General features: G+C 41.9%; 52 protein-coding genes and 8 tRNA genes (2 of these 60 cut by a window edge). 25 read left to right on the top strand and 35 right to left on the bottom strand.

Annotation, left to right across the window (positions count from 1 at the left end):
• The 4 genes from fabB to HUS61_RS04035 all read left to right on the top strand — a co-directional run.
• Positions 1–496, top strand: partial view of a beta-ketoacyl-ACP synthase I gene (fabB, locus tag HUS61_RS04050; RefSeq protein ID WP_054561838.1) — the 3' portion only. It extends 719 nt beyond the left edge of the window; 496 of the gene's 1215 nt are visible here — the last part of the coding sequence; the start codon falls outside the window, past its left edge; it ends in the stop codon at positions 494–496.
• Positions 497–628: 132 nt separating this feature from the next.
• Entirely contained in the window at positions 629–1750 is a 1122-nt protein-coding gene (locus HUS61_RS04045; RefSeq protein WP_175082117.1) for a 4-phosphoerythronate dehydrogenase, read from the top strand.
• 32 nt (positions 1751–1782) lie between these two features.
• Entirely contained in the window at positions 1783–2799 is a 1017-nt protein-coding gene (locus tag HUS61_RS04040) for an aspartate-semialdehyde dehydrogenase (RefSeq protein ID WP_054551679.1), read from the top strand.
• Positions 2800–3119: 320 nt separating this feature from the next.
• Entirely contained in the window at positions 3120–7718 is a 4599-nt protein-coding gene (locus tag HUS61_RS04035; RefSeq protein WP_175082118.1) for a FimV/HubP family polar landmark protein, read from the top strand.
• A gap of 61 nt (positions 7719–7779) precedes the next feature.
• Here HUS61_RS04035 and HUS61_RS04030 read toward each other — a convergent pair whose 3' ends face one another.
• The gene (locus tag HUS61_RS04030) at positions 7780–9405 is read right to left on the bottom strand and encodes a M28 family metallopeptidase (protein ID WP_175082119.1); all 1626 of its coding nucleotides are present in this window, start codon (positions 9403–9405) and stop codon (positions 7780–7782) included.
• A gap of 125 nt (positions 9406–9530) precedes the next feature.
• A complete protein-coding gene (locus HUS61_RS04025) occupies positions 9531–10550 on the bottom strand; it encodes an MBL fold metallo-hydrolase (protein WP_258535971.1) in 1020 nt (339 codons plus the stop codon).
• Positions 10551–10725: 175 nt separating this feature from the next.
• Here HUS61_RS04025 and HUS61_RS04020 point away from each other — a divergent pair, with 175 nt between their 5' ends.
• The gene (locus tag HUS61_RS04020; RefSeq protein WP_175082121.1) at positions 10726–11319 is read left to right on the top strand and encodes a TetR/AcrR family transcriptional regulator; all 594 of its coding nucleotides are present in this window, start codon (positions 10726–10728) and stop codon (positions 11317–11319) included.
• 57 nt (positions 11320–11376) lie between these two features.
• On the opposite strand, the gene lipA is transcribed toward HUS61_RS04020, so the two are convergent.
• The 13 genes from lipA to leuS all read right to left on the bottom strand — a co-directional run bounded on the left by lipA (position 11377) and on the right by leuS (position 24086).
• On the bottom strand, positions 11377–12342 hold the full coding sequence (gene lipA, locus HUS61_RS04015; RefSeq protein WP_054551675.1) for a lipoyl synthase: 966 nt from the start codon (positions 12340–12342) through the stop codon (positions 11377–11379).
• Positions 12339–12992: a lipoyl(octanoyl) transferase LipB gene (gene lipB / locus HUS61_RS04010; protein WP_082389180.1), complete on the bottom strand. Its 654-nt coding sequence runs from the start codon at positions 12990–12992 to the stop codon at positions 12339–12341. The genes lipA and lipB overlap by 4 nt, the downstream gene beginning before the upstream one ends.
• Before the next feature lie 19 nt (positions 12993–13011).
• On the bottom strand, positions 13012–13290 hold the full coding sequence (gene ybeD, locus HUS61_RS04005; RefSeq protein ID WP_175082122.1) for a DUF493 family protein YbeD: 279 nt from the start codon (positions 13288–13290) through the stop codon (positions 13012–13014).
• A gap of 183 nt (positions 13291–13473) precedes the next feature.
• Complete coding sequence (locus HUS61_RS04000) at positions 13474–14634, bottom strand: serine hydrolase (RefSeq protein ID WP_054551673.1); 1161 nt, start codon at positions 14632–14634, stop codon at positions 13474–13476.
• 54 nt (positions 14635–14688) lie between these two features.
• On the bottom strand, positions 14689–15456 hold the full coding sequence (locus HUS61_RS03995) for a septal ring lytic transglycosylase RlpA family protein (RefSeq protein WP_063527804.1): 768 nt from the start codon (positions 15454–15456) through the stop codon (positions 14689–14691).
• On the bottom strand, positions 15456–16562 hold the full coding sequence (gene rodA / locus HUS61_RS03990) for a rod shape-determining protein RodA (protein ID WP_054551671.1): 1107 nt from the start codon (positions 16560–16562) through the stop codon (positions 15456–15458). The genes HUS61_RS03995 and rodA overlap by 1 nt, the downstream gene beginning before the upstream one ends.
• On the bottom strand, positions 16559–18439 hold the full coding sequence (gene mrdA, locus HUS61_RS03985; protein WP_054561830.1) for a penicillin-binding protein 2: 1881 nt from the start codon (positions 18437–18439) through the stop codon (positions 16559–16561). Before mrdA ends, rodA begins: the two co-directional genes overlap by 4 nt.
• A gap of 8 nt (positions 18440–18447) precedes the next feature.
• Positions 18448–18918: a 23S rRNA (pseudouridine(1915)-N(3))-methyltransferase RlmH gene (gene rlmH / locus HUS61_RS03980; protein ID WP_036967350.1), complete on the bottom strand. Its 471-nt coding sequence runs from the start codon at positions 18916–18918 to the stop codon at positions 18448–18450.
• Between the two features lie 27 nt (positions 18919–18945).
• Complete coding sequence (rsfS, locus tag HUS61_RS03975; protein WP_054551669.1) at positions 18946–19263, bottom strand: ribosome silencing factor; 318 nt, start codon at positions 19261–19263, stop codon at positions 18946–18948.
• 56 nt (positions 19264–19319) lie between these two features.
• Positions 19320–19955 (bottom strand): nicotinate-nucleotide adenylyltransferase, encoded by a 636-nt coding sequence (nadD, locus tag HUS61_RS03970; RefSeq protein ID WP_175082123.1) that lies wholly within the window; start codon positions 19953–19955, stop codon positions 19320–19322.
• 12 nt (positions 19956–19967) lie between these two features.
• Positions 19968–21008: a DNA polymerase III subunit delta gene (gene holA, locus HUS61_RS03965; RefSeq protein WP_175082124.1), complete on the bottom strand. Its 1041-nt coding sequence runs from the start codon at positions 21006–21008 to the stop codon at positions 19968–19970.
• A complete protein-coding gene (lptE, locus tag HUS61_RS03960) occupies positions 21008–21496 on the bottom strand; it encodes an LPS assembly lipoprotein LptE (RefSeq protein ID WP_054561826.1) in 489 nt (162 codons plus the stop codon). The genes holA and lptE overlap by 1 nt, the downstream gene beginning before the upstream one ends.
• Before the next feature lies 1 nt (position 21497).
• The gene (gene leuS / locus HUS61_RS03955; RefSeq protein WP_175079005.1) at positions 21498–24086 is read right to left on the bottom strand and encodes a leucine--tRNA ligase; all 2589 of its coding nucleotides are present in this window, start codon (positions 24084–24086) and stop codon (positions 21498–21500) included.
• Between the two features lie 186 nt (positions 24087–24272).
• Here leuS and HUS61_RS03950 point away from each other — a divergent pair, with 186 nt between their 5' ends.
• The 3 genes from HUS61_RS03950 to HUS61_RS03940 all read left to right on the top strand — a co-directional run bounded on the left by HUS61_RS03950 (position 24273) and on the right by HUS61_RS03940 (position 27676).
• Entirely contained in the window at positions 24273–24731 is a 459-nt protein-coding gene (locus HUS61_RS03950; protein ID WP_054551664.1) for a zinc ribbon-containing protein, read from the top strand.
• 69 nt (positions 24732–24800) lie between these two features.
• The gene (locus tag HUS61_RS03945; protein ID WP_062564353.1) at positions 24801–27203 is read left to right on the top strand and encodes a Lon protease family protein; all 2403 of its coding nucleotides are present in this window, start codon (positions 24801–24803) and stop codon (positions 27201–27203) included.
• The gene (locus HUS61_RS03940; RefSeq protein ID WP_175079007.1) at positions 27200–27676 is read left to right on the top strand and encodes an FKBP-type peptidyl-prolyl cis-trans isomerase; all 477 of its coding nucleotides are present in this window, start codon (positions 27200–27202) and stop codon (positions 27674–27676) included. The genes HUS61_RS03945 and HUS61_RS03940 overlap by 4 nt, the downstream gene beginning before the upstream one ends.
• Before the next feature lie 39 nt (positions 27677–27715).
• Here HUS61_RS03940 and lnt read toward each other — a convergent pair whose 3' ends face one another.
• The 5 genes from lnt to miaB are packed head-to-tail and all read right to left on the bottom strand — an operon-like array spanning position 27716 to position 33150.
• Complete coding sequence (lnt, locus tag HUS61_RS03935) at positions 27716–29263, bottom strand: apolipoprotein N-acyltransferase (RefSeq protein ID WP_175082125.1); 1548 nt, start codon at positions 29261–29263, stop codon at positions 27716–27718.
• Positions 29244–30128, bottom strand: coding sequence for a CNNM family magnesium/cobalt transport protein CorC (corC, locus tag HUS61_RS03930; protein ID WP_054551660.1), 885 nt, complete (start codon positions 30126–30128; stop codon positions 29244–29246). Before corC ends, lnt begins: the two co-directional genes overlap by 20 nt.
• A gap of 22 nt (positions 30129–30150) precedes the next feature.
• A complete protein-coding gene (gene ybeY / locus HUS61_RS03925) occupies positions 30151–30606 on the bottom strand; it encodes an rRNA maturation RNase YbeY (RefSeq protein ID WP_175082126.1) in 456 nt (151 codons plus the stop codon).
• Positions 30603–31655 (bottom strand): PhoH family protein, encoded by a 1053-nt coding sequence (locus tag HUS61_RS03920; protein WP_054551658.1) that lies wholly within the window; start codon positions 31653–31655, stop codon positions 30603–30605. The genes ybeY and HUS61_RS03920 overlap by 4 nt, the downstream gene beginning before the upstream one ends.
• 49 nt (positions 31656–31704) lie before the next feature.
• Complete coding sequence (gene miaB / locus HUS61_RS03915) at positions 31705–33150, bottom strand: tRNA (N6-isopentenyl adenosine(37)-C2)-methylthiotransferase MiaB (RefSeq protein WP_175082127.1); 1446 nt, start codon at positions 33148–33150, stop codon at positions 31705–31707.
• Between the two features lie 258 nt (positions 33151–33408).
• On the opposite strand from miaB, the gene HUS61_RS03910 reads away from it, so the two are divergent.
• Positions 33409–34578 (top strand): FAD-dependent oxidoreductase, encoded by a 1170-nt coding sequence (locus tag HUS61_RS03910; protein ID WP_175082128.1) that lies wholly within the window; start codon positions 33409–33411, stop codon positions 34576–34578.
• Positions 34579–34711: 133 nt separating this feature from the next.
• Here the strand turns inward: HUS61_RS03910 and HUS61_RS03905 are convergent.
• From HUS61_RS03905 to lolB, 14 genes are all read right to left on the bottom strand, one after another.
• Positions 34712–34786, bottom strand: a tRNA-Gln gene (locus HUS61_RS03905).
• A gap of 38 nt (positions 34787–34824) precedes the next feature.
• A tRNA-Leu gene (locus tag HUS61_RS03900) sits at positions 34825–34909 on the bottom strand.
• 71 nt (positions 34910–34980) lie between these two features.
• A tRNA-Gln gene (locus HUS61_RS03895) sits at positions 34981–35055 on the bottom strand.
• A gap of 40 nt (positions 35056–35095) precedes the next feature.
• A tRNA-Leu gene (locus HUS61_RS03890) sits at positions 35096–35180 on the bottom strand.
• 86 nt (positions 35181–35266) lie between these two features.
• Positions 35267–35343, bottom strand: a tRNA-Met gene (locus HUS61_RS03885).
• A 4-nt stretch (positions 35344–35347) separates the two neighbouring features.
• Positions 35348–35422 (bottom strand) — tRNA-Gln (locus tag HUS61_RS03880).
• A 36-nt stretch (positions 35423–35458) separates the two neighbouring features.
• Positions 35459–35543: transfer RNA gene (locus HUS61_RS03875), tRNA-Leu, on the bottom strand.
• A 60-nt stretch (positions 35544–35603) separates the two neighbouring features.
• Positions 35604–35680: transfer RNA gene (locus HUS61_RS03870), tRNA-Met, on the bottom strand.
• Positions 35681–36317: 637 nt separating this feature from the next.
• Positions 36318–37409, bottom strand: a complete 1092-nt coding sequence (ychF, locus tag HUS61_RS03865; protein WP_055022130.1) for a redox-regulated ATPase YchF — start codon at positions 37407–37409, stop codon at positions 36318–36320.
• 34 nt (positions 37410–37443) lie between these two features.
• Complete coding sequence (gene pth, locus HUS61_RS03860) at positions 37444–38028, bottom strand: aminoacyl-tRNA hydrolase (RefSeq protein ID WP_082389177.1); 585 nt, start codon at positions 38026–38028, stop codon at positions 37444–37446.
• A 19-nt stretch (positions 38029–38047) separates the two neighbouring features.
• On the bottom strand, positions 38048–38659 hold the full coding sequence (locus HUS61_RS03855) for a 50S ribosomal protein L25/general stress protein Ctc (protein WP_130167046.1): 612 nt from the start codon (positions 38657–38659) through the stop codon (positions 38048–38050).
• A 152-nt stretch (positions 38660–38811) separates the two neighbouring features.
• The gene (locus HUS61_RS03850) at positions 38812–39759 is read right to left on the bottom strand and encodes a ribose-phosphate pyrophosphokinase (RefSeq protein WP_054551652.1); all 948 of its coding nucleotides are present in this window, start codon (positions 39757–39759) and stop codon (positions 38812–38814) included.
• A gap of 79 nt (positions 39760–39838) precedes the next feature.
• On the bottom strand, positions 39839–40705 hold the full coding sequence (gene ispE, locus HUS61_RS03845; RefSeq protein ID WP_175082129.1) for a 4-(cytidine 5'-diphospho)-2-C-methyl-D-erythritol kinase: 867 nt from the start codon (positions 40703–40705) through the stop codon (positions 39839–39841).
• 2 nt (positions 40706–40707) lie between these two features.
• Positions 40708–41295, bottom strand: a complete 588-nt coding sequence (lolB, locus tag HUS61_RS03840) for a lipoprotein insertase outer membrane protein LolB (RefSeq protein WP_175082130.1) — start codon at positions 41293–41295, stop codon at positions 40708–40710.
• Positions 41296–41378: 83 nt separating this feature from the next.
• On the opposite strand from lolB, the gene hemA reads away from it, so the two are divergent.
• From hemA to rlmM, 12 genes are all read left to right on the top strand, one after another.
• Entirely contained in the window at positions 41379–42635 is a 1257-nt protein-coding gene (gene hemA / locus HUS61_RS03835) for a glutamyl-tRNA reductase (protein ID WP_063528692.1), read from the top strand.
• 7 nt (positions 42636–42642) lie between these two features.
• The gene (prfA, locus tag HUS61_RS03830; protein ID WP_054551648.1) at positions 42643–43728 is read left to right on the top strand and encodes a peptide chain release factor 1; all 1086 of its coding nucleotides are present in this window, start codon (positions 42643–42645) and stop codon (positions 43726–43728) included.
• A 2-nt stretch (positions 43729–43730) separates the two neighbouring features.
• Positions 43731–44573, top strand: a complete 843-nt coding sequence (gene prmC / locus HUS61_RS03825) for a peptide chain release factor N(5)-glutamine methyltransferase (RefSeq protein WP_175082131.1) — start codon at positions 43731–43733, stop codon at positions 44571–44573.
• A 45-nt stretch (positions 44574–44618) separates the two neighbouring features.
• On the top strand, positions 44619–46157 hold the full coding sequence (locus HUS61_RS03820) for a response regulator (RefSeq protein ID WP_175082132.1): 1539 nt from the start codon (positions 44619–44621) through the stop codon (positions 46155–46157).
• A 21-nt stretch (positions 46158–46178) separates the two neighbouring features.
• On the top strand, positions 46179–46553 hold the full coding sequence (locus HUS61_RS03815) for a SirB2 family protein (RefSeq protein WP_175082133.1): 375 nt from the start codon (positions 46179–46181) through the stop codon (positions 46551–46553).
• Positions 46554–46685: 132 nt separating this feature from the next.
• The gene (locus tag HUS61_RS03810; protein ID WP_054561811.1) at positions 46686–47513 is read left to right on the top strand and encodes a tetratricopeptide repeat protein; all 828 of its coding nucleotides are present in this window, start codon (positions 46686–46688) and stop codon (positions 47511–47513) included.
• A gap of 15 nt (positions 47514–47528) precedes the next feature.
• Positions 47529–48782 (top strand): DUF819 domain-containing protein, encoded by a 1254-nt coding sequence (locus tag HUS61_RS03805; RefSeq protein WP_054561810.1) that lies wholly within the window; start codon positions 47529–47531, stop codon positions 48780–48782.
• Positions 48783–48791: 9 nt separating this feature from the next.
• Positions 48792–49646 (top strand): 3-deoxy-8-phosphooctulonate synthase, encoded by an 855-nt coding sequence (gene kdsA / locus HUS61_RS03800; RefSeq protein WP_054561809.1) that lies wholly within the window; start codon positions 48792–48794, stop codon positions 49644–49646.
• A 100-nt stretch (positions 49647–49746) separates the two neighbouring features.
• Positions 49747–50643, top strand: coding sequence for a transcriptional regulator GcvA (locus tag HUS61_RS03795; protein WP_054561808.1), 897 nt, complete (start codon positions 49747–49749; stop codon positions 50641–50643).
• A gap of 1 nt (position 50644) precedes the next feature.
• Positions 50645–51289, top strand: a complete 645-nt coding sequence (locus HUS61_RS03790) for an alpha/beta family hydrolase (RefSeq protein WP_175082134.1) — start codon at positions 50645–50647, stop codon at positions 51287–51289.
• Positions 51286–51654, top strand: coding sequence for a DUF423 domain-containing protein (locus tag HUS61_RS03785; RefSeq protein WP_175082135.1), 369 nt, complete (start codon positions 51286–51288; stop codon positions 51652–51654). The genes HUS61_RS03790 and HUS61_RS03785 overlap by 4 nt, the downstream gene beginning before the upstream one ends.
• A 9-nt stretch (positions 51655–51663) precedes the next feature.
• The gene (rlmM, locus tag HUS61_RS03780; protein ID WP_175082136.1) at positions 51664–52749 is read left to right on the top strand and encodes a 23S rRNA (cytidine(2498)-2'-O)-methyltransferase RlmM; all 1086 of its coding nucleotides are present in this window, start codon (positions 51664–51666) and stop codon (positions 52747–52749) included.
• Between the two features lie 73 nt (positions 52750–52822).
• On the opposite strand, the gene cysZ is transcribed toward rlmM, so the two are convergent.
• A complete protein-coding gene (gene cysZ / locus HUS61_RS03775) occupies positions 52823–53530 on the bottom strand; it encodes a sulfate transporter CysZ (RefSeq protein ID WP_181447721.1) in 708 nt (235 codons plus the stop codon).
• Positions 53531–53799: 269 nt separating this feature from the next.
• On the opposite strand from cysZ, the gene HUS61_RS03770 reads away from it, so the two are divergent.
• The 4 genes from HUS61_RS03770 to speA all read left to right on the top strand — a co-directional run.
• On the top strand, positions 53800–54777 hold the full coding sequence (locus HUS61_RS03770) for a transposase (RefSeq protein ID WP_175082137.1): 978 nt from the start codon (positions 53800–53802) through the stop codon (positions 54775–54777).
• Positions 54778–55250: 473 nt separating this feature from the next.
• The gene (locus tag HUS61_RS03765) at positions 55251–55712 is read left to right on the top strand and encodes a GNAT family N-acetyltransferase (protein WP_175082138.1); all 462 of its coding nucleotides are present in this window, start codon (positions 55251–55253) and stop codon (positions 55710–55712) included.
• 72 nt (positions 55713–55784) lie between these two features.
• Positions 55785–56219 carry a hypothetical protein gene (locus HUS61_RS03760; RefSeq protein ID WP_175082139.1) on the top strand — a complete coding sequence of 145 codons (435 nt, stop codon included), beginning with the start codon at positions 55785–55787 and terminating at the stop codon, positions 56217–56219.
• A 290-nt stretch (positions 56220–56509) separates the two neighbouring features.
• Positions 56510–57671, top strand: the 5' portion of a protein-coding gene (speA, locus tag HUS61_RS03755; protein WP_175082140.1) for a biosynthetic arginine decarboxylase. It continues 752 nt past the right edge of the window; 1162 of the gene's 1914 nt are visible here — the first part of the coding sequence; its start codon is at positions 56510–56512; the stop codon falls past the right edge of the window.

Genomic DNA, 57671 nt, shown 5'->3' with positions numbered 1-57671 from the left:
ACTTGAGCATGCACTTGCTCGTGGCGCGCACATTTATGCAGAAATCACTGGTTACGGTGCAACGTCTGACGGCTACGACATGGTAGCTCCATCAGGTGAAGGCGCTGTACGTTGTATGAAGCAAGCAATGCAAGATCTTGAAGGCGGTATTGATTATTTAAATACTCACGGTACTTCAACACCTGTTGGTGATGTGAAAGAGCTTGGCGCTATTCAAGAAGTATTTGGTGGTAACTCGCCAATGATCAGTGCAACCAAAGCGATGACAGGTCACGCTCTAGGTGCGGCAGGCGTTCATGAAGCAATTTTCTCGCTATTAATGCTTGAGCATAACTTTGTTGCTCCATCTATCAACATTGATGAACTAGATGAGCAAGCTGAAGGTCTAAATATTGTAACTGAGCGTAAAGACGTTGAACTAAATACAGTTATGTCTAACAGCTTCGGTTTCGGTGGCACTAACGCCACATTAGTAATGAGCAAATATAAAGGTTAAACCTCTCCAGTATTTGCTTAAAGCCGAGCAATAGCTCGGCTTTTTCATTTGTTATAAAGTCTTAGTTGTTACCTATCCGAATACTGATAAATTCGCTACAATAGCGCCACTTTCTGCCTCTCGGACACACAAATGAAAATTCTTGCAGATCAAAATATGCCATTGGTTGAGCAGTACTTTGCCGATTTTGGTGATGTTGAGCGATTTGATGGCCGTAATCTCCAACCCGAGCAGCTAGTCGGGGTCGATATTTTGTTAACCCGCTCTGTTACCAATGTAGATAAAACCTTACTCACTCAAGCAGATAAATTAAAATTTGTGGGCACAGCAACCATAGGTGTTGATCACATTGATACCGAGTTACTTGCTGAGCGAAATATCGCATTTAGCAGCGCACCAGGTTGTAATGCCGTGGCGGTTGCTGAATATGTTATTAGCTGTTTGTATGCCTTGAGCCAAGAAAATGCTAGTTCATTACAAGGTAAAACCATCGGCATAGTGGGTGTTGGCAGTATAGGTAGCTGTTTACGTGATAAGCTTAGCCTGCTTGGTATGAATGTATTGTTATGTGATCCACCAAAACATGAAGCCGGTGAGCTTGCAGAGCATATTGAATTAGACACATTACTAGCCCAAGCCGATATTGTGACTTTTCACGTGCCATTAGTTAAGCAAGGTCCGCATAAAACCCTGCACATGCTCGATGACAAACGCTTAAAAGCGCTTAAGCCGGGTATGACGATTATCAATGCAAGCCGTGGTGATGTGATTGATAACCAAGCATTGCTAGCATTGTTTGAGCAAGGCGCAAAATTAGATTGTGTGCTTGATGTTTGGGAAAACGAACCCAATATACTGACACCTCTGCTTGATTATGTACGTTATGCCAGTGTGCATATTGCAGGGCATACACTTGAAGGCAAAGCCCGCGGTACACAAATGCTGTATCAGCAAGTATGTGAGCTTGAAGGCATCGCAGCGCTTAAGTCTCTGGACGATTTTTTGCCAGAACCAATTAGCCACTCTGTCACGCTAGGTGAAACCTTTAACCTAGATGATATAGGTCGCTTAGTGCACTTAATTTATGATGTGCGTCGCGACGATGGCATTTTACGAAGTAAATTAGCAAGCGAAGGCTTTGATAGTTTACGCAAGAATTACCCGCCACGACGCGAGTTTAGTACTTTGTCGGTGGCTGCCAACAGTGCATGTGAAGGCGCATTAGCTGCACTGGGATTTAGAATTAACGAATAAAGCCATTGGCTTTATTCAAAAGAGGAAAACACATGTCGCAAAAATTTAATGTAGCCGTATTAGGTGCCACAGGTTTAGTGGGTCGTCAGATTATCGAAACTTTAGAAGATCGTAAGTTTCCGGTAGACCAATTATTTTTACTCGCAAGCAGCCGTAGTGCTGGTGAAGAAATTCAATTTCGCGGTGAGAGCATTGAAGTAATCGATGTTGAAGAGTTTGATTTTAGCCAAGCTCACATTGGTTTATTTTCAGCAGGCGGCAGTGTCTCTGAAAAATACGCACCGATTGCGGCGGACGCAGGCTGTGTGGTAATTGATAATACCTCACACTTTCGTAATGACTACGATGTGCCACTAATTATTCCTGAAGTGAATGCATCAAGCTTAGCGGATTTCAGAAACCGCAACATCATTGCAAACCCTAACTGCTCAACGATTCAAATGCTGGTGGCACTAAAGCCAATTTATGATGCTTATGGTATTGACCGCATTAACGTATCAACTTATCAAGCTGTATCGGGTGCGGGTAAAGAAGCCGTTGATGAACTAGCTAAGCAAACAGCAAACTTAATGAATGCGCGTCCGATGGATAATGCCGTTTTCCCTAAACAAATTGCTTTTAATGTGATCCCACAAATCGACAGCTTTGAAGATAACGGTTATACCCGCGAAGAAATGAAAATGGTCAACGAAACACAAAAAATCTTAGGTGATAACAGTGTTGTGGTTAACCCTACTTGTGTTCGTGTTCCCGTGTTCTTTGGTCACAGTGAAGCGATTAATATTGAAACGCGTATGCCAGTAGATATCGAACATGTGAAGCAGCTATTAAACGATGCACCTGGTGTAGAGTTTATCGAAGACTTAGCCGATTATCCAACTGCAGTATCAGACGCAAGTGGTAACGATACTGTATACGTGGGTCGTTTACGTGCTGATATTTCGCACCCACATGGCTTAAACATGTGGGTTGTTAGCGATAATACGCGCAAAGGTGCGGCAACAAATAGTGTGCAGATTGCTGAAGAGCTTATCGCAAATTATTTATAAATCTGATGATTTAGGCTGAGCTAAATTTAAGAAAAGCGGCAATTTGCCGCTTTTTTTGTGAATTCACTGCCAAATTATTGCCGCATACGCTGTAAAAGCGTATAAACTTAACGATAACAATAAAAAAGCCTCTCAGCCGCTATTATTTAAGCTATTTACTATCAAGGTGTTGCAATAGATATTGCAAGGCAACTAAGTTATAGTTTGCAGCTGGAATAGAGCTTGCAAGAAAACATAATTAAGAATCAATTCTGCAAGAATTACTTGATGTTTAAGCAACCAAGGTTGCTGCGTTAACATTTAAAACATAAAGGATCAGCATGCGCGGTTTAGCAACACTCTTCATATTAGCGTCTGCATTGGTGGTAACACCGACATACTCTGATGAAGGCACCACACTTAAAGGCCCTAAAGGTGTCGATTACGGTGCGCAGGGGCGCTCTATTGGTCCAATTAAACCGACCGATACATTATGGCGTATTGCCGCTAAAATTCGCCCTGACAACTCTGTAAGTATTTATCAGGTCATGCAAGCTCTGTATGACAAAAACCCATCGTCATTTTTAGATCAAAACCTAAATCATATGCGTGATGGCGCATACCTAAAAATTCCAACCATTGCAGAAATGCGTGCGGTCAACCCGACACTAGCAAAAGCGCGTTCTGAACAAGATGATGAGCTGTGGGAAAAAAAGAAAAATGGTACGCTGACTACAGCTGAAATTAATGAATCGCAAAAGAAAGTAACTCAAGCCCGTAAAGTTGATGTAGACGAAGCAAAACAAGAACTTAAGCAAGAAATCAACACTATTAAAACAGAGCAGGGCACGCAGCTAGTAGAGTTACAAAAGCAGTTTAAATCGTCGGTTGAAAATGTTGAAGAAATCTTAGCTGAGAACAACAAGCTCAAAAAGCAACTGAGCGGTATTTCTAAAGAGCTTGAAACCGTTCGTGATCAACTTGGCCAAGACAGTGAAATTCAAAAGCAGCTGAAAGAGTTGATCACTAAACAAAATGAAATCATAGAGCAGCAAAAAGCAAAAAAGATTGAAGAGGACAGTGGGTTTAGTTTTTCGAGTTTACTGAGCAACCCATTTGTTCTCGGTGCATTAATGTTTATTCCTGCATTACTTATCATTGCAGCCGTTGTGATGTTTTTGAAAAAACGCAACAGCACCAATGATGATACAGATGCAAGCGATGACGATGAATTTTTACCTCAAAGCCCAAGTTATAATGCTGATGATGATTTAGAACCAATTATAGAAACTGATCCGCTAGTTCCTGATCCGGTCGAAGACAATGATGACTTGAGTGTGCGTTTAGATGACGACTTAGACCAAGACATGCTACCAGATGATGACATCATTTTTGACGACAGCATTGATGATAGTTTTGATGAAGATGACAGTGTTTTAAATCAAGATGAACTAGAAGGTTTATTAAGTGATGACATCGAGTTTAATGATGAGTCTTCAAGTAGTACTGACGATGATGATTTAGATGCATTTTTACAGCAAGATTTCGATCAAACCGATGACGACAGTTTAGGTGATGAAATTGACCTAGATAGCGAACAGTCTCCAGCAGATTCATCGGGTGATATTTTAAGTGCTGATGACATTGATGACCTATTTGATACTGATGAAGATGACTCGTTAGATAACGCCAATGATGAAATGGCAGCGCTTAGTGAAGAGCTTGCAGAAGATGACGCTGAAGATGATTTTGACATTGATAGCTTAATTGATGAGCAAAACAACACGGATTCTAATCAAGATGTAAACCTAGACGATATTGATGACTTACTCGATGAAAATAATGATGCCTCAACAACTAACGTTGAAGCTGAACTCATCGATGAAGATGATTTCGATATCGACAGCTTAATTGATGAAGCCCAAACAGACGAGCCAGCAGCCGAAGCTAACGATGCATTAGAAAACGACGATCTTGATGATGCGCTGGATGTTGATGACATTGACTCGCTATTAGATGAAGCTCAAGAAGAAGCGCCAGCCGAAGAACCAAGCGCGGATGAGCTCATCGATGAAGATGATTTCGATATTGACAGCTTAATTGATGATGCACAAACAGAAGAGCCAGCCGCTGAAGCTAACGATGCATTAGAAAACGATGATCTTGATGATGCGCTGGATGTTGATGACATTGACTCACTATTAGACGAAGTTCAAGAAGAACCTGCAGAAGAACCTAGCGCAGACGATTTAATCGACGAAGACGAGCTTGATGATGCCCTCGATGTTGATGACATTGATTCATTGCTAGATGAGGCACAAGCAGAGCCTGAAGCGGAACTTGTTGAAGAGCAGGCTGAAGAGCTTGCAGAAGAACCTAGCGCAGACGATTTAATCGACGAAGACGAGCTTGATGATGAACTAGATGTTGATGACATTGATTCATTGCTAGATGAGACACAAGCAGAGCCAGAAGCGGAACTTGTTGAAGAGCAGCCAGAAGAGCTTGCAGAAGAACCAAGCGCAGATGACTTAATCGACGAAGACGAGCTCGGTGATGAACTAGATGTCGATGACATTGATTCATTATTGGATGAAGCTCAAACAGAGTCAGAGCCTGAAGTGGAGCTTGTTGAGGAGCAGCCTGAAGAGCTTGTAGAAGAACCTAGCGCAGATGACTTAATCGACGAAGACGAACTTGATGATGCCCTAGATGTCGATGACATTGATTCATTATTGGATGAAGCTCAAACAGAGCAAGAGCCTGAAGCGGAGCTTGTTGAAGAGCAGCTTGAAGAGCTTGCAGAAGAACCAAGCGCAGATGACTTAATCGACGAAGACGAGCTTGATGATGATTTAGATGTCGATGACATTGATTCATTATTGGATGAAGCTCAAACAGAGCAAGAGCCTGAAGCGGAACTTGTTGATGAGCAGCCTGAAGAGCTTGTAGAAGAACCAAGCACAGACGATTTAATTGATGAAGATGAACTTGATGATGCTCTAGATGTTGATGACATTGATTCACTATTAGATGAAGCTCAAGAACAGCCTGAATCTGAAAAGCTGGTTGAAGAATCAATTGAAGAACCTAGTGCAGACGACTTAATTGACGAAGATGAGCTTGATGATGATTTAGATGTCGATGACATCGACTCATTATTGGATGAAGCGCAGGAAGAGCCAGAACAAGAACCAGTTGAAGAGCTTACCGAAGAGCCTATTACGGATGATTTAAGCGATGAGTTTGATACTGATGAAATAGACTCACTACTTAATGAGGTTGATGCAGAGTCAGAAGAACCAGAGTTAACAAATGAAAGTAGCTCAGATATTGATGACAATGCTGAGCAAGACGATGAACTCGATGTAGCAGATATTGACTCATTACTTGATGAAGACGCTAGTGATGAGCAGGACTCTGACGTTGATGATGAGCTTGAAGAGCTTATTCAGCAAACAAATGAGCTGAAGCAAGACACTGAAGCGCAGATATCAGATTTAAGTCATGAACAGAGTGACAGTGCAGAGCATGATGAGAATCTACAAGAGTCGCTAGAAGATTTAGCCGATGCTGATCAAGCGGTTGATGACATGAATGTTGAATCGATTGCATCAGAGTTGGTTGATGATACGGATGATAGTGACGAAGTTGATATCGATGAAGCGCTTAATCAAGAGTTTAATGAAGATAGCGATGAGCTATTAGATGAAGATGATAGCCTTGACGAGTTTGATGATCCATCACTGAAAAGTGTCGATGAGTTATTAAATGAAATTGGTGAAGAAGATGACTATGTCGAAGCACCAGACTGGTCAATAGATGAACCAGAGCAAGACATAGAAGAAGTTGAAATTGATTTAGGCGATGATCCGCTAGCAGATGAAGACCTAACTGATGAATTTGATTTAACCGCCGACGAAGAGCCATTACAGCAAGATACAGTGACGCCTAGCCAAGAGTTGGAAGAGTATCCAGAGCTTGAGCTAGATGAAGCCGGTTTTGAATTGGATGAATCTGATGAAGACACTTCTAGTGAGTTAGATGAAGATGCACCATTACAGTTAAGTCAGGCAGAGCAAGACCTTGCTAATTCATTAGCAACGGGTAATGAGCTTGATCAGCTAGACGATGATTTTGATGATGAGATCTTGCTTGATAATGAATTTACAGAAGATGATGTTCTTGATCCTGAGGACGACTTATCGGATCAATCACAGACTGAAGGCACAACAGAGTTAACGAGCGAAGCGCCAATTGACGATGAGGTGGCTGATAGCCAAGACGAATTAGAGGAGTTCCCTGAATTCGAATTGGATGATATTGAACTTGATGATGCCGTAGAAGCTGAACAAACATTAGCTGATATCGAGTCTAATTTAGCTGACGAGGCTGATTTAAGTGAGCTGTCAGACGATGAAATCGATGATGATTTTATGGCTGACCTTACTCAAACAGACTTTGATGCACTGTTAAATGAACTAGCAGAGCCAGATGACGCTGATATTGCTGATGCAAGTGAATTCGATGTTGATTTTAATGCACTATTAAATGAAGACTTACAGGGTGAAAGCGAACAGCCAGTTGAACCAGAAGTACAGGCATTAGATTCCGAGGAGCAAACTACTTCAACGGATGAGTTTGTAGATATCGATTCATTACTTGAACAAAGTGACGATGAAGCACTCGACCACGAACCTTATGATGAGGTTGATATGGATGTAGGACTGAGTGATTTTAATGACTTACTAGCGGGTGATAACCCAACTGATGTTGATGCCGAAAGTGGTGGTTACTCAGCAAAACTGGACTTAGCGCGGGCATATATCGAAATAGACGACTTTGACTCAGCGCTGCAAGCCGTTGAAGATGTTATTGCCAATGGCCCAGACGAAGTGCAAGAAGAAGCACAATCACTTAAAGCTAAAATTAACGAGTAATAAGTAAAACTGACAATAAAAAACCGAGCAACTAGCTCGGTTTTTTGTATCTAAGCGAAGGTTATTGCTTGTCTTGTAAGCGACGAGCTTTGAAATCAGACTCGGCTTTCCACTTAGGCCAATCGCCGTTATCAGCAAGTTTGGCGGCAATATCAACAATCAGTTCAATATCTTGCTTAACACCGCCCATAGACCAATCTGCTGAATAGTCGTCAGCTTCTTTATGATATTTGTGAGCGATGTAATCAGGATCTGTATCACCTAAACTCATAAATAATAAGCTAGGCACGCCTTGTTTAGCTAGAGAGAAGTGATCAGAGCGGAAGAACAAACCATTTTGAGGACGCGGGTCCATTTTTACATGACGACCTTGTGCTTTCGCTGCATCTGCAAGGTAGTCTTCCATTTCAGACATGCCTTTACCGTATTGTAAAATGTAGTCAACGCCGTCTAGCACGTTCATACCATCAATATTAAGCAGTGCGACCATTTGTTTAGTTGGTACAATTTCGCCAGTAGCGAATTGCTCAGAACCAATAAGCCCTGTTTCTTCAGCCGTAAAGTTGGCAAAGATAATCGAGCGTTTAAATGGTTTTTTCTTATGCATTTCAGTAAGAATACGGGCTATTTCAACCGTTGCTGCGCTACCTGAAGCATTATCGACAGCACCATTGTAGATTTTCACACCGTCATCAGTTTGCTTGGTGCCAAAGTGGTCCCAGTGCGCACCAATTACAATGTACTCATCAGGAGTTTCGCTACCTTTAAGCGTTGCAACAACATTATGCGATTGCGCTTGAGAGATATCACTTTTCAGTGTCAGCGCTGCTTTCGCTTTTAAGTCGACAGGTTTAAAGTCAGCTTTTAGTGCGTTGGCTTTTTCAGTTTGATAATCAAGGCCTGCTTGAGCAAAAATTTCATTTGCCGCTTGCTCATCAATCCAACCCATTACAGGGATGTCAGAAGCATTCTTATCTTGGTCGATTAAGGTATATTTGCTACCCGTGTTCGAGCTTTCTACAACGCCCCAAGGGTATGCGGCAGGAGCAGTTTCGTGAACGATAAATACTGCTTTTGCACCTTGGCGAGCACCTTCTTCATATTTGTAAGTCCAACGACCGTAGTAGGTCATAGCATTACCGGTGAAAAGCGTGTCGTCTTGCGTGGCAAAACCAGGGTCATTAACAAGCACGATAATTGTTTTGTCTTTTACATCAATATCTGCAAAGTCATCCCAATTATATTCAGGTGCATTAATACCATAGCCAACAAACACAACATCAGAGCCATCAATGTTGATTTCAGGGTTAATTTGTTGGGTACGGGCGGTAAAATCACTGCCAGCATTAAAGCTTAAATCACCCACTTGTAAGGTCATGTTTTGATCTGGAGTGAGTTTTGCCATGGTAACTGGCTGTAAAAACTCGCCATTAAAACTACCGCTTAAGCCGAGTTTTTTATACTCGTCGGCTAAATAATTAATGGTTAGTGTTTCGCCTTCAGTTAAAGGGCCACGGCCTAAGAATTCATCAGAGGCGAGGGTTTTAATATGTGAGCGTACATTGGCAATGTTTACGGCTTCATTGCTTTCAGCACTTGGTTCATCAGTGCTTGTTGTTGGTTGCTCAGAGCAGCCGAATAAACCAATTGCAAGTGCCAAGCTTGCATACTTAAGGTGAGTTGTCATAGTTTTTCTGGTTGATTGCACAGGGTTTCACTATATGGGACGCGAAGGGGCTGTCCAGAAAGAGTCTACAAATAACTAATTATTCAGGATGAAAGGATAATAATGCACCTTTCATCCTGTCAATTTTACCACCACGCTTTATCAATGGCGGTATCTTGAATTTTAAATACCTCACCAACTAACGGAGTACTCAGTGATACTTGCTCTTGTCCTGCTTTTTTAGCAACACGTTTAAGTGGGTCATACCAAGCATGAAAGGCCAGATCGAATGTTCCATTATGCACTGGCACCATCACATCACCTTGTAAATCGAGGTGAGCTTGTACTGATTGTTCTGGTGTCATGTGAATGTCAGCCCAATCTTTGTCGTAAGCACCGGTTTCAATAAAAGTGATATCAAACGGCCCATAACGATTACCAATCTCTTTAAAGCCAGAAAAATAGCCAGAGTCACCGCTAAAATAAAAGCGCTTGTCATTTACTTTAATAGCCCAAGAGCCCCAAAGGGTTTTATTGCCATCTGTTAAACCTCGGCCAGAGAAGTGCTGAGTTGGGGTAAATACAATTTGGCTATTTGCCATATTTTTCTCTTGCCACCAATCAAAACTATGGACTTTTTGTTCATCAACGCCCCATTTTTTCAGGTCGTTTTCGACTCCTAATGGCACATAAAAAGAATCTGTTTTATCAACAAGCTGTTTAATTGCCGCTTTATCTAAGTGGTCATAATGGTTGTGTGAAATAAACACTTTAGCAATGTTTGATAGCTCTGCAATGCTGATAGGTGTTGGCTGAAAGCGCTTTGGCCCCATGAATGAAAAAGGCGAAGCGCGTTCTGAAAATACCGGATCAAATAGCCAGTATTCGCCATACACTTTCGCTAAAATAGAGGAGTGACCTAATTTCACAAAATGCACTGTGTCATTAGATAAACGCTCAAGCTGTGCATGAGAAACAGAATGCATAGGCAGTTCACCTTTTGGCTCTGCATCAATTTTCTTTTCTGTAATAAAGCGTTTGAAGATACCTAGCGTTTTCTTAAAGCTGGGTCTTTCTACCTCAGCAGTATTGTGGAACTTGCCATCAGATAATTGCGCAGAGTGGCTGTTATCACTCACGCCTTCAGCGGCTAATTGATTATTCATAATAAACACTCCTATCACGATGCATAGAGTGGCGATTGCGAGCCATTTTAGAAATTTCATATCGTCACCATAAGTAAACTACACGGTGTAGTTTTTCATGGTTTGCTATAAAAGTAAACTATCTAGTGCATTTTTTATTTTTGCGTTACACTAGTAACCCTTATCGGAGGGGTCCATGAAATTATCACAGAGAAAACGATTAGATATTTTGAATGCAGCTGAGACATTGTTTTTTCAGCAAGGTGTTGAGCATACCAGTATGGATCAGGTTGCAAGCTTAGCGGGTGCCTCAAAGCGTACCGTATATAATCACTTTGAAAATAAAGATGTGTTGTTTCAAGCCATTCTAGTGTTTATGTTTGAAAAAGTCCGCCAAGAGCAAGCGGTTGTATTTGATGCCGCTGTGCCAATTGCACAGCAGTTAACACGCATTGCTGAACAAGAAGTGGCGCTTTTGACCTCTGAAGAGTTTTTAAAAGTAGCGAAAGTCGCTTTTATGCAGATGTTACAGCAGCCTGATTTAGCAAAATCATTAGCCAGTAATAACATGGGCTGTATGCAAGATCTTGTGGCGTTTTTAGAAGCGGGTGTGCAAGCACAGGTTTTAACGATTGATGATGTTGAGTTTGCAGCAAAACAGTTTGTGTATCAGTTAAAGTCGCTGATCTTTTATCCGTTGCTGTATGGCTTTGAGCGCCAAGAAAGCGACTCCGATAACAAAGTAATAAGCGAAACCGTAAAAATGTTCTTAGCGCGTTATGGGCGCTGATATTTTGGCACATAAAAAAGCCCGCTTAATGCGGGCTTTTAAATAATTGTAAAAGTATTACTTCACTTCTTTACCAGCTGCTTGTTGGTCAGCATGGTAGCTTGAGCGAACAAATGGACCACAGGCCGCATGTGTAAAGCCAATTTCGTCTGCATAATCTTTTAAAGCATCAAACTCTGCTGGCGGCACATAGCGTTTAACCGGTAAGTGGTGCTTAGAAGGTTGTAGGTATTGACCTACTGTTAGCATATCAACGTTATGTTCGCGTAAGTCACGTAACACTTCTTCGATTTCGCTAATTTCTTCACCTAAACCTACCATCAAACCAGACTTAGTTTTCACATCTGGATGTGCTTCTTTAAAGCGACGTAATAGCTCAAGTGACCACTTATAGTCAGCACCTGGACGCGCTAATTTGTATAAACGCGGTGCAGTTTCTAGGTTGTGGTTAAATACATCTGGCGGCGTCTCGATTAAGATATCAAGGGCTCTGTCCATACGACCACGGAAATCAGGTACTAGAATTTCAATCGTGATTTCTGGGTTGTGCTTGCGAATTTCACGAATACAGTCAGCAAAGTGCTGTGCACCACCATCACGTAAATCATCACGGTCTACTGACGTGATTACAACATAGCTTAGCTTCATGTCTTTAATAGTCAGCGCTAGCTTTTCTGGCTCAGCTGCGTCTGGCTTTAATGGACGGCCATGGGCAACATCACAGAACGGACAACGACGAGTACAAATAGCACCTAAGATCATGAAAGTCGCAGTACCATGGTTGAAACATTCAGATAGGTTAGGGCACGAAGCCTCTTCACACACTGAGTGTAAACCATGTTTACGCATCGCTTGTTTAATACCATCAATACGTTCAGTTGATTTTGGTAAGCGAATTTTTAGCCACTCTGGCTTACGCAACATTTCGTTTTTTTCAGTCGGTAAAACTTTAACTGGGATCAGTGCCATTTTTTCTGCATCACGCAGTTTTACGCCTGGTTCCATTTTGACTGGTTTATTCATTCGTTTTCAAACCCTTCAGTGTGCTTAACCACAGTAGCATTAAGCTTTTTAATCATGTGTTTTACAAGCCCTGCACCTGCTTGCTCGAGGTTTTGCGGACCGTTTAGATCGGTTGTTTGCACCATGTTCATGCCAGCATAGCCGCATGGATTAATACGTAAGAATGGACTTAGATCCATACTTACATTTAGTGCTAAACCGTGGAAAGAGCAACCGCGGCGAACGCGAAGACCTAATGAGGCAACTTTGCTGTCGTTAACGTAAACACCGGGTGCATCCGCTTTCGCGTAGGCATCAATGTCGTAGTCTTTTAACGTATCAATAATGCACTCTTCAAGCCAGGTTACTAGCTCCCTTACACCAATGTTTAAACGACGTAAGTTGAATAGCACATACATCATTTGTTGGCCTGGTCCGTGATAGGTAACTTGACCACCACGATCCACTTGGATCACTTCGATATCACCGGTATTTAATAAGTGCTCAGCTTTGCCTGCTTGGCCTTGCGTAAATACTGGCTCGTGCTCTACAAGCCAAATTTCATCTGCTGTGTGCTCATCACGGGTGTCGGTAAAAGATTGCATTTTTTGCCAAATTGGCATGTAACGCTGACGACCTAATTGACGAACGATTAATTCTCTTTCGCTCACGACTTACTCCGTAATCGGCCTATAGCATGTGACGTACGTCATCGATGTTGCTGATCACGTTATAAATTTCTTCGATGTGCTCTTTACTTGTAACCGTTGCTACAAGCGTTACAGATTCGTAATTACCTTTGCTGCTTGGTTTTACCTTTGGCGCATAATCGCCAGGTGCAATTGGTTGCAGCTTTTCTAGGATCTGATCTGTTAGATTTACGTTAGCTAAGCCCATGACTTTAAATGTGAATGGGCATGGGAAATCTAAATACTCGTCAAACTTAGTATTTTTTACAGGTTGAACCACGACGGTGACTCCTCAAACAGTGAGTGTGCTTAATAGAGGTGTTCTCTGCCATTTCCTGGCGTTAAGCAAACTTAGATTACGACGCACTCGACCCAGCGCGACTGATATGGGGCGCATTCTATCATTTTTCAGACAAAAAAAAACGCCTTGCGGTGCAAGGCGTTTATAAACTTTATGACCAGATTACTGAATTTGTAAACGTAGGTAATCGTAGATCTTGCTAAAGAAGCTGCCTTCTTCCACTTCTTCTAGTGTAACTAGTGGATATTGTGCAATTTCTTCACCTTCAAGCTGTAAGAATAGCGTGCCTACTTTAGTACCTTTAGCAAGCGGCGCTTCTAATGTTTTATCAAGCTCGAAGTTCGCTTTTAAGTTTTTACGCTGACCACGTGGAATAGTAATAGGTGTATCTTCTAAGATACCTAACGATACGTTTTCTTTGTTACCCATCCAAATACGTTGCTCAGCAAAGCTGTCGCCTGCTTTATATGGCGTGATTGTTTCGAAAAAGCGGAAACCGTAGTTTAATAGTTTTTTGCTTTCAACTTTACGAGCACGTTCGCTTTCTGTGCCCATTACTACCGCGATTAAACGCATGTCATCTTTAGTTGCAGAAGTTACTAAGCTATAACCCGCTTCTGATGTATGGCCAGTTTTAATACCGTCAACGTTCATGCTTTCATCCCATAACAATGAGTTACGGTTGTATTGCTTGATGCCGTTAAAAGTGAATGATTTTTTCGCGTATACTTCGTACTCATCAGGTACATCGCGAATAAGTGCAGCACCTAAGGTTGCCATATCACGTGGTGTCGTGAAGTGTTCGTTAGTATCTAAACCATGGCTATTTACGAAGTGGCTGTTAGTCATGCCAAGCTTTTCAGCGTGGGCATTCATTAAATCAGCAAATGCGCTTTCACTACCGGCAATGTGTTCAGCCATTGCTACACAGGCATCGTTACCTGATTGAATAATGATACCGTGGTTTAAGTCATCAACACTGATCTGCTTACCGACTTCGATAAACATTTTTGATGATTCAGGAAAATTCTTTGCCCAGGCTTTTTCACTGACTGTAACCATATCAGTTGGTGCAATATTACCTGCTTTGATTTCAGTACCAATTACATAACTGGTCATCATTTTGGTTAAACTAGCCGGTGCTAATTTTGTATCAGCTTCGCCTTCGGCAATTACTTTACCTGTGGTGAAATCAACCAAGAAATAACCTTTCGCATTAACTTGAGGTGGGGCAGGGATAATTTGGGCTGTTGCAGAAAATACGCTAGCAGTGCAAACAAGGCCACAAACGCCACTTAAGATTTTATATTTTATAGATTTCATCGTACTCATTAATGGTTAAAGTTAAACATGTTGCGTTGACCTATTCTAAAGGTCTTACTCACTGTAAAGCAAGAACGCGTTCTGAAATTGGTTTTGTTTTAGCTTTTCTAAAACTGCTTGTGCTTCTGCGGCATCTTTTATTGGACCAAGACGTAATCGATAGATTCCATCTTTCTCAACAATGTTTGTTGGCACATGATATTGCTGACGAAGTTGAAACGCGAGCGCTTCAACATTAGCAAGAGTACTTCCCGCTGCAACCTGAATGTAGCTTAAACGAGGGGCAGAATTGGCAAGGGTAACAGCCTCAACCTTAACACGGGCTGTACCTTGTCGGTAATAACCTAATTTATAGGCCGCAGAATAAGATAAATCGATAATCCGGTCATCATGAAACGGGCCTCGGTCGTTTACGCGAACAATTACTGATTTTCCGTTGTCTAAATTTGTTACTCTGGCAAAGCTCGGTAGCGGCAGTGTTTTATGAGCTGCTGTCATCGCAAACATATCGTACACCTCGCCGTTTGAGGTGTGATAATTGTGAAACTTTCGACCATACCACGAAGCAATGCCTTCTTCAGAGTAGCCAGTTTCATCTAACATCGGCGTGTAGCGTTTACCACGGACTTCGTAAGGGCGACTAGCGCTTGCACTTTTAACAACCGGGGTGACTATAGCATCTTGCATTTCAAGTTCGGTTGGTTTTCGAAGCGGGGCTGCATCATGCTCCATAGCATAACGGCCTTGCTGAGATGAAGAGCTACACGCCGCAAGCAGCACAGAAAATAACGCTATAAGTAAGTAATTGACTCGCTGTGTCATTATTTTAAAAGCATCCTTTTATCGGTGGCGATAGACATTATAATGCCAAATCCGGCCATCAAGGTCACCATTGAGGTTCCACCATAGCTTATTAGAGGTAACGGAACACCTACTACAGGCAGTAAGCCCGAAACCATGCCAATATTTACAAATACATAAACAAAGAAGGTCAGTGTTAATGCGCCGGCAAGCAGTTTACCAAACGCATCTTGCGCATTAACCGCAATATATAAGCCACGGCCAATAATAAACAAGTACATACAAAGTAATAAACAAACCCCGAACAGGCCAAACTCTTCGCTCAGTACAGAAAAGATAAAATCGGTATGACGCTCAGGTAAAAACTCCAATTGTGATTGGGTGCCTTGTAGCCAGCCTTTACCCTCAATGCCACCAGAACCTATCGCAATTTTCGATTGAATAATGTGGTAACCCGAGCCAAGCGGATCGCTTTCAGGATCTAAAAAGGTCAATACCCGTTGTTTTTGATAATCAAGCATCACGTAATGCCAAAAAGGCCATGCTGCCAAACCAACAGTAGCAGATAAAAAGCCAATAAGGCGCCAACTTAGTCCAGATAAAAACAATACAAATATCCCTGAACTGGCAATCAGAATAGAGGTACCTAAGTCGGGTTGCTCTTTAATTAAAATGGTTGGCACCATTACAATCGCAAAGCCAATAATTAAATGGATGATTCTTGGCGGTAAATGGTTACGCCCGATATACCATGCAACCATCATTGGCACAGCAATTTTCATTAGCTCTGACGGCTGGAAACGGGTCACACCTAAGTCAAGCCAGCGCTGTGCACCCTTTGAACTTACCCCAAATAACAACACCCCAACCAGCATTAAAAGCCCCACGCAGTAGAGCGGAATAACCATACTCTTTAATGTGTTAGGCGAAAACTGCGCGAGTATAAACATACCTAAGATAGCGCCAAACATACGTGTTGCGTGGCGTATCATCATGGCAGAGTCTTGGCCGCTAGCGCTGTAAACAATAGCAAGGCTGGCTACCATCATCGTCATAAGGGCGATAAGTAGTGGTAAATCGAGGTGTAGGCGCTGCCAAATTGAGCGTTTTTTATTTAATGGGATCATGGCGCGTCACTTTGGGCTATTTGAATCGGGTTCGCTGAGAAGTAGTAATCCATTAATTGACGCGCAATAGGCGCACCAACTGTACTACCACCACCGGTGTTTTCAACCACCACAGAGACCACAATTTGTGGGTCGTTATAGGGTGCAAAACCAACATAGATAGCGTTATCACGTTGGCGCTCTTTAAGTGATTTTGCGTCGTAACGCTCACCTTGAGCAATACTCACAACCTGAGCAGTACCGGTTTTACCAGCTGGGTCGTAATTCGCCCCTTTAAATGCTTTATGCGCCGTACCTGTGACTTTATGTACGGTGTTGTGCATCGCATCTAGCGCAATTTGCCAATGATGTGGGTTTTTTAATACTACAGGTGGCTTTTCATCATTATTAATTTGCGTTACTTCGTTTTCTTTTTTAGCGACTTGTACAAGGTGCGGAGGATGATCGAGCCCGCGGTTCACTAAGATGTTGGTTGCATTAGCTATTTGCATCGGTGTTGCGGTCCAATAACCTTGGCCGATACCCACTGAAATGGTGTCGCCGCGCCACCATGATTCTCTAAAGCGGGCTTCTTTCCATTCTCGCGATGGCATAATGGCGGATGTTTCTTCGTGAATATCGATTCCAGAGAGTTCGCCAAAGCCAAACTGCGTCATAAAGTCACTGATTTTGGTGATCCCTAAACGGTAAGCAACATCGTAAAAATAGGTATCACATGACTCTTCAATAGCACGATAAACATCAACATGACCATGGCCCCAACGTTTCCAGTCACGCCATTTGTGCTCCACATTAGGAATTTGGAAAAAACCCGGGTCCCAAATTTGTGTTTGCTCGGTTACCAGTCCTTCTTCAAGGGCAAGGATCGACATATGAGGTTTTACTGTGGATGCAGGTGCGTAACGGCCTTGCGTGGTTCGGTTAATAAGTGGTCGGTCTGGGTTTAACAACTTTTTGTAATCTGTGCTGCTGATACCATGAACAAATAAATTCGGGTCATAACTTGGGTTAGAGTAGAGCGCTAAAACGCCGCCATCTTTAGCATCAAGCACCACAATGGCACCACGCATATCTTTTAAGGCATGTTGAGCAATTTGTTGCAGGCCAATATCTAAAGTCAGTACTAAGTCGTGACCTGGTTCAGGTGGCGTGAGGCTTAAAGTACGGATCACTCGGCCACGGTTATTCACTTCAACGCGTTGTGAACCAACTACACCATGAAGGAGTTCTTCGTAATACTTTTCGATACCCAGCTTACCAATGTCGTGCGTTGCACGGTAGTTAGTAGCTTGGTCTTCAGCTTCAAGTTTGGTGAGTTCTTTTTTGTTGAGTTTGGCAACATAACCTAAGGCATGGGTAAGGGTATCGCCATAAGGGTAATAGCGAGCTAAACGCGCTTCGATACTAAAGCCAGGAAACTTATGCTGATTAACCGAGAACTTTGCAACTTCGGTTTCGTCTAAACGGGCTTTTAATACTTGGCTTTTAAAGCGGCGATTGTGTTTAATGTCATCTAGAAAGTCAGCTTTTTGTTGCTCAGTTATTTCGATAACTTTTTCAACTTCGCTCAGAGCCTCTTCAAGGTTGTCAACTTCCTCGGGTATTACTTCTAAATTATAAACTGGCTTGTTTTCAGCCAGTAATACGCCATTTCTGTCGTAAATAAGCCCACGGTTAGGGGCAATTGGAATAACTTTGATGCGGTTATCGTTCGAACGTGTTTGATAATCTTGATGTTCGATAACTTGGATGTTGTATAGGTTAGATAACAACACACCAATTAACAGTGTAACAAACACAAAACCCACAAATGCTCGGCGAGCAAACAAGTTTGCTTCAGCCGAGTGGTCTCGAATCGTGGGTCTGTGTTTTCGCATTGGCTTTACTACTCGCGATGATAAGGGTGGTTGTTATTCAAGCTCCAGCCTCGGTATAGGCTTTCTGCAACAATAATGCGCACTAGTGGGTGCGGTAGTGTCAGGTTTGATAATGACCACTTTTGCTCAGACGCTGCAATACACTCAGGTGCTAAACCTTCTGGTCCGCCGATCAATAAGCTAACATCGCGACCATCAAGCTGCCACTTTTCCATACTTTTTGCCAACTGATGGGTATCCATTGGCTTACCGGTCACCTCTAGCGTCACAATGCGGTTGCCTTTAGGAATAGCAGCAAGGGTCTTTTCGCCTTCAAGTTGTAAAATACGTTTGATATCCGCATTTTTACCACGTTTACCTGCGGGGATTTCAATTAGCTCAAGGGGCATATCACGTGGGAAGCGACGTTGATATTCTGTGAATCCGGTTTCAACCCATGCTGGCATTTTGGTGCCAACAGCAATCAATTGTATTTTCAAAATGGTTACCTATGTCCTTGCTAAGGGTTAGCCCCAAAGTTTCTCTAGATCATAGAAGTCGCGAGTTTGGTCTTGCATTACATGCACAACCACATCACCTAGGTCTACAAGCACCCACTCACCTTCGTTTTGGCCTTCGTAACCGAGAGGTTCTTCACCAGCATGGCGTGCTTCTTTAGCAACGTGGTCAGCAATCGATTGTACATGGCGTTTTGAGTTACCTGAGCACACTAACATGTAATCAGTAATGTCAGACTTACCACGAACATCAAGCTGTACCACATCACGGGCTTTCATATCATCGACTTTATCAAGGGCAAATGCGAGTAGTTGTTTAGAATCCAAAGTGTTTTCTCAAAAATAAATAATCTTAATTTGTTATTTTATCACGCAGGCAGTATTTATTCATCTGTTTGGTAAAGATGATGCTGCGCAATGTATTGACTTACATTGGTAGGTAAAAGTTCCGCTATATTATCATTTAAATGCAGCTTTTTTCTGATTTCGCTTGAGGCGGCATTAACTTGTAAGCCATTTAAAAAGAATAACTTACCTGCAGGGGCTTGTTGTAGCTGGCTAAGTTGCTCTGTTACGGCATTCTCTTTATAAGCTGCAAGTTCACCAGATACTTGGCAGTGCTGCCCCGGGCGCTGGTACACGACGATATGACAAAGTTTGACAATCTCTTGCCATTTAAACCATTTATCTAGGCTATTGAATGAGTCCATACCAATTAAAAACATAATCGGCGCTGATGGGGTTTCTGCACGAAGCTCTTCTAAACTCAGCAAAGAATAAGACGCACCTTCTCGGTTTAGTTCGCGGTAATCAATAGCAAAATGCGGATTGTCGGCAATCGCAAGTTTTAGCATGTTAATGCGATGCTTATCACTAATTCCTGGCTTGGCTTTATGAGCAGGAATAGCACAAGGCATGAAGTAAAGGGTATCGAGTTGGCACTGCTGAACACACTGCTGGGCCATATTAATATGACCTAAGTGAATTGGATCAAAAGTGCCACCAAAAATAGCAATCATCAATTGTTACTCTTAGTCAAAGACCGGGTGGCAAGGTAAAGGTATCGCCACAGGTTGGCAAAACACTAAGCATATTTGCATTAATGCTTGGTAGGGGGCTACAAGGTTGCCTTGTTTATATGCGGCATCAAACTGAGCTAATTGTTTGGTAATTTGTTCGAGTACTTGGATGTTCAAGCGGTTTAAGGCCTGTTGTACAACAGCTTGTTGGTTTTTCCAAATATTATACTTTTTGTATAAATCAGCCATATTGGCACCATTCAAGCGCCCGTGTTGCATTGCCAGTAAGTTAGCGGCTTCTTTATTGATGGCCCAAAAAATACTCATGGCTTCAGTGTTATCGGCAGCCAGCTTAGTCATTACTTTAACTGCTTGTTCGGCGTGGCCATTTAATAAAGCATCACTCAAATCAAAAATATCAAACCTTGACTGATTTAGTAGCCCTTGCATCACAGCTTGTTGGTCAATTAGCTCACTACCATAAAGCAAAGATAGCTTTTCTAACTCTTGATGACAGGCAAGTAAATTTCCTTCAGTGGCATCAATTAAGCTTTGTTTCGCGTTGTTATGAAGGTTTAAGTTCAAACGGTAGCATTGCTCATCTAACCAGCGGCTCAGGTGATTACCTGTTAATGGGTAACAAGGAACAAATAAGCCTTGCTTATCGAGGGCTTTAAACCAAGCACTGCGTTGAATATCTTGGCTGGCTTTGGCACCTTTTAAAACCAAAATAGTATCGGGATTAGCAAGCTCAACAAGCTGCTTAAAGATTTGACTGCCTTGCGTACCTGGTTTTTGCTCGTTTAAATCAAACTCAATTAAGGTACGAGCGCTGAACAGTGACATACTTTGGTATTGAGCAACAATTTCTTGCCAATCAAAACCCGGCATTAAAGTAAATTTGATTACCTCGTCAAAGCCTTGCTGTTTAGCTGCTTGACGAATTTGCATGATGCACTGAGCAATTTGATAAGGCTCTTCACCAAACACCATGTAAAAAGGCGCGAGGCCTTTTTTTAACTGGCTAGGAAGCTGGTTTGCATAACAACGCATTACAGTTGTGATAACTCACGAACAATACGACGACTCGCTTGCTTACGAATTTCGCCTAATAGCAAATCAAGCTCTTTTGCTTTTGCAAGGGCATTGTCTGGGTCGTCTTGGTAGTTACGATACAATTCAAAGCTTTGATTAATCGCTTTTTGCCCAGGGCGCTTGAGGGTATAGCTTACACTGTAGGCAAGTTCATACTCAGCAACCTGACCATTATCAAATAATGACAAGATTTGACGCTCTAAACGGTCTTTGTGGATCTTTAACTCAGGGTGTTTACCAACTTGGTTAAGCTCAACTTTACTCGCAATAAGCTCTTTTTCGACTAATTCGAATAAGGCTGACTTTTCATCATCGCCAACAAGGGTGAGTACTTTCAAGTCGTCAGGCAAGTTAGAGGCTTTCTTTAAGTGAAAGCCACAACTTGTCAGCAGTAAACAGACTAGCGCAAGGGCTAGTCCGTTTTTCAGTGCTTGAAGCGCTGCCATCTTAGTTAGCAACCACGTTAAGTAGTTTGCCAGGTACGTAAATTACTTTACGGATAGTCGCGCCTTCAGTGAACTTAGTCACGTTTTCTTCAGCAAATGCTAATGCTTCAACTTGCTCTTTGGTTGCATCAGCAGGCACTGTTAACTTAGCACGTAGCTTACCGTTAACTTGTACAATGATTAGCTTCTCATCTTCAACAAGTGCTGACTCATCAACTGTTGGCCATGCTGCATCTAAGATGTCGCCTTCTTTGCCAAGGTCTTGCCATAACTGGTGACACATGTGCGGTGTGATAGGCGCAAGCATGATAAGTAATGCTTCAAGTGCTTCGTTAGCAATTGCCACATCTTGTTTATCAGCAAGTGGTGCCTTAAGTAACTTGTTCGAGATTTCCATGATAGCAGCGATTGCAGTGTTGAATGTTTGACGACGTTCAACGTCATCAGTCACTTTTGCAATTGCTTTATGAAGTTCACGACGAAGAACTTTTTGGTCGTTGTTTAATGCTGATTTATCAAGCGCTTGGTAGCCTACTGTTTCTACATCAACAGCGTATTTCCAAATACGTTTTAAGAAACGCATTGCACCTTCAACACCTGAATCAGACCATTCAAGAGTTTGCTCTGGTGGTGCTGTAAACATCATGAATAAACGAACTGTATCTGCACCGTACTCGGCAATAACTTGTTGTGGGTCGATACCGTTGTTTTTCGATTTCGACATTTTGCTCATGCCCGCAGAGAACACCGGCTCGCCATCTTCTTTGTGCCATGCTTTAACAACACGACCTTTGTCGTCTGTTTCAGTTTGTACGTCTGTTGGTGAAATCCAGATATCACCGCCTTTCTCATCTTTACGATAGAAAGTATCAGCTAGTACCATGCCTTGACATAATAAGCGCTCAAATGGCTCATCTGAGTTTACTAAACCAAAGTCACGTAATAATTTGTGGAAGAAACGCGAGTAAAGTAAGTGCAAGATCGCATGCTCAATACCACCAATGTATTGGTTTACTGGTAACCAGTAATTTGCAGCACCTGGCTCGATCATGCCTTCGTCAAAACGTGGGCTACAGTAACGAGCGTAGTACCAAGACGATTCCATGAAGGTATCGAAGGTATCTGTTTCGTGGAATGCAGGCGCGCCATTTACTGTTGTTTTAGCCCACTCAGGATCAGCTTTGATTGGTGAAGTCACACCATTCATTACTACGTCTTCTGGTAAGCGAACCGGAAGCATGTCTTCTGTTGCTGCAAGCTCATCACCATTTTCGTCGCTAAGCATTGGAATTGGAGAACCCCAGTAACGCTGACGGCTAACACCCCAGTCACGTAGACGGAAATTAACTTTACGCTCACCTACACCAAGCGCTTCTAGTTTGTCTGCAACGGCATTAAACGCTGCTTCAAACTCAAGACCATCGAACTCACCCGAGTTAACTAACACACCTTTTTCTGTGTAAGCTTGGTTGTCTAAATCAACCGTTTCTTCAGAACCTGCAGCTGGTGCGATAACTTGAGCAATTTCAAGGCCATAAGCTGATGCGAACTCGTAGTCACGTTGGTCATGTGCAGGAACAGCCATAACTGCGCCTGAGCCGTAATCCATTAATACAAAGTTAGCAACCCAAATCGGTACTTGCTTACCTGTTAATGGGTGAATCGCATAAAAGCCAGTTGCAATGCCTTTTTTGTCCATGGTTGCCATGTCTGCTTCAGCGATTTTCGTGTTTTTACACTCATCAACAAACATAGCTACAGCGTCGCTGTTTTTAGCGGCTTCTTGTGCAATTGGGTGACCGGCAGCAACCGCTACATACGTCACACCCATGAAGGTATCTGGGCGCGTTGTGTAAACACTGAATGTATCTTCGTTATCTGCACGCTTAAATTCGATTTCTAAACCTTCAGAACGACCAATCCAGTTGCGCTGCATGGTTTTAACTTGCTCAGGCCAGTGATCAAGTTTATCTAAATCGTCTAGTAGCTCTTGTGCGTAATCAGTGATTTTGATGAACCATTGTGGAATTTCTTTTTGCTCAACAATGGCACCTGAACGCCAACCACGACCATCAATAACTTGTTCGTTAGCAAGTACAGTTTGGTCAACTGGATCCCAGTTTACTGTTGACATCTTTTTGTATACTAAGCCTTTTTCGTAAAGCTTAGTGAAGAACCACTGTTCCCATTTGTAGTATTCTGGGTGACATGTTGCGATTTCACGATCCCAATCATAACCAAAGCCTAATTGCTTTAACTGGTCGCGCATGTAATCGATGTTTTCGTAAGTCCACTTAGCAGGTGCTGTGTTGTTTTTGATTGCCGCATTTTCAGCAGGTAGACCAAACGCATCCCAACCCATAGGTTGCATTACGTTTTTGCCTTGCAAGCGTTGGAAGCGTGATACTACGTCACCAATGGTGTAGTTACGAACGTGACCCATGTGGAGTCGGCCGCTTGGGTATGGGAACATAGATAGGCAGTAATACTTTTCTTTGCTCTCATCTTCAGTGACTTTAAATACTTGGTTTTCTTCCCAGTAGGCTTGTACTTTTGACTCAATGTCTTGCGGGTTATATTGCTCTTGCATCTACGATTCCAGACTTCTTGCAAATTAATAAAAAATTGTCGATAAGGATAACCCAAAATACATGCTAATCACAGCGGCAAATAGGCGCTTTTGTTAATTTTCCAAGGAAATATATTTTCAGGGCAGGTTAACCTATACTCAACTAGAATAACGGTTGATTTTTCATCATTTTTGAAGGAGTAAACGATGGCAGATTATAAATCTTGGCTTAGTGATTTAAGTGCATGGCTTAAAGACGTAAAAGATCATGAGCTAAAAGATGCAATGGAAAAATTTGTTGAGTCAGAGCAAGCACTTAAAGACTTAGGGCAAGAAAAGCTCAATCAGTATCGTGACTATCTACAACGCGATATCGACCACATTAAAGAAAACGACAGTCACTATGATTCACTCGCATGGCTTGAGCTTAAAGAATCGCTTTGGTATGAGTTATCGCACATTGAAGATAAAACCCAACTCGAATGGCAAGCCTTAAACCAAGATTTTCAACATAATGGTGTTTATCAAGAGGGAGAATGGATAGCCATGGGCACATTAGTATGTAAAAATTGTCAGCATAGTTACGATGTTTACCATGCTACGCAAATTACTCCTTGTACTGAATGTGGCGGTATTTATTTTCGCCGTAAGGCATTACAACCTTAATCAGTGACGCAGGCTTGTGCTGGGCGTTACCTATAATGCCCAGTCAAGACTGGGAAATAAGAAGTTAGAATGACAAAAAAACTAATCCCTCTACCTATTTCTGCGTTAGCGCCTAAGATTGCCGCAAGTCATGTTGCGACTTGTATGCAAAACCCATATCCAGAAGCGTTGCCATTTATTGGTCAACAACGTGCACAAAGTGCCCTCGATTTTTCACTCGGAATGGAATTACCGGGTTACAATGTTTATGTGATGGGTGAAGCGGCTCATGGTCGTTACACCTTAGTAAAAGACAAACTCACAGCCCATTCTAAAGACCGCCCAACGCCTAATGAGTGGTTGTATGTTAACAACTATGATGACCACCGCGAGCCAATCGCGTTATTTATGCAAGCAGGTCAATCAAAGCAGTTAGCTGACGATATAGATTCATTTATCGACGAAGTACTCGATACATTCCCAGCGGCTTTTGATAACCCAGGTTATCAGCGCAAGAAAAAGTCAATCGACCGTGAGTTTACCGATACTTACGATGCGGCAATTACTGCTGTTGAAATTGCAGCTCTTGAACAAAGTGTGGCACTGATTGAAGAAAATGGCGTTGTTGGATTTGCGCCTTTAGTGAATGGTAAACAACTGAGCGACAGTGAATTTTCAGCCCTTGATGAGCCGCTGCGTATTGAATTTTATGAGGTTATCGAAAAGCTTGAAGACGCATTAATCGAAGCGCTGATTGAGCTTCCTCGCTGGAAACGAGAGTCATCCGAAAAACTACGTAACCTTAAAAAATCAACTGCTGAGCTTGCCACTAAGCCACTAATTAAAGCCCTTGAACATAAATACGCGACACACATCGGTGTATTACGTTATTTAAAAGACATTCGTGAAGAAATCATTGATGCGGTACTTGAATGGCTCGACGATGATGAAAACGACGAAAACAAAGAAGACTTTGACCGTAAAGGGATGCTCACAGACTTCTTTGCGCCAAATATTCTAGTCGAATACAAAGAGGGCGATGCAGCCCCTGTGGTGTATGAGCCAAACCCAACTTTTGGCAATATTTTCGGCAAAATTGAATATGCGACTTCGCAAGGCTCGCTTATCACCAGTTACCGCTCAATTCAGCCAGGTGCACTGCATCGTGCTAATGGTGGCTATTTGATTATGGATGCTGAAAAAGTCATGGCGAACCCACAAGTGTGGGATGGCCTTAAGCTTTCTTTAAAAACGCATCAAATTAAAAACGACTTACCCTATCAAGACAGCTCTGTGGGAAGCAGCTTCACGTTACGTCCGCAGCTTATTCCTCTTGATGTAAAAATAGTGCTGCTAGGCTCTCGGGACCTTTATTACACCATTGGTGAATATGACGAAGAGTTTGCAGAGTTATTCCGTGTACTTGCTGACTTTGATTATTACTTGCCAAGTAGCGATAAACTGCAATATCAGTTCATTACCAAGGTGACTGAGTATTGTCAGCAAACACTCAACTGCACGGTAAATGAAGCTGCAATGGCAAGATTATTAAAGTTTAGTTATCGCCAAGCTGAGCACCATAACAAGCTCTCAGCTCGCTTTGCAGATGTATTAGAGTTAGTGGCAGAAGCCAGTTTTTATGCCAAACAAGATGGCCAAACCGTGATTGATGCTCATCACATAGATGAAGCCATTGTTGGTAAGCAATACCGCACAGGGCAAATTTCTGAAACCATGCTGAGTGATATCAAAGAGGGGCAAATTTTAATTGCAACCGAAGGTCACGCAGTGGGCAAAGTAAATGGCTTAACTGTGCTACATATTGGCGATACCTCATTTGGTACACCTGCACGCATAACAGCCACTGTATACGCAGGTGCTGATGGCGTAATTGACGTTGAACGTGAAGCCGAGCTGGGTAAAGCCATTCACTCAAAAGGGGTGATGCTATTAACTGGTTACTTAGGTAATAAGTATGCTCAGCAATTTAGCCTAACGCTCAGTGCCAATATCGCAATAGAGCAAAGCTATGGCTACATCGACGGTGATAGCGCCTCATTAGCAGAGCTGTGCGCGCTTATATCAGCCATTACAAACTTACCTATTAGCCAATCTATTGCACTGACAGGTTCAATTAACCAGCATGGTGATGTGCAATCAATTGGTGGCGTAAACGAGAAAATAGAAGGCTTCTTCAAGCTTTGTAAAATGCGTGGCTTAACCGGCGAGCAAGGGGTGATTATTCCTAAATCAAACCAAGTTAATTTAGTGCTTGATGACGAAGTACTCGATGCCGTTGAAAAAGGGCGCTTTAATATTTATGCCGTTGAAACCGTTGATCAAGCACTGAGCTTATTAATGGATAAAGACGCAGGTGAAATGACCGCAGAAGGTTACCCTGAAGGCTCTATAAACGCGCTAGCCTTAGCAAGGCTTGCCAATATTGCAGATATCGTAAATGGCGACAATGATGATGAGAAGGACGCAGAATGATTAATTTAATACTTTTACTGATCATTGGTATTTTTTGTTTTTTAATTTTTAAAAATAGTAAAAAGGCGAAGCTACAAGCCCTTGAAAATGAAAAACTCGCCGCGGACTTTTTAGCGAATAACAGTAAAGCCGACGATGTTCATGAAACCACATCTGGGCTGCAATACAAAATTGAGCAAAGTTCAGGTAATGATACAAAGCCAAGTGCAACCAGTAAAGTAAAGGTTCACTATCATGGCACGCTTATGGATGGCAGTGTTTTTGACAGTTCAGTGGTAAGAAATTCGCCAATTAGCTTTGGTTTAAATCAAGTCATTGCAGGTTGGACCGAAGGCTTACAGCTAATGAACGAAGGGGATAAGTTTACCTTTTATATCCCGCCTCAGCTTGCTTACGGCCGTAAACGCGTCGGCAGCATTCCAGCAGGTTCGCTACTTATATTTGATGTAGAGTTGATTAAGATAGAATCTTAAAATGTTAAAAAGGCTTCATCATGAAGCCTTTTTTAATAGTTATTTCTTAACCCTTACAAATACACCCACGGCACTCAGTAATATCACTACTGCCCACACTGGCCAATTGCCGTATTGGCTATAAATACTATCGCCTTTAATCAAAGTGATATTGGCCTCAAGTACATCAGCTTTAAATTGTGGCATAGCTAATTGTGATTGAGCGATAGGGTCGTAAACGGCGCTAATACCATTATTCGTCACGCGAATTAGCGGGCGCTGTAACTCTAGGGCGCGCATACGCGCTATTTGCATGTGCTGATGCGGGCCATGTGAGTCACCGAACCACGCATCGTTACTCACCGTGAATAAAATGTCGGAGTCACTGCGATAATTACCACGAACCAACTCAGAAAAAGCAATTTCATAGCAAATAGCCGGTAAAATATTTAAGCCATTTGCGCGTAAATTGTTTTGCACTTCATCGCCACGAGTGAAAGATGACATAGGTAAATCAAACAGTGGCGCAATTGGACGTAAGAAGTCCTGAAACGGCACAAACTCACCAATAGGTAATAACTGATGCTTTTGATAGCGGTTTTTACCTAAATATTGATAGTGGCCTTCACTGTCATCATCTTCTTTTTTACCAAGCACTATTAAGGTATTAAAAATGTTACGCGTGTCGTATTGGTAATCAACGATACCGGTAATAAGTGCGGTGTCATTAAACGTTGCTGCACTATCAAGGCCTGTTAAATACTCGGTTGATAAAGCTTCAAGCTCCGGCACCGCAGCTTCTGGCCAGACAATCAAATCAGCATTCCAATGCAGGCGAGTCATATCCTGGTATTTGCTCATAGTCGTCCAAAACTCAGACGGTTCAAAGCGAAGATGCTGTTTAATATTACCCTGCACTAGTACAGTCTTAATGGTTTTGTCTTGGTAGTGTAGCTGGCTGCTGCTTGCAATCGTATATAAGCCAGCTAATAGGGCTACAGAGGCGATAAGAGGTTTGCCATCTTTGCTAGCTAGGCGATATAAAGCAAACGCAATTAACATACATACAAGCGTAATCCCAAACTCACCAATCACTGGGGCTAAAAAATTAAGTGGGCTGTCTGTTTGCGTGTAACCAAAACTCAGCCACGGAAAGCCTGTTAACAATGTGCCACGTAAGTATTCTGTGGTTGCGATAGCGGCGAGTAACCAACATATAAAGCTATATGGGCCTGTAGCAAGGCGTGTTGCCAGCCAAGTAGCTAATGCAGGATAAAGGGCTAAATAAGCACAAAGCAACACCATTAACGAAAGTGATGCGATTAATGGCATGCCACCAAAGGTCGCTATTGATACATGCACCCAGCTTATACCTGCACCAAACCAACCTAAACCAAATATAAAGCCATATTTAGCACTTTGTTTAGCGGCTAATTTACCGTTTGCGAGAGGGTTAATGCAGTAGAGTAGAGCACCAAGGGAAAGAAAAGTTATAAACCATAGGTTATAGGGTGCGTAACTTAAGGTTAAAAAGAGGCCCGCAATAAGTGCGAGCCAGGCTTTTTTATCTTTTGCAAGGTGACTTAGGTTAGTTAGCAGTTTCTTCACTGTCGTTATCATCAGCCTTTGGAATGGTGACTTGCAATTGTAAGATACGGCGGTTATCTGCGTTAGTGACTTTAAATTGTAAGCCTTCTACCTCGATTGTTTCACCACGGCTTGGCATATGGCCAAATGCATGTAAAACAATACCACCTATGGTGTCAGCATCTGAGGTGCTGTAACCAGTTTTAAAATACTCATTAAAGTCATCAACTTCAGTCAGCGCTTGCACAGCGTAAACGTGTTTTGCAACTTGGCGAATATCTTGTAGGTCTTCACTTTCATCGTGCTCATCTTCGATTTCACCAACGATGATTTCAAGGATATCTTCGATAGTGACAAGACCAGACACACCACCATACTCATCAATAACAATCGCCATGTGGTAACGTTGTTGACGGAACTCATTAAGCAGCGTGTCTACACGTTTACTTTCAGGCACTACAACTGCAGGACGCAAATATTCACGTAAAGAAGGCAGTTGCTCATCTTTATTGATGATCAGTGGTAATAAATCTTTTGCTAATAAAATACCCTCAACATGGTCTTTGTCTTCACATACCACAGGAAAACGTGAATGTGTTGAATCGACCATCATAGGTAATAGCTCTTCTAATGGTGTATCAACCTCTAAGGTTACCATTTGCGAGCGTGGGATCATGATGTCCCGCACTTTCAGCTCTGATACACCTAGCACACCTTCAATCATATCCTTGGTTTCAGGGTCGATAAGGTCGCGTTCTTGCGCATCGGCAATTACTTCTACCAGCTCTTCTCTATTCTGGGGTTCCCCTTGCAACATTTGGGCTATGCGGCCCAGCCACGTTTTGCCAGAAGAACCCTGGCTAGTTTGCGAGTTGTCGTCGCTCATTGCGTCTAATTGCTCCGTTAATTTAAATATCGTCTCGATATGGGTCAGCGATGTCCAGATCGGCAAGTAATTGCTTTTCTATGCTTTCCATTTCAAGTGCATCTTCGTCCTTTATATGGTCAAATCCAAGTAAATGCAAGCATCCATGGATAACCATATGGGCAAAATGGTCGTGAAAGGTTTTTTCTTGCTCAATTGATTCGGCTAAAACAATAGCCGGACAAATGATTAAATCACCTACTAAAGGTAACTCAATGCCCGGTGGTGCTTCAAACGGAAAAGATAAGACATTAGTCGGTTTATCTTTGCCGCGGTAATCATTGTTGAGCTGCTGGCTTTGTGCTTCATCACTGATCACTATAGTCAGCTCTGCATCTTCACGGTAGTTGCTAAGGGCTTTGTCAGCCCATAGCTGGAATTGTTCAAAGCTTGGTAAGTCGTCAAACTCACAGGCTATTTGTAAATCTAATTCGGTCACGAGTTTGCTTCTTGTTGGTTTGCTTGCGCTTCTTTCGCACGTTGCTTCTCTGCACGTTTTAAACGTTCTGCTTCATCGTTACGCTCATAAGCTTCAACGATACGAGCAACAACCGGGTGGCGAACCACATCGTGTGATTGGAAGAAGTTAAAGCTAATTTCATCGACACCGTTTAATACTTCGATGGCATGACGTAGGCCTGAGCGGGCACCACGCGGTAAATCGACTTGTGTGATATCACCCGTGATCACCGCTTTTGAATTAAAACCAATACGAGTTAAGAACATTTTCATTTGTTCTGCTGTGGTATTTTGGCTTTCATCGAGAATAATAAACGCGTCATTAAGCGTACGACCACGCATGTAGGCAAGGGGCGCGACTTCAATCACGTTTTTCTCTATTAACTTTTCTACACGCTCAAAACCCAGCATTTCAAATAATGCATCGTATAGAGGGCGTAAATACGGGTCGATTTTTTGGCTTAAGTCACCTGGTAAAAAGCCTAGTTTTTCACCAGCTTCAACCGCAGGACGAGTTAATAAAATACGGCGAATTTCTTGACGCTCTAAGGCATCAACAGCTGCAGCAACCGCTAAATAAGTTTTACCTGTACCGGCTGGGCCAATACCAAAGGTAATATCGTGGTGCAAAATATTTGCAACATACACGCCTTGATTATCATTGCGCGGTTTAATAACGCCACGGCGAGTTTTAATCACCATGTCTTTGCCATATACACCTGGGTTTTCATCTTGCTCTAGCGCATTTGATTCGCTAATTGCCAAGTGTACGGCTTCAGGTTCAATCTCGCCAATCAGGCCGCGAATAGGTTGAGTTTCAATATAGAGGTTTTTTAGTATCTCAACAGCCGCTGCTGCAAGGTGCAGTTTACCAGTTACTCTGAAGAAATTATCACGGTGTGCAATCTCAACACCAAGGCGGCGTTCAATTTGCTTAATGTTTTCGTCAAACGGACCACATAAAGATGAAAGGCGTTTGTTGTCGGCGGGTTCTAAATAAATCTCTAATGTTTTTAACTGATTACTCAAAATTGCTTCCTATTGATGGGTGCAGGCTGTGCCTGCACCAAGTGTCACCCTAAGGTACGAAAGTAGCAACGCCAATTTCGTTAGGGGCCGCAGCGGCCTCAGCTTCAGCAGCTTTACTTAAAATAGCTGAAGGTGCCACAACACGGCGTAAGTTCATTTCTGATTCTGTACGAATTAGTTCACCACGTAAAGAGTTTGGCAATGCTTCTGTAATACGTACATCAACGAATTGACCGATCACTGAGTGAGGGCCTTCAAAGTTAACCACTCGGTTGTTCTCAGTACGGCCACGTAATTCCATTGGGTTCTTCTTAGAAGGACCTTCAACTAGGATACGCTGTTCGGTATCAAACATTTGGCGGCTGATTTGCTGCGCCATTTGCGTGATACGGTTTTGCAGAATGTATAAACGTTCTTTTTTCTCTTGCTCTGTTACGTCATCTGGTAAATCAGCAGCAGGCGTACCAGGGCGCGCACTGTAGATGAAGCTAAAGCTCATATCAAAACCAATATCATTGATAAGGTTCATAGTTGCTTCAAAGTCCGCTTTACTTTCGCCAGGGAAACCAATGATGAAGTCTGAAGACATGCTTAGGTTAGGGCGAATTTTACGTAACTTACGAATCGTAGATTTGTACTCGAGTGCAGTATGACCACGTTTCATAAGGTTAAGAACACGGTCTGAACCACTTTGCACTGGTAAGTGTAGGTGGTCAACAAGCTCAGGTACGTCTGCGTACGCATCAATGATATCTGGCGTAAATTCTACAGGGTGCGATGTGGTATAACGAATGCGGTCAATACCGTCAATCGCAGCGACATAACGTAATAGATCAGAGAAGTAACAAATTTCACCGTCGTGAGTTTCACCACGATACGCATTTACGTTTTGACCAAGTAGGTTTACTTCGCGAACACCTTGCTCTGCAAGTTGGGCAACTTCAAGTAAGACGTCATCAAGTGGGCGGCTTACTTCTTCACCACGTGTATAAGGAACTACGCAGAATGTACAGTATTTAGAACAACCTTCCATAATTGATACAAACGCAGTAGGGCCTTCCGCTTTTGGCTCTGGTAAACGGTCGAACTTTTCAATCTCAGGGAATGAAACGTCAACTACCGAGCTGCTGTCGCCACTTTGCACTTGCTTAATCATTTCAGGTAAGCGGTGTAATGTTTGCGGGCCAAAGATTACATCAACAAACGGCGCACGTTGACGAATTGAGTCACCTTCTTGCGATGCAACACAGCCACCAACACCAATGATTAACTCTGGTTTGTCGTCTTTTAATAGTTTCCAACGGCCAAGCTGATGGAATACTTTCTCTTGTGCCTTTTCACGGATTGAACAGGTATTGAGTAAGATCACGTCAGCGTCTTCAGCTTCTTCAGTTAACTGATAGCCGTTAGTCGCATCTAGTAGATCAGCCATTTTCTGAGAGTCGTACTCGTTCATCTGACAACCCCAGGTTTTAATATGCAGCTTTTTACTCATTGAAATATAGCCTCGTTTTCAATTCGGTAGTGACACAAAAATGTGTTAGAAACAGGATTAAGTGGCAAGTATGCCGACTTAAAGGACGCGTATTTTAGCTGGATACCCGCACAGATCCAAGTATAGTTTTTATCTTTGTGGTGTGAAATCAAACAAGTCACTGTTTTGAAATTCATAAGCGGTAAATGCACTGACACGCAATATTGAATTACGTTACAATTTATCCCGTATTTAAATAGCCAAATGAGCGAATATTAAATGAATAAAAATAAGGTAATTGTTGTCGGTGGCGGCATGGTAGGTGCTGCTACTGCTGTAAAACTGGCCAAGCAGGGTAGGGATGTCACCGTTATCGAAAAGCACCTTATCGATGCTGATCACATTTTAAGCTCAGATAAGGTAGATATTCGCATTTCGGCTATTAATCGTTTTTCAGAGAATTTACTTGATGAGCTTGGTGCAATGCCGCTACTAAGACAAAATCGTATCGCACCTTATCAACAACTAGAGGCCTACCAGCAACAAGGCGAGAATTTATTGTTTGATTGCCATGAAATTGGCGAAACGCATTTAGGTCATTTAATCGAAAATAATTTAATTCAAGCAAGTCTTTGGCGGCAATTCGCCAAGTATGACATCGAAGTGATAGAGCAGTTATCTGCCATCACGGATATCACTCAAACGGTTGATTCAATCACCTTACATTATGGCGATACTCAATATACCGCAGATTTAGTTGTTGCTGCAGATGGTGGACAGTCACAATTGCGAACTAAAGCTGGTTTAGGTGTAACGGGTTGGCAATATGGCCAGCATTGCATGGGCGTGTTAATCAAATTAGATGCCTCACAGCAGGTAAAAACGTGGCAACAATTTACGCCAACCGGGCCTGTGGCGTTTCTACCGATGCAGGCGCCTTATGCTAATTTAATTTGTTATCACGATGCAGGGGTTTTAAAGCAGTGGCAAAAATTGTCGAATGAGCAACTTAAAGCAAAACTCATTGACCATTTTCCTGAACTACCGGGCGACTTTGAATTACTTGAGCATGCTGTTTTTCCACTTGCACGCCAACATGCCAATGATTACTCGCATAGACGTTTAGTTTTAGTGGGTGATTCGGCGCACACAATTAACCCGCTTGCTGGGCAAGGTGTGAACCTAGGGTTTCAAGATGTTGTAGCACTGGCAGATATTTTGGCAGATCAACCTGATGTTGGTCAGCAAGCGTTATTAAAACGCTACGAGAAAAAACGCCGCCACGCTAATTTACTGATGATGAGCATGATGGATGCATGTTACTTTGGTTTTTCAAACGAGATTAAACCATTGAGCTGGGTGCGCAGTAAGTTTTTAAAGCTTGCTAATAACACAGGCCCTGCAAAGAACTGGGTTTTAAAGTACGCGATCAGCGGGACATTAAGTTAATCGTAAAAAATTAATCTTCAAAAGACAAAGAAGCGGGGTAATGAAAATTAGCCCGTTTTTTTGTGCTAATACTGAATATACTTTGGAGAAACTTGAAACTTGAAACTTGAAACTTGAAAGGGAAGTAAGTAGTTGGCTGGGATACCAGGATTTGAACCTGGGAATGGCAGGATCAAAACCTGCTGCCTTACCGCTTGGCGATATCCCAACGCTAAACTTGAAGAGTTTTAGTTCTACTTAAGAACATGGTGCGGAAGGAGAGACTTGAACTCTCACAACCGAAGTTACTGGAACCTAAATCCAGCGCGTCTACCAATTCCGCCACTCCCGCATCATTTGTACTAAAAGTACTGGTATTTATTTTAGACTCTTCATTGAGTATTCTTTATCACTTTAAGAAAGTGGCTGGGATACCAGGATTTGAACCTGGGAATGGCAGGATCAAAACCTGCTGCCTTACCGCTTGGCGATATCCCAACAAAGAATAATTTGATAGTTTTGGTTCTTATCAAGAACATGGTGCGGAAGGAGAGACTTGAACTCTCACAACCGAAGTTACTGGAACCTAAATCCAGCGCGTCTACCAATTCCGCCACTCCCGCATCATTCGTACTAAAAGTACTGGTAGTTATTTAAACTCTTCATTGAGTGCAGCTTTAACTCCTGCAGAGCCATTCTGAAGAAAGAATGGTGGCTAAGACGGGATTTGAACCTGTGACCCCATCATTATGAGTGATGTGCTCTAACCAACTGAGCTACTTAGCCATCGTGGCTGGGATACCAGGATTTGAACCTGGGAATGGCAGGATCAAAACCTGCTGCCTTACCGCTTGGCGATATCCCAACAAAAGCTTGATAGTTTGAGTTCTTATCAAGAACATGGTGCGGAAGGAGAGACTTGAACTCTCACAACCGAAGTTACTGGAACCTAAATCCAGCGCGTCTACCAATTCCGCCACTCCCGCATCATTCGTACTTAAAGTACTGGTAGTTATTTTAAACTCTTCATTGAGCAACAAAAAGAATGGTGGCTAAGACGGGATTTGAACCTGTGACCCCATCATTATGAGTGATGTGCTCTAACCAACTGAGCTACTTAGCCATCTTTTTTGTTAGCACTTCATCGCTGAGTGCGGGGCGTATTATGCTGATATGACCTAAATCCGTCAACACCTTTTTTGCAAAAAAATGCTTATCAGTGTTTGTTTGCATTAAAATTAAGCTAAGTGGCGAAATTTCATTTAAATTGCTGTTTTTTTGACTGCAATTTATGGGTTTAATTCCCAAACGCATAGTAAGAGTTTTAAAACGTACATTTAAAGTTGCTTGATTTTCATACAAAAATCAAGTTTCAAAATTAGTTAGCGTGATCTTTTAGGTGATTTAAACATAAAAAAGTGAAAGCGAATGAATTTATATAGGCTATTTTGTCACTAAGGGGGCTTATTTTTACTTTTAAAATCCCCACAATTTGCTAATCGAGCAGTCAATAGGTCACAAAATTGCTAGCGAGCTTTGAAATCCCCTCTAATTAACTGTTGTTATCACTCATTTGCTTTCGACGACGATTCACTGTTAAGCATAAATAACACCGTACATAACTAAAAAGAACAAGCAGAGGTAAGGCTGCAGAAGTATTAACCACCATGCTTTGATGATTTAGGGAAGGGTTAGTAATATTTAGGCAATAAAAAAGGCTCGTAATAACGAGCCTTTAATAATCGAATGAGCAAATATGCTTATACGTTAAATAAGAAGTTCATCACATCGCCGTCTTTAACGATGTATTCTTTACCTTCTTGACGCATCTTACCAGCTTCTTTAGCACCGCTTTCGCCTTTAAACTCAATGTAGTCGTCAAATGCGATAGTTTGTGCACGAATAAAGCCACGCTCAAAGTCAGTGTGGATTTTACCCGCAGCTTGTGGTGCAGTCGCACCTACTGGGATTGTCCATGCACGTACTTCTTTAACGCCAGCAGTGAAGTAGGTTTGTAATTTAAGTAACTCGTAACCACCACGGATCACTAAGTTAAGACCTGGCTCTTCTAAACCTAGGTCAGCCATAAATTCTAGTTTATCTTCTTCTTCAAGTTCAGATAACTCAGATTCAATCGCTGCACATACTGGAATAACAACCGCATCTTCTGCAGCAGCAATTTCACGTACTTTGTCTAGGTAAGGGTTATTTTCAAAACCATCTTCTGCCACGTTAGCAATATACATGGTAGGTTTGATTGTTAAGAAGTTAAGCGGCTTAATCGCTGCTTTTTCTTCTTTTGTTAGTTCTAAAGAACGTAACGTTAAACCTTCATCTAAGTGTACTTTTACTTTTTCTAAAACAGCATTTTGCTCTTTAGCGTCTTTGTCGCCGCCTTTTGCTTTTTTAGCATTACGAACAATCGCTTTATCAGCACTGTCCATATCAGCAAGTACTAATTCAGTGTTAATTACATCGATATCATCAGCAGGGTCAATTGTGCCAGCAACGTGAACAATGTTTTCGTCTTCAAAACAACGAACAACGTGACCAATCGCATCTGTTTCACGAATGTTTGCTAGGAATTGGTTACCTAAACCTTCACCTTTCGATGCGCCTTTTACTAGACCGGCAATGTCAACGAATTCCATCGTCGTTGGTAAAATACGCTGAGGATTTACGATAGCGGCTAAATCATTCAAGCGCGCATCAGGAACCGGTACCACACCCGTGTTAGGCTCAATGGTACAGAAAGGGAAGTTAGCGGCTTCAATACCCGCTTTAGTTAGTGCATTAAATAGAGTTGATTTACCAACGTTTGGCAAACCAACGATGCCACATTTAAAACCCATAGTAAGATACCTTGTGTAATTTCATTAAAACGGATTAAGGTTTAAATGAATGTAGTCTGTTTTGTGCTTTTAACACACCATCTTTTGCAAGTATTTCCATACAACGAACTGCTTCGTCAACGGCGGCGTCCATTTTTTCTTGATCGTCTTTCGCGGCTTTACCTAGCACCCAGCCTGTTACCATTTCTCGGTGACCTGGATGACCAATGCCAATGCGAAGGCGCATGAAATCTTTTTGGTTTGCCATTTTCGCAATAATATCTTTTAAACCATTGTGACCGCCGTGGCCGCCACCTTTTTTAAGTTTTGCAATCCCAGGATCTAAGTCCATTTCGTCATGAGCAACGAGAATGTTCTCAACAGGGATTTTAAAGAAATTAGCGAGACTACTCACCGCCTTACCACTTAAATTCATATAAGTTGTAGGGATCAGTAATTTAAATTCTTGGCCTTGAATAATCACTTTGCCGGTGAGGCCGTGATATTTAGGATCATGTTTGAGTGTGCAGTTATAACGTGCAGCCAGTTCTTCGATGAACCAAGCACCTGCATTATGGCGTGTGTTTGCGTATTCGGGGCCTGGATTAGCCAGGCCCACAAGCATTTGAATAGAATTCAAGGTGTTTACACCTTAAAAATTATTCTGCAGCGTCTTCTGAAGCTTCTTCTTCAGCTGGAGCTGCTTTGTTAGCTTTAACAGTAACAACTGACTGATCGTGATCAGCGCCTTTAGTTAGCTCAACAGATGCAACACCTGAAGGAAGTTTAAGGTCAGAAAGGTGGATTGAATCACCAGCTACTAAATCTGAAACGTTAACTTCAACGAACTCAGGAAGTGCTTTAGGAAGACACGTGATTTCGATTTCAGTTAATTGGTGAACAACAGTGTTACCAGCTTTAGTTACTTTCTCTTCACCGATGAAGTGTACAGGCACTTTAGTGTGAAGTTTGTGAGTAGCATCTACACGTTGGAAGTCTAAGTGAGTGATCTTAGGCTTGTACGGGTGACGTTGAATATCTTTAAGGATAGCTTCAACTGACTCGCCACCGATGTTTAAAGTAAGGATGTGCGTGTAGAAACCTTCGTCTTCTTGCGCTTTGATCATATCTTTGTGTGCAAGAACGATTGATGCAGCTTCTTTGTCAGCACCGTAAAGGATTGCAGGAACTTTATCTTCACGGCGTAGGCGGCGGCTCGCACCAGTACCTGTTTCTGTACGTAATTCTGCATTGTAAGTGTAAGTTGACATAATGTCTCCAATAATTAATAGTCTTAGGGCCTTTGCGACCAAGGTCCCCAGCCAAAAGGCGCGCTATCATACCACCCCTTTCGGGGAAAATAAATAACGACTACAAAAAAAGCACCTAAGCGGTGCTTTTTTTAGTATTGCAGTAATGTTGATTAGTGTTCAAACATCGCTGAAATAGATTCTTCGTTGCTGATACGACGGATTGTTTCAGCAAGCATATCTGCAAGTGTAAGCACTTTGATTTTATCAATTGCTTTAAGCTCATCAGATAGTGTGATTGAGTCAGTTACGATAACTTCGTCAATGACTGAGTTACGAATGTTCTCAGCTGCATTACCTGAAAGTACTGGGTGAGTAGCGTAAGCAAATACGCGTTTTGCACCGTGTTCTTTAAGCGCTGCTGCTGCTTTACATAAAGTGCCACCGGTATCGATCATGTCATCAACGATGATACAGTCACGACCTTCAACGTCACCAATAATGTGCATTACTTGTGAAACGTTTGCTTGTGGACGACGCTTGTCAATAATAGCAAGGTCTGTGTCGTTTAATAGCTTAGCGATTGCACGAGCTCGAACAACACCACCGATATCAGGAGAAACAACAACAACGTCATCGAAGTCGCGTTCTTTCATATCTTCAAGTAGAACTGGGCTACCAAATACGTTATCAACTGGTACGTCGAAGAAACCTTGGATTTGTTCAGCGTGTAAATCAACCGTTAGAACGCGGTCAACACCAACACTTGAAAGGAAATCTGCAACTACTTTAGCTGTAATTGGTACACGAGCAGAGCGCACGCGGCGGTCTTGACGTGAATAACCAAAGTAAGGGATAACGGCAGTAATACGTCCAGCAGACGCACGACGTAGGGCATCAACCATAACGATAAGCTCCATTAAGTTATCGTTAGTAGGGTTACAGGTTGATTGGACAATGAAAACGTCAGAGCCACGAACATTTTCATTAATTTGAACACTGATCTCACCGTCACTAAAACGGCCAACAACAGCATCGCCTAATTCAATATACAAACGTTTTGCAACTTTTTGAGCTAGCTCAGGTGTTGCGTTACCAGCGAAGAGCTTCATGTCAGGCACGGTAGGGTTCCTCAGGCACTGAATTTTGGGACTAACAGGCTATGGTAGGCACCAAAGCAGGTTAACATTTACTTGTACGTTACTTCATTTCAAAGTGAGCATTTAATGCTGTATGAGCAGGAGAAAGTGTAGCACTACTTGCAACAAAACCTGTCCATTTTTCTGGTAATTGAGCTAAAACTTGTTGTGCTTGTGCCTCGGTTGAAAACTCAGCAAAGCAGCAAGCGCCTGTACCAGTCATCTTTGACGGGGCGTATTTTAGCAACCACTGCAGGGCTTTTTCAACCTCGGGGCAGAGCTTTTTAACTAAAGCCTCACAATCATTGCCTAAATTTTCTGTTTGCCAGTCTGCTTTTAGCTTAGGTGTGTCGCGCTTTAAATCTGGGTGAGTAAAAATTTTCGCGGTGCTCACATGCTGCCCTGGATGCACCACACAGAACCAACTTTGCGGTAATTCAACATTTTCTAGTTGCTCGCCAATCCCATGCGCAATGGCAGTGTGACCATTTATAAATACTGGTACATCAGCGCCTAATTTCACCCCAAGCTCTGCTAATTCTGTAAGTGATAAATCACAGCCCCATAGTTTATTAAGAGCAAGTAGGGTAGTGGCGGCATCAGATGAGCCACCGCCAACACCACCGCCCATAGGTAAACGTTTTAATAGCTTTATTGAAGCGCCTTGTTGGCAATTACAGTGTTGTTGTAATAAACGGGCTGCTTTATATATAAGGTTATCTGCAAGCTCAATACCGTTTGTATCACCAGTTACAGAAATATCTGGCTCGTTACTAACCGTAAATGTTAAGTCATCACCAAACTCTAAAAAGGTAAATAAGGTTTCGAGTTCATGGTAGCCATCTTCACGGCGACCATTTATATGAAGGAATAAATTAAGTTTTGCAGGTGCTATAATAGTTAGCGGGGCGGTTGAAGTGTGTGCCATGATTAATTTAACTGCCAATCATTAAGTTGAATTTTAATACGAATTTTATTGTTTTTAAGGCTTAGCTTAACAGGAAGCCAATAACCATCTTGTTTGATGTAATCTGAATAGGTAATCTGCCACTGTTGACCATTGTGAGCTTGCCAAACAAGACTTTTTAAACGGCCTTGCTCATCATAGCTGGCTTGATCGCTCTCGACAGTGCCTTTTAGCCATTTTGCGGCATTATCCAATGGGATTGAAAAACCGGTTAAACGATATAACAACATTGATGCATCACGGTCGGTATAAACATTGTCGTCATACTCAAGTTCAGCACCTTGTGCATTTTGTTTTAAAGACAAAATGCGGGTACCAATAAAACTGGTAAGTACCATGTCACTGTATTGCTCATCATGTTGCCAATTTAAATTGGCTGACTGGCGCTGCTCTGTACTAATAAATGCCATTTTGCCTTGCACTTGCCATTGAGCTTGTTGTTCTAATCGGCTTTTCCAGTCAGGATAAATGTAATCAACTGTTGAAATTTTTTGCGCGCAACCGCCGATAAATAAAAAAAACATGAATAAAATCAAATATTGTTTAATCAAATGTCGTTCCTTACTTTCCATATTCCGCTGATTTTTGGTAAAATTAATGCCTTTACAGCTGGGCTTAGCAATATTTGGTACATATGACCATCGTAGCACTTGGTATAAATCACAAAACCGCATCCGTAGAATTACGCGAAAAAGTCGCGTTTTCGCCTGAGCAAATGTCTGAGGCGTTACAGCAATTAAGTGGTCATGCGCATTTTAATGAAGCGGTTATTGTTTCGACCTGCAACCGAACTGAAATCTATTGTAGCCTTGCCGAGCGTAATTCCCAAACCTTGTTGCACTGGTTAGCCAGTTTCCATGGTTTGGATGAACAAGAACTGAGCAACAATATCTATTACCATGAAGATCACGAAGCAATTAATCACTTAATGCGGGTGTCTTGTGGCCTAGATTCGTTAGTACTTGGCGAGCCGCAAATTTTAGGGCAAATAAAACAAGCCTACCATAATGCAAAAACTCACGATGCCATTGGTGTAACCTTTGACCGCTTGTTTCAAAAAACATTTTCTGTGGCAAAACAAGTTCGTACCGAAACTGATATTGGTGCTAGCGCCGTATCTGTTGCCTATGCCGCGGTTAATCTTGCGAAACATATTTACGGCAAACTAGATAAAACTAATGTACTGCTAATTGGTGCAGGTGAAACGATTGAATTAGTTGCTAAGCACTTATACCAAAACGATCCGCAAAAAATCACGGTGGCAAACCGTACTATTGAACGCGCTAAAACGTTAGCCAGTGAGGTTAACGCGGATGTGATTGCACTTGCCCAGTTACCTGAGCGTTTACACGACGCCGATATTGTTATTAGTTCAACCGCCAGTACCTTGCCTATTATTGGTAAAGGGGTGGTAGAGCAGGCGCTGAAAAAGCGCCGCCACAAACCAATGTTATTTATCGATATTGCGGTACCGCGTGATATCGAGAGCCAAGTAGGCGAATTAGATGCTGCCTATTTGTATTCAGTTGATGACTTACAAGCCATAGTAAGCGAGAATATCGCCGCCCGTGAGCAGGCTGCGGAGCAAGCGCAAGCTATTATTCGCTCACGTACCGATGAATTTGCTATGTGGTTGCGTTCACTCGATTCGGTGGATCTTATTCGCCATTATCGCAACGATGTACAAGATATAAAGTCAGAACTTGTCGAAAAAGCCCTTGGCCAGCTACAAGCAGGTAAAGAGGCAGAAAAAGTAATACTCGAGTTGGCAAACAAACTGACCAACCGCTTGATGCACGCACCTACCCGTGCCATTCAAGATGCTGCTAAAAAAGGTGAAGCAGCGGAGTTAAGCCAATTAAAGAAAATGTTAGGTATTGATCAGGAATAGTCGTTAAATGAAAGAGTCTGTTTATAGAAAATTAGAAACCTTAGTTGAGCGTTATGAGGAAGTGCAAGCGCTACTAAGCGACCCCTCTGTGATCAGCGACCAAAATCGCTTTCGTGCCTTATCTAAAGAATACTCAGAATTAGAAGAAATCGTAAAAGCATTTTTAGCGTACCAACAAGCACAAGATGATGTTGCTACAGCAGAAGAAATGTTAAAAGACTCTGATCCTGATATGCGTGAAATGGCGCAAGAAGAATACAAAGAAGCAAAAGCACAAATTATTGCATTAGAAGATGAAATCCAAATTCTAATGTTACCAAAAGACCCTAAAGACAATAATAATGTTTATTTAGAGGTTCGTGCCGGTACCGGTGGTGATGAAGCTGCTATCTTCGCAGGTGATTTATTCCGTATGTATAGCCGCTACGCTGAAACTAAAAAGTGGAAAGTAGAAGTAGTAAGTACTAACGAAGGTGAGCACGGCGGTTATAAAGAAGTCATTGCGCATATCTCCGGCGAAGGCGTGTATGGTCAGCTTAAGTTTGAATCAGGTGCGCACCGTGTACAACGTGTACCAGAGACTGAGTCGCAAGGCCGTGTTCATACCTCAGCTTGTACTGTAGCCGTTATGGCAGAAATTCCTGAAGCGGAAGCAATTGAAATTAACCCTGCTGATATCAAAGTCGATACTTTCCGTGCATCGGGTGCCGGTGGTCAGCACGTAAATAAAACTGACTCAGCAATCCGTATTACACACATTCCAACGGGTGTGGTTGTAGAGTGTCAGGATGAGCGTTCACAGCATAAAAACCGTGCCAAAGCGATGTCTGTACTAGGTGCACGTTTACAACAAGCTGAAGATGAAAAGCGTCAAGCGGCTGAAGCGTCAGAACGTCGTAATTTAGTAGGTAGTGGTGACCGCTCTGAGCGTATTCGTACCTATAACTACCCGCAAGGTCGTATTACCGATCACCGTATTAATTTAACACTTTATCGTTTGAATGAAGTGGTTGCCGGTGATTTAGGAAGTGTTATCGAACCTCTAATGCAAGAACACCAAGCTGACTTACTTGCTGCGATGGGCGATGAATAATCGTGCCGCAAAGCATTGAACAAGCAATTGTTGCTGCAACGGCGTTATTAACGCCTAGCAGCGACAGTGCTAAGTTAGACGCACAAGTCCTGTTATTATCCATTCTTGATAAACCTCGTAGCTACTTATTTACCTGGCCCGAAAAACAACTTACCGAACAGCAACAACGTGATTTTGAACAAGCATGTCAGCGTCGTTTAAATGGTGAACCAGTTGCTCATATTGTTGGTTTTCGTGAATTTTGGAGTCTTCCTTTAAAGGTTAATCCAACAACTCTGATCCCAAGACCTGATACCGAAACGTTAGTTGAATATGCTTTAAGCCTTGAGTTACCTACTGCTGCAAACGTGCTTGACTTAGGCACTGGCACAGGGGCAATTGCCTTGGCATTAGCCAGTGAAATGCCTAATTGGCAGGTGACAGGGGTTGATAGAGTGGCTGATGCAGTTGAGCTTGCCAAAGAGAATAAACTACGACTCAATATTAGCAACGCTACTTTTGCGTTGAGCAATTGGTTTAGTGCAGTAAGTACACAAAAGTTTGACCTAATTGTTAGCAATCCTCCGTATATTGAACATGATGATGAGCATTTAAGCCAAGGTGATGTTCGCTTTGAACCGCTCTCTGCATTAGTTGCAGATGACGACGGTATGGCTGATATAAAACAAATTATTACTATCGCACGTGACTATTTAGCAACAAATGGCTATCTTTTAATTGAACATGGCTACAAACAAAGTGTGAAGGTACAAGAATTTTTTGCACAAATGTCGTATAGCCATATACTTACAATTAAAGATCTTGGCGGTAATGACCGTGTAACGTTAGCACAATGGCCTAAATAACAATTAAGTGCACTGTGCGTACATAGCCTTTGAGGATCCCATAGAATGGATGATTTTTTGTTTTCGGATGAAGCACTTGATGAAGTAAATGAGGTGGTTCAGGGTAGTTGGAAAGTCATCGTCGTAGATGACGAGCCAGAAGTACATGCCGTAACAAAGCTTGCGTTGAGTGACTTTGAATTTCAAGATAAACGTTTAGAGTTTATTAGCGCCTATTCGGGTGAAGAAGCTAAGCAGGTTATTCAACAGCATCCAGATGCGGCTATCGTACTACTCGATGTGGTTATGGAAACCGACGATGCAGGCCTCAAAGTCGCTAAGTTTATTCGCGAAACCGCAAAAAATAATCACATTCGTATCATTCTTCGTACAGGCCAGCCTGGGCAAGCGCCAGAGCGCCAAGTTATCGTTAATTACGATATCAATGACTACAAATCAAAAACTGAATTAACCGCACAAAAACTATTCACTGTGGTGATGTCGAGCTTACGTTCTTACCGTGACATTTTATCGATTGAGCAATCTCGCCAAGGCCTCGAAAAAATTATTAAAGCATCGCGAGATATTTTTTCGACTCATTCTCTTGAGAGCTTTATTGAAGGGGTGATGCAGCAACTTACCTCATTGCTAGGTACTGTTGATCAAGCTATGTATGCAACAAGTTTAGTTGCCAGTAACCCGCAAGATAACCAAAAGAAGCTAGTGGTGTTTTCAGGGCGAGGTGAGTTTGAACGCAGTGAAGGCAAGGCGATTGAAGAAGTGCTTGATGAGGAGCAGTTACAAGCCTGCCAACAAGCACTGAGCGAAAAAACCATCGTCTACCGTGAAAACTATTTATTTGCTTATTGCTGTAGTGAATGTAATCACAACTCGATGTTATTTATTTCCGGTATCCCGAAGCATTTAACTGACACTCAGCGCCATTTGATTGAAATTTTCTCGCAAAATGTACAGCTGGCGTATGAAAATGTGCAGCTACAATCTGAAATTGAAGCAACACAGCAAGAGTTAGTATTTAGACTTAGTGAAGCATTAGAGCAACGTTCAACAGAAACCGGTAATCATGTAAAACGTGTATCGCACATTTGTTATGAACTTGCCATGGGCTATGGTCTATCAAAACGCGAAGCAGAGCTTATTCGCTTAGCTGCGCCACTGCATGATGTGGGTAAAGTGGGTATTCCTGATGCTATCTTAAATAAGCCTGGGCCACTTACCGACGAAGAGTGGGCCATTATGCAGCAACATGCTGAAAAAGGTCATTTAATTTTAAAAGGTTCAAATCGTGACATTGTTAATACTGGGGCGATTATTGCGTTATCGCACCATGAGCGTTGGGATGGTTCAGGCTATCCGAAAGGTTTAAAAGGTGATGACATTCCAATTGCAGGTCGCATTGTCGCCTTAGCTGATGTGTTTGATGCACTGCGCCATAAGCGCTGTTATAAAGAGCCGTGGTCACTTGACGATGTAGTTAAAGAAATTAATGCGCAACAGGGTAAACAATTTGATCCTAAGCTAATCGAAGTGTTTAATCAGCGTGTTAAAGAAATTGAAGACGTACTTGTACGTTATCCAGATTAATTAAAATAAAATTAGGGGCATATGGATTATTTAGCAGTAAAACATACTCACATGTTATTTGCCGTGTTGAGTATTATCTTATTTTACGTTCGTTCTTTTTCACGCTTAAAGACGGGCGCTCTGGCAAAAAATAAAGTGGTGTTTATTGGCAGCCACAGTATCGACACCTTATTACTTGTTTCTGCCGTGGTATTGATTGTAATGGCAGGTTTTAACCCACTTGAACAATCTTGGTTATTAGAAAAGATAATCTTAGTGGTTGCTTATATTGCGCTGGGTATTGTTGCAGCTAAGCAAAGCGCACAAGGCGCGAAGGTTGTATTACTTGCTATAACCACGCTTATTTTATTAGCAATTGGTTATTTAGCCTCTGCAAAAACAGCACTTCTTTTATAACAAATCTCTAGGCGGTATTTGATGGCATTGGCTGTCGTACCGCTTTTTTATATCTCATCGCTCAGTATTGGTAACTTAGGGCAAAAGTAGGTAAACTAGCTGTTCGTTTTTGAAAGAGATGTAGCAGTATAAATGACCACCCCTTGGTTTGAAGATCAAAATGAATCCTATCAAGATGAGGCCTTTGACGCATTTTCTTCTAAAGTGCTTTATCGTTGTATCGACGCCGAATTAAAGTGGGACCAACAAGCTGATTTAACAGCCTGTTATGACACCCTTAATGAGCTTGAAAATACGGTAACAGCTCTTTGCGCTGAATTAAAAGAGCCACATGAGCGTCTCGATAAGTTACTTGATACCTTTTATCAGCAATGGCTGTTTAGCTCATCAAGCTTAAAAGTGCCTGAGTATACGTTAAATAGTTTTAGCTACACCATTACCATGCGCAGTGGCACACAAACCACGCTGGCAATTTTACTTTGTCATTTATTACAGCATGCTGAACTAGATGCCACAGTCACGCTTAGTCAGGGAGACGTGCACGTTCACGTTGGCATGAGTGATGAAGAAGGTTATTTAATTGAGCCAAGCACAGGTCAGCAGAGCTGGTATATAACACCAGAGAATGCCTGTGAAGAAAATGGCGATGAGCAAGAACCGCTTGAACTGATTTTTGAAGAAGAGTTGTATAAGCTGTATCTAGCTCAACAAAAATGGTCGTTTATCAGCGAAAGTAAATTTGGCCATGCGTTGCATTGTGTTGAAATGCTGATGGAATTACTTGGTGATGACCCGTATGAGCGTCGTGACCGCGGCTATTTACTTAATCAGCTAGATTGCCCAAAAATGGCACGTGATGATTTGCAGTACTTTGTTAATGAGTGCCCAGATGATCCTGCTATCGAAGTTATTCAGCATCAAATTGCTGAAATAGAAGACAACAATAATACACACCACTAATTTAAAGGAACATTTATGACTGACGCCCACAGTGCGCTAATTACCAATGACGCAGTCGTACTTGGTTTGCTTGCCGTTATTTTGGGGTTTATTTTTAAAACCTCGCACAGTAATAATGCTGCCTGCCAAAAATTTTATAAATATGTACCGGCATTATTGCTTTGCTACTTTTTACCATCATTACTCAATACCTTTGGTATTGTTGATGGCCATTCTTCAAATGTATATTTTGTGGCGTCGCGCTATTTACTACCAGCTTGCTTGATATTGCTTACTATTAGTATTGATTTAAAAGCGATCTTAAACCTCGGGCCAAAAGCATTAATCATGTTTTTAACAGGCACCATGGGTATTGTTATCGGTGGTCCACTGGCTATCTTAGTGATGAGTGCCGTTTATCCAGAAGCGGTGGGTGGTCATGGCCCTGATGCTGTTTGGCGTGGTATGACGACCATCGCCGGTAGCTGGATTGGTGGCGGTGCAAACCAAGCTTCAATGAAAGAAATGTTTGAAGTAGGCGGCGATATCTTCTCTGCAATGGTGACTGTTGACGTAATTGTGGCTAACTTATGGATGGCTGTACTGTTATTAATGGCAGCAAACCATAAGGCGATTGATGCTAAAACAGGCGCAGATACGCGTGCAATTGAAGATTTAAAAGAGCGCGTAGAAAAGTATCACGCTGAGCATGCGCGCATGCCTACCTTAAATGATTACATGACAATTATTGCAATTGCCTTTGGTATTACAGGCCTTGCGCATTTTTGTGCTGACTTTTTAGGTCCGTTTTTTGGGGCTAACTTCCCATGGGCACAAGAGTATAGTTTAAACAGTAAATTCTTTTGGTTAATCGTTATCTCTACCACGATTGGTATTAGTTTATCGTTTACTAAAGTTCGCCATATTGAAGCCTTTGGTGCGTCAAAAGTAGCATCAAGCTTTTTATATATTCTTGTTGCTTCAATTGGTTTACACATGAATATTACCGCGATTTTTGACTCGCCAATGTACTTTGTACTCGGTGCTATTTGGATGATTACCCATGCAAGCTTAATGTTAATCGTCGCGAAATTAATTAAAGCACCGCTGTTTTATATGGCAGTAGGCTCTCAAGCAAATGTAGGCGGCGCAGCATCAGCACCTGTTGTTGCATCAGCTTTCCACCCATCGCTTGCGCCAGTAGGTGTTTTACTTGCTGTTTTAGGCTATGGTGTAGGTACTTACATGGCTTATATTTGTGGATTAATGCTACAAGCTGTTGCACCTTAAGGAATAGAAATGAACAACCAGTTAATTAAAATTAACGAGATTGAATTAGCCAACGACAAACCATTTGTATTGTTTGGCGGCATGAATGTACTTGAATCACGTGATTTAGCGATGCGTATTGCGGAGCATTACGTAGAAGTAACATCAAAGCTAAACATTCCATACGTTTTTAAAGCGTCTTTTGATAAAGCTAATCGCTCTTCAATTAACTCATACCGTGGCCCGGGCATGGAAGAAGGTTTAAAAATCTTTGAAGAAATTAAATCTACTTTTAATGTGCCACTGATCACTGACGTACATGAGCCGCATCAAGCTGCCCCTGTAGCTGAAGTGGTTGATGTAATTCAATTACCGGCATTCCTAGCTCGTCAAACTGACCTAGTTGTTGCTATGGCAAAAACGGGCGCTATTATCAATGTGAAAAAACCACAGTTTTTAGCACCACACGAAATGCGTCATATCATTAAAAAGTTTAATGAAGCGGGCAACAACAATGTTGCACTGTGTGAGCGTGGTACTAGCTTTGGTTATAACAACCTTGTGGTTGATATGCTTGGTATGGATGATATGAAACCTATGGCTCCGGTTATCTTTGATGCAACGCACGCATTACAGCGTCCAGGTGGCCGAGCTGACTCTGCTGATGGTCGCCGTGCGCAAGCTGCAGAACTCGCTCGCAGTGGTATGGCATTAGGTATTGCGGGTTTATTCATTGAAGCGCATCCTAACCCGAATGAAGCGAAATGTGATGGCCCATGTGCACTTGCACTAAGCAAGCTAGAAGGTTATTTATCGCAAATGAAAGCGGTTGATGACTTAGTTAAAAGCTTTGCACCACTCGATACCAGCGCAAGCGATTTATAATTTAAGTATATAAGTATGAATAAGGCGACCATGGTCGCCTTTTTTTATTTGTATCGCTATAATCGACGCATAAGAAAAACTAATTCTAAGTTTGGTGTTTATGTCTCGTCGTTTACCTCCTTTAAATGCACTAAAAGCATTCGAAGCCGCTGCCCGCCATTTGAGCTTTACCAAAGCAGCAGAAGAGCTATATGTAACGCAGGCCGCGGTGAGCCACCAAATTAAAACCCTTGAAGAGCATTTAGGTTTAAAGCTGTTTTTACGTAAAAATCGTTCTTTGCTGTTAACCGAAGAAGGGCAAGGCTACTTTTTAGATATTAAAGAAATTTTTACCCAGCTGATCGATGCCACAGAAAAACTACTTGCCCGAGGTGCGAAAGGTTCATTAACGGTAAGTTTAACGCCAAGCTTTGCGATTCAATGGTTAGTACCCAGACTTAGTTTATTTAATGAATTACACCCAGAAATCGACGTGCGAATTAAGGCGCAAGATCAGGATGAAAATTCACTTTCTGACGATGTAGATATTGCTATTTATTATGGTCGTGGCCACTGGAGCGGGGTGCAGACATATAAACTGCACACTGAATACCTAGTGCCTTTATGTAGCCCATTGTTGTTAACGGGCCCTAAGCCGCTTAATCAACCTAGTGATTTAGCAAATCATACCTTATTGCATGATACCACCCGTAAAAATTGGAAAACCTGGATGAAAACGGCAGGTGTACGTAATGTACAAGTTAACCAAGGGCCGATTTTTAGTCACTCATCGATGGTATTGCAAGCCGCGGTGCATGGGCAGGGGGTTGCAATTGGTAATAGCGTTTTAGCAAAACCCGATATTGATGCGGGTCGACTCGTCATTCCATTTAGTCACTCATTAGAAAGTAAAAATGCTTATTATTTAGTGATCCGCGAATCGCAAACAGAGCTTGGCAAAATAGTCTCTTTCAAAGACTGGATGCTGAGCTTAGTTGAACAAGAACAAGAGTATTAACATGTTACAGTGGTTTAAAAGTGCAACGGGCAAGGCGCGTGCACAGTTTATATTTGCCCATGGTGCAGGGGCAGGCAGTGATTCTGAGTTTATGCAAACAATGGCTAACTTGATTAGTCAGCATGGGATTGATGTAGCCTTGTTTGATTTTCAGTATATGCAAATTGCAAAAGAAACAGGCAAGCGTAGGCCACCCGAACGTGCTCCTAAGTTACTTGCCTACTTTAGTGAAGTTTTAGCCGAGCGCCAGCCAGAATTACCGCTATTTATTGGGGGGAAATCTATGGGGGGCCGTATGGCTTCTATGCTCTGTACTGAGCAGGACCAAGCTCAAATTGCTGGCGTGGTTGCTTTTGGCTATCCGTTTCACCCACCGGGTAAACCCGAAAAACTTCGCATAGACCATTTTGTTGATATGCCATGCCCTTTTTTAGTCCTGCAAGGTGAGCGTGATACGTTTGGGAATCAGCAAGAACTGGCTGAGCTTGAAATGGTTAATCCGCCAGAGATTAAATTTCTCAAAGATGGTGACCACTCATTAAAACCTCGTAAAAAAAGTGGCATTACAGAACAAGAAAACTTACAGCAAGCTGCAGATTATGCAGCGCAGTTTATTATGAATTTAGCGGCTGGAGATGCGCAATGATCAAACTATATTTAATGATTGGTAGCTTATTTTGCATGCTTTCGGTAATGCTTGGCGCATTTGCTGCTCATGGTTTAAAAAGCCGGGTTTCTGAGTATGCGATTGAAATTTTTAAAACCGCTGCTGAATACCAAATGGTGCATGGCCTTGCATTGATAGCAATTGCTATCTTAATTAAGTGGGGCATGAACTTAAGCTGGGCTGGTGGATTTTTTATCGCAGGTACCGTTTTATTTAGCGGTAGTTTGTATTTACTCGCACTAACGGGCATGAAGTGGCTTGGGCCTATCACCCCAATTGGCGGTGTTTGTTTTATTATTGGTTGGGCTATTTTGTTAGTTCAAGCAGCACGATATAAGTTTTAAGGGTTATCTATGTCGAGTGTAGTTATTTATTGTCGCAGTGGTTTTGAAAATGATGCCGCTGCTGAAATTACTTTTCAGGCTGCTGAACAAGGCTTTGCAGGTTACGTAAAAACAAAACCAAATACGGGCATTGTTGTTTACGAATGTTTTGATGCAAGCCACGGTGAAGAAATCATCAAAAAAGTAGATTTCAAAAATATGGTATTTGCTCGCCAATGGTTTACTGGCACCTTAGTCGATAACATGCCACTTGAAGACCGCGTTACTGCTATTGTTGAAGCTGCCGCTGAGTTTCCTGAATGTGGTGACCTACGTGTAGAAACGCCAGACACCAATGAAGGTAAAGAGCTTAGTAAGTTCTGCAAGAAGATTTCGACGCCACTGAAAAAGTCACTTGAAAAGCGCTCGAAGGTAACACGCGAGCTTGCCGAGAAAAAACCAGTTATGCATGTGTTATTTTTAGCAAACGACAGTGCTTATGTTGGCTACTCATACACATTTAATAATTCGCCTTTCTTTATGGGCATTCCGCGTTTACGTATGCCTAATGATGCGCCGAGCCGCTCAACATTGAAACTTGATGAAGCCTTTAACGTATTTATTCCACCCCATGAAGCTGAAGAGCGTATGCAACCTGGCATGCGAGGGGTTGATTTAGGCGCTTGCCCAGGTGGTTGGACTTATCAGCTGGTGCGCCGTGGCATGTTTGTAAGCGCAATCGATAATGGCCCTATGAATGATGACTTGATGGAAACTGGTCAGGTAAAGCACTTTAGAGTAGATGGTTTTAAATACCGCCCTGAAAAGCGCAATATTCAATGGTTAGTGTGTGACATGGTAGAAAAGCCGGCTAAAGTGACAAACCTTATGATAGATTGGGCGGTGAACGCTTACGCAAAAGAGCTTATTTTTAATCTTAAACTACCGATGAAAAAACGTTTTGATAGCGTTTACGAGTGTTTAAAAATGATTAAAGAAGAGCTTGAAAAGTATGGTGTAAGTTACGAACTACAAGCCAAACATTTATATCATGACCGTGAAGAAGTCACGGTACATTTAAATGTAACTAAGGTGCCACAAAGCCTTTACAGTTAATATTAATTTGAAATTTAAAAGGCCAATAGCTCACACTATTGGCCTTTTTATTAGGTATCAGAAAACCTAAATTTTAACGGTATTTACTACGATAATTATCGACCCACAAACGGGTGCCACCGCACACTGCAACAGGCATGACAATTAAGTTTACGAATGGAATGGCAGTTAAAATCATTACCGCTAATCCAAAACCATAAGAAAGCGTTTGCTTTTGCTTCAAGTCATTTTTCATTTCGTTAAAGCTAATTTTATGGTTATCGAACGCATAGTCTTCGTATTGCACTGCATACATCCAACAGGTGAATAACACCCATAAAACTTGCCCGATCACAGGTAAAATCCACAGTAAAATAAAAAATCCTATGGCACGTGGCAGGTAATAGCATAGTTTTGTCCACTCACGGCCGAGCATGCGTGGCACATCTTTCATTGTATCGAAAAGGCTGTCGTCATTAATTTTTTGCCCAGTTAAGTAAAGCTCGACTTTTTCACTGAGTAGGCCGTTGAATGGGGCTGCTATAAAATTAGTGATAACCGTGAAGAGCATGCTGTAACTAAATAAAATCACCAGCACGGCAATCGGCCACATTAGCCATTCAAGCCAGCTAAGCCATTCGGGTAATAACGAGTTCATGTAAGCAAAGCCATCAGTGAGCCAGCCATATAAAAAGAACAGCGAACTACCAAATAGCAGGATATTGATTAATAAAGGAATAAGTACAAAACGTTTCAACCCCTTTTGGCTAATTAATTTAAAGCCAGAAAAGAAGTATTCCATACCTTGAGTGAACTGCACGAGAAAACCTCATCTTTTTTCTTGTTGTTTGCAGTATATGGATTTAACGATATTTGAACAGCTTTTTTCCGTAACAAAGTGTTTAACTCTTTACATGGACAGTCACTTTAAGCCTAGGCCTCAGCTGTATTCAAAAGGAATAAATTTAAATGGACAGGCACTATATATAAGTGCTCTTGCAGTACAAAAGTTTTTGTCTACACTTTAGTTACAGCTAATGCATTTCAAATTATCAGTTCAAGGAGTGGACGATGGCTTTAGCAAGGAAGCGGCAAATATGTTTGTCGAACACTAAGTATTATCACTGCGTATCTCGTTGTGTTAGGCGTGCCTACCTTTGCGGGGAAGACGCACTCACAGGTAAATCATATGAACACCGCCGAGGGTGGGTTGAGGAGCGACTGCTTTTTCTTGCAAAGGTATTTTGTATTGATGTATGTGCTTATGCGGTGATGAGCAATCATACGCATCTTGTTCTTTATGTTGATGATAAAAAAGCAAATAGGTTATCGGATAAAGCCATTCTTTTACGCTGGTTTAAGCTCAGTAAAATGACGCCTTTAGGTCAAAAGTTCCTTCATGGTGAGCCGCTAAGTGACGGCCAACAAGTCTTCTTAAATAAAGAGGTTGCTGAATACAGAGCGCGCCTTTCGAGCATTAGTTGGTTCATGCGAATGCTAAATGAATATATAGCCAGGCGTGCGAATAAAGAAGACGAGTGTACAGGTCACTTTTGGGAAGGGCGATTTAAGAGCCAAGCATTGCTTGATGAATCAGCGCTTTTAGCATGTATGGCCTATGTTGACTTAAACCCTGTTCGTGCTAAAGCTGCGAGCACGCCGGAGCAATCGGACTATACCAGTTTTAAAAAGCGATGCCAGAGCACGAAGGAGTCAAAGCAACCTAAGGTACTAGCTCGTTTTATTGGTGGTATGAGTAAGTATAAATCAAAGGGAATACCTTTTGAGTTAAAGTCATACCTGCTACTGGTAGAGCAAACTGGGCGTTGTATTTGTACTAATAAGCCCGGATTTATAGAACATCATTTACCTCCTATTCTTGAAAGGCTGAATTTCGAACCGGAAAAATGGTTAACAGTAACAACCCAATTTGAAAACTTATTTCATGGGGCTGTAGGTCGAATGGGGGCTATTGAACGTTATTGCAGTAAAACTGCTCGTAAGCGACGAAGTAACCTAACAAGCTGTAAGTTATTACTTGCTAGTTAATTTCTAAGTAATTTTAGTTTAGAGCTTTCAATCCCTTGTTTTCGGAATGCTTTGAGATAATTAAATTGACCGAATTAAGCTTTAAAAGTCTGGGCTAAGTTTAATACTTCATAAAAAATACATTTTCTAAGATTAAATTCAGCAGAAATTTAGTAATTCTTCTTTCAATTTTAATATTTTCCAATTTATAAGATGCAGTCTTGCAAGATCAGTATTTTTAAAATTAAAAGTGACTGTCTTGTTAAAAGTTGTCAGTAGAAAGCATTAATCCTAAATAGGGTGGTGTAGGTTGAACTTTAATTTTTATCAACTGGGCGTTTTTTCAGTTACATACTGTTGAACTAAGCGATAGTATGGCGGTCTGAATAGTACCTATAAAAATGAATATTGAAAACAACAGTAGAGGATCAGACTAATATCCGATATTATTGTTAACACCATTAACAAAACCGACATATGAAAATGGGAGTTTTATGCAGTTAGTCGATTTAAATCCACATGATCCTGAAGTAGTAAACGTGTTTTCTGATATAGACCGACTCATAAACTCATTATACCCTGTTGCTACCGCCCAATCTTTAAGTGTTGAAGAGTTAGCTGAGCCTAATGTATATGCTATAGGCTTAAAAAATGAAGATGGTATCGTTGCATGTGGCGCAATCGTGATGCAAGAAGGCAACCCTCCATACGGTGAAATCCGCCGTCTATATGTAAAACCAAGTTACCGTGGTAAAGGTTTGTCACGTCGAATTATGCAAATATTATTACATCACGCTGGTGAGCAGCAAATTCCACTAATTCGATTAGAAACAGGTCCTAAGCAAACAGAATCTATTAGCCTATACGAAAACTTAGGTTTCAATCGTTGTGGTCCGTTTGGTAACTACAGTGAAAATCCACAAAGTTTATTTATGGAGTTAGGGCTTAACCAGTAATTTAAGTGTTAGCCATGTTTTAGTGAGGTCACCTTAATTTATAAATACTCCTTAAAAATCATGTGCTTTACTATGGTTTCACTGGTGGCTGCTTGCGGTGAGAAACCGAAGCTATCTAATTTTACTCAAAATAAGTTACCAGACCTTACTATTGGTGCCCACAGGTTCTACTTAAACTCATGTCATTCCCTCACTGGTGTCTTCAATCATGATGGCACCATAAAAACAAAAGTAATTCTCACATTTCCCACTAGTCCTCTAAGTGTTTGCACTGATAAACAATCACAACTGAATTTTGACGGTACTCATCTTACTGTAAAAATTTGCCGCACTGCTTTTGGCGCTGGTGGCTGTGGGGTTGAAAAGTATCGCACTAAAGACTTCGAGAATTGGCAAGAGTACATCGGTATCACGTGGCATGACAATGAGCAATATGAAGCGTGGAGGCAACTAGGGTCAAACTCTTCAAAAGCTGATGACATCACAAAAGTAGTGCCTGTCCATTGAAATGAAGATGGATTTCACAAACACATATTTTCTAACATATATTTTTACAGTGACTGTCCTTTATAATTGCTCATTTGCCATATTGAGTGCCTGTCCATCTAAAGGAATTTTAAAATCTAACAACCAAATTAAACCCTAATAAAACTGGGGGTTTATCGATTAGTTTTTCACATCAAAAATCACTCGTTACGAGTAAAAATTCTTGTTGGACTTGAATCACTATTTTTCTTTTAATGCGCGACAACAACCCTTGCCGAATTCGGCACTACTAAAATAAAAGAGAAAGATAGATGAAAGAGACAACATCACTAGAACAAGCTCGCACGAGTTACAATGTTCGTCATTGGAGCCAAGGTTTCTTTGGTATTAATGATCAAGGTGATGTGTATGTTGCGCCAAAGGCCCATGCCCCAGAGCAAACCATTGCACTAATCGATATCGCACAGCAGTTACAGGATAAAGGCTTAAGCTTGCCTGCGTTGGTTCGTTTTCCACAAATTTTACATCATCGTGTACATAGCTTATGTCAGGCATTTAACACGGCGATTGAAAATTATGGTTACCCGAAAGACTATTTGCTTGTTTACCCAATTAAAGTAAACCAACAGCGTGAAGTTGTTGAAGAAATTGTTGCAAGCCAAGCTGATATTGAAAAGAAACAATTGGGCCTAGAAGCGGGCAGTAAACCTGAGCTACTAACTGTATTAGCAATGGCAGAAAAAACTAGTGCTGTCATTGTGTGTAATGGCTACAAAGACCAAGAATACATTCGTTTAGCACTGATTGGTGAAAAGCTAGGTCACAAGGTTTACATTGTTCTTGAAAAACTGTCTGAGCTAGACATGGTGCTTAGCCAAGCTAAAGAGTTAAACGTAAAGCCACGCATTGGTATTCGTGTACGTTTAGCGTCGCAAGGTAAGGGCAAGTGGCAAGCAAGTGGTGGCGAAAAATCAAAATTTGGTTTGTCGGCATCGCAAGTACTCAGTGTGGTTAATCGCCTTAAAGCGTCTGAACAACTCGATCTGATCCAACTTGTACACTTTCACTTAGGCTCGCAAATGGCCAACATCCGCGATGTTCGCTTAGGTGTGAGTGAAGCTGCGCGTTTTTACTGTGAGTTACGCAAGTTAGGTGCACAAATTGATTGCTTAGATGTGGGTGGCGGTTTAGCGGTAGATTATGACGGTACTCGTAGCCAGTCACATAATTCAATGAACTACAGCCTAAGTGAATACGCTAATAACATCGTATACACCATTGGTGATACCTGTAAGTTATATGAGCAGCCAATGCCGCGCATTATTTCTGAATCAGGTCGTGCGTTAACAGCGCACCATGCTGTATTGATCTCGAATGTTATCGGCACCGAAAGCTATGTACCAGAAGACATTCAAGCGCCAGCCGCTGATGCACCACTTTTATTAAAAAACATGTGGACATCATGGCAACAGT

The sequence above is a fragment of the Pseudoalteromonas sp. 0802 genome, from assembly GCF_013350085.1.
In the GTDB taxonomy this organism is placed as follows: Bacteria; Pseudomonadota; Gammaproteobacteria; order Enterobacterales; family Alteromonadaceae; genus Pseudoalteromonas.
This window is presented reverse-complemented; position numbering and strand designations above follow the sequence as displayed.

Excerpts from the sequence above, each read along its gene's own strand:
- miaB (WP_175082127.1), bottom strand. The coding sequence starts at position 33,150 with ATGAGTAAAAAGCTGCATATTAAAACCTGGGGTTGTCAGATGAACGAG.
- HUS61_RS03910 (WP_175082128.1), top strand. The coding sequence starts at position 33,409 with ATGAATAAAAATAAGGTAATTGTTGTCGGTGGCGGCATGGTAGGTGCT.
- HUS61_RS04035 (WP_175082118.1), top strand. The coding sequence starts at position 3,120 with ATGCGCGGTTTAGCAACACTCTTCATATTAGCGTCTGCATTGGTGGTA.
- HUS61_RS03810 (WP_054561811.1), top strand. The coding sequence starts at position 46,686 with ATGACCACCCCTTGGTTTGAAGATCAAAATGAATCCTATCAAGATGAG.
- HUS61_RS04030 (WP_175082119.1), bottom strand. The coding sequence starts at position 9,405 with ATGACAACTCACCTTAAGTATGCAAGCTTGGCACTTGCAATTGGTTTA.
- HUS61_RS03795 (WP_054561808.1), top strand. The coding sequence starts at position 49,747 with ATGTCTCGTCGTTTACCTCCTTTAAATGCACTAAAAGCATTCGAAGCC.
- HUS61_RS04025 (WP_258535971.1), bottom strand. The coding sequence starts at position 10,550 with ATGAATAATCAATTAGCCGCTGAAGGCGTGAGTGATAACAGCCACTCT.
- HUS61_RS04040 (WP_054551679.1), top strand. The coding sequence starts at position 1,783 with ATGTCGCAAAAATTTAATGTAGCCGTATTAGGTGCCACAGGTTTAGTG.
- mrdA (WP_054561830.1), bottom strand. The coding sequence starts at position 18,439 with ATGCGAAAACACAGACCCACGATTCGAGACCACTCGGCTGAAGCAAAC.
- corC (WP_054551660.1), bottom strand. The coding sequence starts at position 30,128 with ATGAGCGACGACAACTCGCAAACTAGCCAGGGTTCTTCTGGCAAAACG.
- HUS61_RS04045 (WP_175082117.1), top strand. The coding sequence starts at position 629 with ATGAAAATTCTTGCAGATCAAAATATGCCATTGGTTGAGCAGTACTTT.
- HUS61_RS04020 (WP_175082121.1), top strand. The coding sequence starts at position 10,726 with ATGAAATTATCACAGAGAAAACGATTAGATATTTTGAATGCAGCTGAG.
- HUS61_RS03790 (WP_175082134.1), top strand. The coding sequence starts at position 50,645 with ATGTTACAGTGGTTTAAAAGTGCAACGGGCAAGGCGCGTGCACAGTTT.
- lptE (WP_054561826.1), bottom strand. The coding sequence starts at position 21,496 with ATGGCAGCGCTTCAAGCACTGAAAAACGGACTAGCCCTTGCGCTAGTC.
- HUS61_RS04000 (WP_054551673.1), bottom strand. The coding sequence starts at position 14,634 with ATGAAATCTATAAAATATAAAATCTTAAGTGGCGTTTGTGGCCTTGTT.
- nadD (WP_175082123.1), bottom strand. The coding sequence starts at position 19,955 with ATGATTGCTATTTTTGGTGGCACTTTTGATCCAATTCACTTAGGTCAT.
- prfA (WP_054551648.1), top strand. The coding sequence starts at position 42,643 with ATGAAAGAGTCTGTTTATAGAAAATTAGAAACCTTAGTTGAGCGTTAT.
- HUS61_RS03815 (WP_175082133.1), top strand. The coding sequence starts at position 46,179 with ATGGATTATTTAGCAGTAAAACATACTCACATGTTATTTGCCGTGTTG.
- HUS61_RS03785 (WP_175082135.1), top strand. The coding sequence starts at position 51,286 with ATGATCAAACTATATTTAATGATTGGTAGCTTATTTTGCATGCTTTCG.
- HUS61_RS03805 (WP_054561810.1), top strand. The coding sequence starts at position 47,529 with ATGACTGACGCCCACAGTGCGCTAATTACCAATGACGCAGTCGTACTT.
- HUS61_RS03770 (WP_175082137.1), top strand. The coding sequence starts at position 53,800 with ATGGCTTTAGCAAGGAAGCGGCAAATATGTTTGTCGAACACTAAGTAT.
- HUS61_RS03940 (WP_175079007.1), top strand. The coding sequence starts at position 27,200 with ATGATTAATTTAATACTTTTACTGATCATTGGTATTTTTTGTTTTTTA.
- HUS61_RS03765 (WP_175082138.1), top strand. The coding sequence starts at position 55,251 with ATGCAGTTAGTCGATTTAAATCCACATGATCCTGAAGTAGTAAACGTG.
- HUS61_RS03820 (WP_175082132.1), top strand. The coding sequence starts at position 44,619 with ATGGATGATTTTTTGTTTTCGGATGAAGCACTTGATGAAGTAAATGAG.
- rlmM (WP_175082136.1), top strand. The coding sequence starts at position 51,664 with ATGTCGAGTGTAGTTATTTATTGTCGCAGTGGTTTTGAAAATGATGCC.
- cysZ (WP_181447721.1), bottom strand. The coding sequence starts at position 53,530 with ATGGAATACTTCTTTTCTGGCTTTAAATTAATTAGCCAAAAGGGGTTG.
- hemA (WP_063528692.1), top strand. The coding sequence starts at position 41,379 with ATGACCATCGTAGCACTTGGTATAAATCACAAAACCGCATCCGTAGAA.
- HUS61_RS03945 (WP_062564353.1), top strand. The coding sequence starts at position 24,801 with ATGACAAAAAAACTAATCCCTCTACCTATTTCTGCGTTAGCGCCTAAG.
- kdsA (WP_054561809.1), top strand. The coding sequence starts at position 48,792 with ATGAACAACCAGTTAATTAAAATTAACGAGATTGAATTAGCCAACGAC.
- leuS (WP_175079005.1), bottom strand. The coding sequence starts at position 24,086 with ATGCAAGAGCAATATAACCCGCAAGACATTGAGTCAAAAGTACAAGCC.
- HUS61_RS03995 (WP_063527804.1), bottom strand. The coding sequence starts at position 15,456 with ATGACACAGCGAGTCAATTACTTACTTATAGCGTTATTTTCTGTGCTG.
- HUS61_RS03760 (WP_175082139.1), top strand. The coding sequence starts at position 55,785 with ATGGTTTCACTGGTGGCTGCTTGCGGTGAGAAACCGAAGCTATCTAAT.
- rodA (WP_054551671.1), bottom strand. The coding sequence starts at position 16,562 with ATGATCCCATTAAATAAAAAACGCTCAATTTGGCAGCGCCTACACCTC.
- HUS61_RS03950 (WP_054551664.1), top strand. The coding sequence starts at position 24,273 with ATGGCAGATTATAAATCTTGGCTTAGTGATTTAAGTGCATGGCTTAAA.
- lipA (WP_054551675.1), bottom strand. The coding sequence starts at position 12,342 with ATGAATAAACCAGTCAAAATGGAACCAGGCGTAAAACTGCGTGATGCA.
- holA (WP_175082124.1), bottom strand. The coding sequence starts at position 21,008 with ATGCGTTGTTATGCAAACCAGCTTCCTAGCCAGTTAAAAAAAGGCCTC.
- HUS61_RS03855 (WP_130167046.1), bottom strand. The coding sequence starts at position 38,659 with ATGTCAACTTACACTTACAATGCAGAATTACGTACAGAAACAGGTACT.
- ychF (WP_055022130.1), bottom strand. The coding sequence starts at position 37,409 with ATGGGTTTTAAATGTGGCATCGTTGGTTTGCCAAACGTTGGTAAATCA.
- ispE (WP_175082129.1), bottom strand. The coding sequence starts at position 40,705 with ATGGCACACACTTCAACCGCCCCGCTAACTATTATAGCACCTGCAAAA.